Annotated in this window: 45 protein-coding genes, 2 tRNA genes and 1 pseudogene; 32 read left to right on the top strand and 16 right to left on the bottom strand. The window is 71.4% G+C overall.

Features of this window, described 5'->3' with window-relative positions; all coding sequences use genetic code 11:
* Positions 1-90 precede the first annotated feature (90 nt).
* A tRNA-Pro gene (locus ADK55_RS08805) sits at positions 91-164 on the bottom strand.
* Positions 165-426: 262 nt separating this feature from the next.
* Positions 427-1,365, bottom strand: a complete 939-nt coding sequence (locus ADK55_RS08800) for a metallophosphoesterase (protein ID WP_053676914.1) — start codon at positions 1,363-1,365, stop codon at positions 427-429.
* An 80-nt stretch (positions 1,366-1,445) separates the two neighbouring features.
* Between ADK55_RS08800 and ADK55_RS08795 the strand changes: the two genes are divergently transcribed.
* Positions 1,446-1,907, top strand: a complete 462-nt coding sequence (locus ADK55_RS08795) for a GatB/YqeY domain-containing protein (RefSeq protein ID WP_053676913.1) — start codon at positions 1,446-1,448, stop codon at positions 1,905-1,907.
* 175 nt (positions 1,908-2,082) lie between these two features.
* Here ADK55_RS08795 and ADK55_RS08790 read toward each other — a convergent pair whose 3' ends face one another.
* The gene (locus tag ADK55_RS08790) at positions 2,083-4,389 is read right to left on the bottom strand and encodes a transglycosylase domain-containing protein (RefSeq protein ID WP_053676912.1); all 2,307 of its coding nucleotides are present in this window, start codon (positions 4,387-4,389) and stop codon (positions 2,083-2,085) included.
* Positions 4,390-4,775: 386 nt separating this feature from the next.
* Between ADK55_RS08790 and ADK55_RS08785 the strand changes: the two genes are divergently transcribed.
* Complete coding sequence (locus tag ADK55_RS08785) at positions 4,776-5,126, top strand: WhiB family transcriptional regulator (RefSeq protein WP_053676911.1); 351 nt, start codon at positions 4,776-4,778, stop codon at positions 5,124-5,126.
* A gap of 55 nt (positions 5,127-5,181) precedes the next feature.
* Here ADK55_RS08785 and ADK55_RS08780 read toward each other — a convergent pair whose 3' ends face one another.
* Both ADK55_RS08780 and ADK55_RS08775 read right to left on the bottom strand, forming a co-directional pair.
* Positions 5,182-6,654, bottom strand: a complete 1,473-nt coding sequence (locus tag ADK55_RS08780; protein ID WP_234349961.1) for an ArsA family ATPase — start codon at positions 6,652-6,654, stop codon at positions 5,182-5,184.
* 8 nt (positions 6,655-6,662) lie between these two features.
* Entirely contained in the window at positions 6,663-7,649 is a 987-nt protein-coding gene (locus tag ADK55_RS08775) for an ArsA-related P-loop ATPase (protein ID WP_053676909.1), read from the bottom strand.
* 316 nt (positions 7,650-7,965) lie between these two features.
* On the opposite strand from ADK55_RS08775, the pseudogene ADK55_RS08770 reads away from it, so the two are divergent.
* The 6 genes and pseudogenes from ADK55_RS08770 to ADK55_RS40410 form a co-directional block, all read left to right on the top strand.
* A pseudogene (locus ADK55_RS08770) lies at positions 7,966-8,787 on the top strand (IS110 family transposase); the annotation flags it as partial.
* A gap of 166 nt (positions 8,788-8,953) precedes the next feature.
* A complete protein-coding gene (locus ADK55_RS37530) occupies positions 8,954-9,118 on the top strand; it encodes a DUF4177 domain-containing protein (protein WP_107089134.1) in 165 nt (54 codons plus the stop codon).
* Positions 9,115-9,588 (top strand): RidA family protein, encoded by a 474-nt coding sequence (locus ADK55_RS08765; protein ID WP_053676908.1) that lies wholly within the window; start codon positions 9,115-9,117, stop codon positions 9,586-9,588. The genes ADK55_RS37530 and ADK55_RS08765 overlap by 4 nt, the downstream gene beginning before the upstream one ends.
* 115 nt (positions 9,589-9,703) lie before the next feature.
* The gene (locus ADK55_RS08760) at positions 9,704-10,630 is read left to right on the top strand and encodes an NUDIX hydrolase (RefSeq protein ID WP_053676907.1); all 927 of its coding nucleotides are present in this window, start codon (positions 9,704-9,706) and stop codon (positions 10,628-10,630) included.
* Positions 10,627-11,472, top strand: coding sequence for an MBL fold metallo-hydrolase (locus ADK55_RS08755; protein ID WP_053676906.1), 846 nt, complete (start codon positions 10,627-10,629; stop codon positions 11,470-11,472). Before ADK55_RS08760 ends, ADK55_RS08755 begins: the two co-directional genes overlap by 4 nt.
* Positions 11,469-11,765 carry a hypothetical protein gene (locus ADK55_RS40410; RefSeq protein ID WP_053676905.1) on the top strand — a complete coding sequence of 99 codons (297 nt, stop codon included), beginning with the start codon at positions 11,469-11,471 and terminating at the stop codon, positions 11,763-11,765. The genes ADK55_RS08755 and ADK55_RS40410 overlap by 4 nt, the downstream gene beginning before the upstream one ends.
* 57 nt (positions 11,766-11,822) lie before the next feature.
* Here the strand turns inward: ADK55_RS40410 and ADK55_RS08745 are convergent, their stop codons facing one another.
* Positions 11,823-12,650: a nucleotidyltransferase domain-containing protein gene (locus ADK55_RS08745; RefSeq protein ID WP_053676904.1), complete on the bottom strand. Its 828-nt coding sequence runs from the start codon at positions 12,648-12,650 to the stop codon at positions 11,823-11,825.
* A 118-nt stretch (positions 12,651-12,768) separates the two neighbouring features.
* Positions 12,769-13,443 (bottom strand): Crp/Fnr family transcriptional regulator, encoded by a 675-nt coding sequence (locus tag ADK55_RS08740; RefSeq protein ID WP_003981529.1) that lies wholly within the window; start codon positions 13,441-13,443, stop codon positions 12,769-12,771.
* Between the two features lie 280 nt (positions 13,444-13,723).
* On the opposite strand from ADK55_RS08740, the gene nth reads away from it, so the two are divergent.
* From nth to ADK55_RS08725, 3 genes are all read left to right on the top strand, one after another.
* Positions 13,724-14,587 carry an endonuclease III gene (nth, locus tag ADK55_RS08735; RefSeq protein WP_053676903.1) on the top strand — a complete coding sequence of 288 codons (864 nt, stop codon included), beginning with the start codon at positions 13,724-13,726 and terminating at the stop codon, positions 14,585-14,587.
* Positions 14,588-14,712: 125 nt separating this feature from the next.
* Complete coding sequence (locus tag ADK55_RS08730) at positions 14,713-15,459, top strand: NUDIX hydrolase (protein WP_078998660.1); 747 nt, start codon at positions 14,713-14,715, stop codon at positions 15,457-15,459.
* Between the two features lie 13 nt (positions 15,460-15,472).
* Positions 15,473-16,678: a MarP family serine protease gene (locus tag ADK55_RS08725; protein WP_053676973.1), complete on the top strand. Its 1,206-nt coding sequence runs from the start codon at positions 15,473-15,475 to the stop codon at positions 16,676-16,678.
* A gap of 413 nt (positions 16,679-17,091) precedes the next feature.
* Here ADK55_RS08725 and ADK55_RS08720 read toward each other — a convergent pair whose 3' ends face one another.
* From ADK55_RS08720 to ADK55_RS08700, 5 genes are all read right to left on the bottom strand, one after another.
* Positions 17,092-18,051, bottom strand: coding sequence for an alpha/beta fold hydrolase (locus tag ADK55_RS08720; RefSeq protein WP_053676902.1), 960 nt, complete (start codon positions 18,049-18,051; stop codon positions 17,092-17,094).
* Positions 18,048-18,506, bottom strand: coding sequence for a phage holin family protein (locus ADK55_RS08715; protein WP_053676901.1), 459 nt, complete (start codon positions 18,504-18,506; stop codon positions 18,048-18,050). The genes ADK55_RS08720 and ADK55_RS08715 overlap by 4 nt, the downstream gene beginning before the upstream one ends.
* Positions 18,507-18,557: 51 nt before the next feature.
* Entirely contained in the window at positions 18,558-20,015 is a 1,458-nt protein-coding gene (gene nhaA / locus ADK55_RS08710; RefSeq protein ID WP_078998658.1) for a Na+/H+ antiporter NhaA, read from the bottom strand.
* Between the two features lie 220 nt (positions 20,016-20,235).
* The gene (acs, locus tag ADK55_RS08705; RefSeq protein WP_078998656.1) at positions 20,236-22,233 is read right to left on the bottom strand and encodes an acetate--CoA ligase; all 1,998 of its coding nucleotides are present in this window, start codon (positions 22,231-22,233) and stop codon (positions 20,236-20,238) included.
* A gap of 189 nt (positions 22,234-22,422) precedes the next feature.
* Positions 22,423-24,843 carry a SulP family inorganic anion transporter gene (locus ADK55_RS08700; protein WP_053676899.1) on the bottom strand — a complete coding sequence of 807 codons (2,421 nt, stop codon included), beginning with the start codon at positions 24,841-24,843 and terminating at the stop codon, positions 22,423-22,425.
* Between the two features lie 234 nt (positions 24,844-25,077).
* Here ADK55_RS08700 and ADK55_RS08695 point away from each other — a divergent pair, with 234 nt between their 5' ends.
* Complete coding sequence (locus ADK55_RS08695; protein ID WP_053676898.1) at positions 25,078-26,394, top strand: hypothetical protein; 1,317 nt, start codon at positions 25,078-25,080, stop codon at positions 26,392-26,394.
* Here ADK55_RS08695 and ADK55_RS08690 read toward each other — a convergent pair.
* Positions 26,348-27,373, bottom strand: coding sequence for an ATP-binding protein (locus ADK55_RS08690; RefSeq protein WP_053676972.1), 1,026 nt, complete (start codon positions 27,371-27,373; stop codon positions 26,348-26,350). The genes ADK55_RS08695 and ADK55_RS08690 overlap by 47 nt on opposite strands.
* 109 nt (positions 27,374-27,482) lie before the next feature.
* Here ADK55_RS08690 and ADK55_RS08685 point away from each other — a divergent pair, with 109 nt between their 5' ends.
* Entirely contained in the window at positions 27,483-28,337 is an 855-nt protein-coding gene (locus tag ADK55_RS08685; RefSeq protein WP_053676897.1) for a hypothetical protein, read from the top strand.
* Between the two features lie 511 nt (positions 28,338-28,848).
* Here ADK55_RS08685 and ADK55_RS08680 read toward each other — a convergent pair.
* Positions 28,849-29,709: an HAD family hydrolase gene (locus ADK55_RS08680; protein ID WP_053676896.1), complete on the bottom strand. Its 861-nt coding sequence runs from the start codon at positions 29,707-29,709 to the stop codon at positions 28,849-28,851.
* 490 nt (positions 29,710-30,199) lie between these two features.
* On the opposite strand from ADK55_RS08680, the gene ssd reads away from it, so the two are divergent.
* From ssd to ADK55_RS08645, 7 genes are read left to right on the top strand one after another with little or no spacing between them, the layout of a single operon-like run.
* The gene (gene ssd / locus ADK55_RS08675; RefSeq protein ID WP_199826478.1) at positions 30,200-31,378 is read left to right on the top strand and encodes a septum site-determining protein Ssd; all 1,179 of its coding nucleotides are present in this window, start codon (positions 30,200-30,202) and stop codon (positions 31,376-31,378) included.
* Positions 31,375-32,523 (top strand): TadA family conjugal transfer-associated ATPase, encoded by a 1,149-nt coding sequence (locus tag ADK55_RS08670; RefSeq protein ID WP_053676894.1) that lies wholly within the window; start codon positions 31,375-31,377, stop codon positions 32,521-32,523. The genes ssd and ADK55_RS08670 overlap by 4 nt, the downstream gene beginning before the upstream one ends.
* Complete coding sequence (locus ADK55_RS08665) at positions 32,520-33,413, top strand: type II secretion system F family protein (protein WP_053676893.1); 894 nt, start codon at positions 32,520-32,522, stop codon at positions 33,411-33,413. The genes ADK55_RS08670 and ADK55_RS08665 overlap by 4 nt, the downstream gene beginning before the upstream one ends.
* Complete coding sequence (locus ADK55_RS08660) at positions 33,413-34,192, top strand: type II secretion system F family protein (RefSeq protein ID WP_053676971.1); 780 nt, start codon at positions 33,413-33,415, stop codon at positions 34,190-34,192. The genes ADK55_RS08665 and ADK55_RS08660 overlap by 1 nt, the downstream gene beginning before the upstream one ends.
* Before the next feature lie 49 nt (positions 34,193-34,241).
* A complete protein-coding gene (locus ADK55_RS08655; protein WP_053676892.1) occupies positions 34,242-34,439 on the top strand; it encodes a DUF4244 domain-containing protein in 198 nt (65 codons plus the stop codon).
* Positions 34,426-34,803, top strand: coding sequence for a TadE family type IV pilus minor pilin (locus ADK55_RS08650; RefSeq protein WP_063839484.1), 378 nt, complete (start codon positions 34,426-34,428; stop codon positions 34,801-34,803). Before ADK55_RS08655 ends, ADK55_RS08650 begins: the two co-directional genes overlap by 14 nt.
* Positions 34,695-35,219, top strand: a complete 525-nt coding sequence (locus tag ADK55_RS08645; protein ID WP_078998653.1) for an Rv3654c family TadE-like protein — start codon at positions 34,695-34,697, stop codon at positions 35,217-35,219. Before ADK55_RS08650 ends, ADK55_RS08645 begins: the two co-directional genes overlap by 109 nt.
* Positions 35,220-35,775: 556 nt before the next feature.
* Here ADK55_RS08645 and ADK55_RS08640 read toward each other — a convergent pair.
* Entirely contained in the window at positions 35,776-38,229 is a 2,454-nt protein-coding gene (locus ADK55_RS08640) for a DEAD/DEAH box helicase (protein ID WP_078998651.1), read from the bottom strand.
* 81 nt (positions 38,230-38,310) lie between these two features.
* Between ADK55_RS08640 and bldG the strand changes: the two genes are divergently transcribed.
* The 12 genes from bldG (at position 38,311) to ADK55_RS08580 (ending at position 55,855) form a co-directional block, all read left to right on the top strand.
* Positions 38,311-38,652, top strand: coding sequence for an anti-sigma factor antagonist BldG (gene bldG, locus ADK55_RS08635; RefSeq protein WP_008743037.1), 342 nt, complete (start codon positions 38,311-38,313; stop codon positions 38,650-38,652).
* Between the two features lie 125 nt (positions 38,653-38,777).
* The gene (locus ADK55_RS08630) at positions 38,778-39,218 is read left to right on the top strand and encodes an ATP-binding protein (protein WP_053676889.1); all 441 of its coding nucleotides are present in this window, start codon (positions 38,778-38,780) and stop codon (positions 39,216-39,218) included.
* Between the two features lie 554 nt (positions 39,219-39,772).
* Positions 39,773-42,175 (top strand): sodium-translocating pyrophosphatase, encoded by a 2,403-nt coding sequence (locus ADK55_RS08625; RefSeq protein WP_053676888.1) that lies wholly within the window; start codon positions 39,773-39,775, stop codon positions 42,173-42,175.
* Between the two features lie 197 nt (positions 42,176-42,372).
* Positions 42,373-42,936: a hypothetical protein gene (locus ADK55_RS08620; protein ID WP_053676887.1), complete on the top strand. Its 564-nt coding sequence runs from the start codon at positions 42,373-42,375 to the stop codon at positions 42,934-42,936.
* A 257-nt stretch (positions 42,937-43,193) separates the two neighbouring features.
* Entirely contained in the window at positions 43,194-44,708 is a 1,515-nt protein-coding gene (locus ADK55_RS08615; RefSeq protein ID WP_053676886.1) for a DUF7059 domain-containing protein, read from the top strand.
* 170 nt (positions 44,709-44,878) lie between these two features.
* A complete protein-coding gene (locus tag ADK55_RS08610; protein ID WP_053676885.1) occupies positions 44,879-45,076 on the top strand; it encodes a hypothetical protein in 198 nt (65 codons plus the stop codon).
* Positions 45,077-45,352: 276 nt separating this feature from the next.
* Entirely contained in the window at positions 45,353-48,178 is a 2,826-nt protein-coding gene (topA, locus tag ADK55_RS08605) for a type I DNA topoisomerase (RefSeq protein WP_053676884.1), read from the top strand.
* A 180-nt stretch (positions 48,179-48,358) separates the two neighbouring features.
* Complete coding sequence (tmk, locus tag ADK55_RS08600) at positions 48,359-51,580, top strand: dTMP kinase (RefSeq protein WP_053676883.1); 3,222 nt, start codon at positions 48,359-48,361, stop codon at positions 51,578-51,580.
* A 163-nt stretch (positions 51,581-51,743) separates the two neighbouring features.
* Complete coding sequence (locus tag ADK55_RS08595) at positions 51,744-52,955, top strand: DNA polymerase III subunit delta' (RefSeq protein WP_053676969.1); 1,212 nt, start codon at positions 51,744-51,746, stop codon at positions 52,953-52,955.
* Positions 52,956-53,164: 209 nt separating this feature from the next.
* Positions 53,165-54,751: an alpha/beta hydrolase gene (locus ADK55_RS08590; RefSeq protein WP_053676882.1), complete on the top strand. Its 1,587-nt coding sequence runs from the start codon at positions 53,165-53,167 to the stop codon at positions 54,749-54,751.
* A gap of 170 nt (positions 54,752-54,921) precedes the next feature.
* Positions 54,922-54,995 (top strand) — tRNA-Thr (locus tag ADK55_RS08585).
* A gap of 359 nt (positions 54,996-55,354) precedes the next feature.
* Positions 55,355-55,855, top strand: a complete 501-nt coding sequence (locus ADK55_RS08580) for a GNAT family N-acetyltransferase (RefSeq protein WP_053676881.1) — start codon at positions 55,355-55,357, stop codon at positions 55,853-55,855.
* 102 nt (positions 55,856-55,957) lie between these two features.
* On the opposite strand, the gene ADK55_RS08575 is transcribed toward ADK55_RS08580, so the two are convergent.
* Positions 55,958-57,550, bottom strand: a complete 1,593-nt coding sequence (locus ADK55_RS08575) for a bifunctional 3'-5' exonuclease/DNA polymerase (protein WP_234349960.1) — start codon at positions 57,548-57,550, stop codon at positions 55,958-55,960.
* Positions 57,551-57,671 lie beyond the last annotated feature (121 nt).

Raw genomic sequence — 57,671 nt, 5'->3', positions numbered from 1 at the left:
GGCTCCCCGATGGCTCCCAAGACAGGGGCAAACGCCAAACAGGGGCCTGATCCACTGAGTGGATCAGGCCCCTGACCTGGTCTTACGAAGTCGGGGTGGCGGGATTTGAACCCACGACCTCTTCGTCCCGAACGAAGCGCGCTGCCAAGCTGCGCTACACCCCGATCGCCGCCTTGCAGACTTGCTGCCTGGCGACATCGATTACTTTAGCGGACCGTCGGCCGGAGACGAAATCCGGTTTTCGCGGGAGGCCCGGCTCGGGCGGAGGTCCGGGCTGAAGCGGTCCGCCGCCACCAGGGCAAGGCCGAGCGCGTAGAAGACGGCGCCCAGGGCCAGGGCGTTCAGCGCGCCCCGGTCGGAGCCGTACGGCCAGGGCGATCAGGGCGCGGAACGGGACGGTGACGAGGACGTCGGGTGCTGCCCGATTCACGCCTTGGGGGTGAGTGTCAACAGGGTGGCCTCGGGCGGGCAGGCGAAGCGTACGGGCGTGAACCTGTTGGTTCCGCAGCCCGCCGAGACGTGCAGGTAGGCGCGGTTCCCGCCGCTCTCGTGCGTGGACAGGCCCTTCACCCGCTTCGTGTCGAGGTCGCAGTTGGTGACCAGCGCCCCGTAGAAGGGGACGCACAGCTGCCCGCCGTGCGTGTGACCGGCCAGGATCAGTGGGTATCCGTCGGTGGTGAAGGACTCCAGCGTGCGCAGGTACGGGGCGTGCACCACGGCCATCGAGAAGTCCGCGTCCGCCTCGGGGCCGCCCGCGACCATTCCGTACCTGTCCCGCTTGATGTGCGGGTCGTCGAGTCCGGTGAAGGCGAGTTCCAGGCCGTCCAGCTTCAGCCGGGCCCGCGTGTTGGTGAGGTTCTGCCAACCCGCCGCGTCGAAGGCGTCCCGCAACTCCTCCCACGGGTTGTGGACGGCGCCGACGACCGGCTTGTTGCCGTTCAGCCCGTGCCGGCCCTGGAGCTTCTCGATCAGGTAGAGCCCGGGGTTGCGGAGCCGGGGCCCGTAGTAGTCGTTCGATCCGAAGACGTACACGCCGGGGAAGTCCATCAGCGGGCCGAGGGCGTCCAGCACCTCGGGAACGCCCTCCGTGTCGGAGAGGTTGTCGCCGGTGTTCACGACGAAGTCGGGGCGCAGACCGGCCAGGGACTGCAACCAGGCGCGCTTCTTGCGCTGCCCGCCGACCATGTGGATGTCCGACACCTGTAGGACGCGCAAGGGGCGCATCCCTCGGGGCAGGACGGGGACCGTCACCCGACGCAGCCGGAACGACCTCGCCTCGAACCCGGCGGCATAGGCCACACCCGCGGCCCCCACGGCCGCGACCGCGGCCGTGACCTTCAGTGGTACTCCGTAACGCGCACGCATGCCCCCATCGTCGCACCCTCGACGGCTCGCGAGGAAAACCGGCGGGCGGCGATGCCCCCACACCTGGCAGACTCATGTGCATGACCACGCTCAAGGCCAAGCTCCAGGAAGACCTCACCGCAGCCATCAGGGCGCGCGACGAACTCGCCTCGTCCACGCTGCGCCTGACCCTCTCCGCCATCACCAACGCCGAGGTCGCGGGCAAGGAAGCACGGGTGCTCTCCGACGACGAGGTCCTCAAGGTGATCGCCAAGGAGGCGAAGAAGCGCCGTGAGGCCGCGGAGGCGTTCGCCGCGGGCGGTCGTGCCGAGTCGGCCGCGCGGGAGACGCTGGAGGGCGAGTTCCTCGACAAGTACCTGCCCAAGCAGCTCTCCGACGACGAGCTGACCGCGATCGTGTCGCAGGCGGTCGAGGAGGCCAAGGCGGCGGGCGCCGAGGGGCCGCGGGCCATGGGCGCGGTCATGAAGATCGTGAACCCGAAGGTCGCGGGTCTGGCGGAGGGCGGCCGCGTCGCCGCCACCGTGAAGAAGCTGCTCTCCTAGTCCGCGGAGGACCGGTCCGCGGAGGACCGGTCCACGGACGACCGGTCCGCGAAGGACTGGTCCACGGAAGACAAGAGGGAGGGCCCCCAGCCGCATCCGGCCGGGGGCCCTCCCTCTCTTCTCTTTACGGCCTTCTCTTTACGTCGCCGCTCTCTTTACGTTGCCGCGCGGGCGGTCAGCGGGGTTCGGGTCCGCCGATCAGACCGGGGGGAAAGCTGAATCCGCCGGTCCTGCCGCCGTTGTCGTTCCCGTTGGTGCCGCCCGGGTTGCCGCCGGTGGCGCCGGCGGCCGTCTGTCCGCCGGGCCGACCGTCGCCGGGCTTGTTGTCACCGCCGGGCCGGTTCGGCTTGCCGGGTCGGTTCGGCGTGGCGGGCGGGTTCGGCTTGTTGCCGCGCGGGCCGCCGGCCGGGGAGGCGGTCTCCGGGATGGAGACCGTGGAGAAGCTCAGCGACTCGCGGCCCGAGAGGGCGCCGGAGACCGCCTGCTTCCAGATCGGGCCGGGCAGGCCACCGCCGTAGACCTTGTCGTAGTACTCGCCGCCGATGGAGATGTTCTCCATCTGTACCTGCTTGGCGCCGCCCGATCCGACCCAGGTCGCGCCGGACATGTTGGGGGTGTAGCCGACGAACCAGGCGTTCCAGCGGTTCTCGGTGGTACCGGTCTTGCCCGCGCTCTGCCGGTCGGTGAGACCGGCCGCGGCACCGGTACCGCCGGTGTCGACCACGCCGAGCAGCAGCGTGTTGATGGTGTCGGCGGTCTTCTCCGACATCACGCGCTCGCACTTCGACTTCGGCACGGCGAGTGCCTTGCCGTGCGAGTCGGTGATCGACTCGATGGCGACCGAGGTGCAGTGGACGCCGCGGTTGGCGAAGGTCGCGTACGCGTTGGCCATGGTCAGCGGCGACATGCCCTCGGTGCCGAGCGCGATGGCCGGGACCTCGGGAAGCTTGGTGCCGTCGGCCGGCTTCACGCCGAGCTTGCCGGTCATCTCGGTGATCGGGCAGAGCCCGGCCTCGGAGATCATCTCCACGAAGTAGGTGTTGATGGACTTGGCCATCGCCTCCTTCATGCCGTAGGGGCCGACCTCGCTCTCCGACTCGTTCTCCACCCTGGCCTTCTCGGTGTTGACCCAGGGCTTGTCGCCACAGGTCTGCACCGGGCTCGGGTACTCCATCTCGTAGGGGGAGGCGTACATCTTGGTCGGCGGGACGCCGCCCTCGATGGCCGCCGCCGCCACGAACGGCTTGAACGTCGAGCCGGTCGGGAAGCCGAAGTTGGAGCCGCCCAGCCGCTTGTCGACCGAGAAGTTGATCTGGGTCTCGTTCTTGCCGAAGCCGTACGGCTTCGACTGGCCCATGCCGAGGACCCGACCGGTGCCGGGCTGCACCAGCGTCACGGCCGTCGCGACCTTGTCCTCCTGGTCGACGTGGTCCTTGATCGACTCGTTGACCGAGTCCTGCGACTGCGGGTCCAGCGTCGTACGGACCGTCAGGCCGCCCTGGTTCCAGACCTTCGCCCGCTCCGCGCGCGTCTTGCCGAAGACCGGGTCGGTGAGGAAGCTGTTGCGGACGTAGTCACAGAAGAAGCCCGCGCCCTTGACGGCCGTGATGCAGCCGTTCTTGGGCCGGGTCACCTTCAGCGTGACGGGCTTCAGCTTCGCCTGGTCGGCCTCCGCCTGCGAGACGTCCTTCATGTCGGCCATCCGCTGGAGGACGACGTTGCGGCGCTTCATCGCCTCCTGCGAGTCGTTCACCGGGTCGAACCGGGTCGGCGACTGCACGACGCCGGCCAGCAGCGCGGACTGCTCCAGGGTGAGGTCCTTGGCCGGCTTGCTGAAGTACCGCTGGGCAGCCGACTCGATTCCGTAGGCCTGCTGCCCGAAGTAGGTGATGTTCAGGTAGTTCTCGAGGATCTTCTTCTTGCCGAGTTCCTCTTCGACCTGGATCGCGTACTTCAGCTCGCGGATCTTCCGCCCGAGGCTCTTCTCCTGCGCCTCGCGCACCTTCGTCTCGTCGTCGCCGGCCTCTTCGACGAACACGTTCTTCACGTACTGCTGGGTAAGGGTGGAGGCGCCCTGTGCGGCGCCGCCTTCCTGTGCGTTGCGGTTGACCGCGCGCAGGATGCCCTTGAGGTCGACCGCGCCGTGTTCGTAGAAGCGCGAGTCCTCGATCGCGACGATCGCTTTCTGCATGTACGGCGAGATGGCCGTCAGGGGAACCACCTGACGGTCGCGTGAATAGACGGTGGCGATCAGGCCACCCTCAGCGTCCAAAATCGTGGTGCGCTGGCTCAACGGAGGTGTCTTGAGATTGGCCGGGATCTCATCGAAACCCTCGACCGTTCCCTTGGCCGCGAGACCCAGGGCGCCGGCGCCCGGGATCGCGATTCCGGCCAGTACGACTCCGGAGAGGACAGACACACCGAGGAACTTGGCGGCCTGCTGTGGCCCCGTGAGCCCGCCGCCCGAGCGCTTCTTTCCCATGGAGGGCAGCCTACGTTCTCATTCGCCGGACACGCGCGAATGCCTTGGCCTAAGCTGTCCCCAACTGTCACAGCAGTGCGGCGTGACATCAACCCTTCGGCTTGAATTTCACCCTTCCCGAATGGGGTGGACAGATGTCCGAATCCCGCCGTTCGCTCTGATGGTCCGCCGCCGATTTCACCCGGATCGCCGGAATGGTCGGGCATGTCGTGCGATCACTCCGTCGGGTGATCTGCCGCTTACCCATAGTCCGTTCGGACCATTCAAGATTGGGCCCGACGGGGGTGTTGCACTGTGCCCACCTTCCGTAACGTCCTCAACTGGCAGCGGTGAATATGCCGCTACCGCCGTGGGGGAGCCTCGATTCGGGAGAGGACGGCGCCGGGATGGGCTGGGTTACCGACTGGAGTGCGCAGGCAGCCTGCCGCACTACCGATCCGGATGAACTGTTTGTTCAAGGAGCGGCACAGAACAGGGCCAAGGCGGTGTGCACCGGATGTCCGGTGCGGACCGAGTGCCTGGCCGACGCGCTCGACAATCGTGTCGAGTTCGGAGTATGGGGCGGAATGACCGAGCGGGAACGACGCGCACTGTTGCGCCGGCGTCCCACCGTCACCTCGTGGCGACGGCTGCTCGAAACCGCTCGTACGGAATACGAGCGCAGTACGGGCATCCTCACCATGGATGTCGACGCGGAGATCGACGTTCCGTACGAGACGTACGCGGCTGCCGGGTAGATCACCCGGTCGGTCCCGCGCACGGACTTCCCCCGGGGAGTCGCGTACGAAACGCCTACGCTCCGGCCGGAACCCCGGCCGCGAGCCGCTCTCCGATGGCCCGCAGCCCGGCGAGGTCGTGTACATCGCCGGGCAGGGCGGCCACTTCGGCCACCGCCACCTCGGGGTGCAGCGAGGTGAAACGATCGTGCGTGCGTCGTTCGCGCGCGATCACCTGCATCCGCTCGGCGTGCAGGCGCAGCAGTCCTGCCGTGATCGCGTCCACGTCGGCGTCGTCATCGTCGTTGCCTTCGCCTTCGCCATCGGCGTCGGGTGTGACGGCGGCGTCCCGGTCAATGCCGTGCCGGTTCGGATCGTGCCTGTCCGTGCCGTCCTGGTGCGTCGTGGGTCGGTCCGTGCCGTGCTCGTCGGTCGTGTGCCGGGCCGTGCCGTGCTCGGTCGTGCCGGCGCTGGGGGAGCCGGTTTCGAGAGCCCCCGGGGCGGGGGCGGCGGCCTCCGCGGCCGCGTCACGAAGTCCAGCTTTCCCGGACTCCTGATCGACAATGCCGCCGTCTTCAAGATTCTCTGCGGCGGCCAACGCCCGCTCCGCGGACAGCCGGTCGGCTCCGCTCACGTGCACCCGGTTCAGCACCAGGCCGGCCAGCGGCATGCGGTCCGCCGCCAACCGCTCCACGAAGTACGCGGCCTCGCGCAGGGCGTCGGGTTCGGGCGCGGCGACCACGAGGAAGGCCGTACCGGGGGCCTGGAGCAGCCGGAAGGTGGCGTCCGCGCGGGTGCGGAAGCCGCCGAACATCGTGTCCATCGCGGCCACGAAGGTCTGCACGTCCTTGAGGAGCGAGGCACCCATCAGTTTGCTCAGCGTGCCCGTCATCATCGACATGCCGACATTCAAGAACTTCATCCCGGCCCGGCCGCCGACCTTCGCCGGAGCCATCAGGACCCGGATGAACCTCCCGTCGAGGAAGGACCCCAGGCGCTTCGGCGCGTCCAGGAAGTCCAGCGCGGACCGGCTCGGCGGGGTGTCGACGACGATCAGGTCCCAGTCGTCCTTGGCCCGCAGCTGGCCCAACTTCTCCATCGCCATGTACTCCTGCGTGCCGGCGAAACCGGCTGACAGGGACTGGTAGAAGGGGTTCGCCAGGATGGCCTGGGCCCGCTCGCCGTCCGCGTGCGCCTCGACGATCTCGTCGAAGGTCCGCTTCATGTCCAGCATCATGGCGTGCAGTTCGCCGCCATCGCCGCCGTCCCCGTCCCCGCCGTCGTCGCCGGTGCCCACGCCCTTGACGCGGCGCGGGGTGTTGTCCAGCGAGTCGATGCCCATCGACTGGGCCAGCCTGCGCGCCGGGTCGATGGTGAGCACGACGACCTTCCGGCCGCGCTCCGCCGCCCGCACGCCCAGCGCCGCGGCCGTGGTGGTCTTGCCGACCCCGCCCGCGCCGCAGCACACGATGATGCGGGTCTTCGGATCGTCCAGCAGTGCGTCGACCGCCAGTGGCGGCGGAGTGTTCATGCCCGTGCTCGCGCCCATGGCCTCGCTCATTCGTCGCCCGCCTGCTTCCGCAGCTCCGTCGCCAGCTCGTAGAGCCCGGCCAGGTCCATCCCCCCGCCGAGCAGGGGGAGTTCGTACGTCGGCACGGGCAGCCCCTCCAGTACGGTGCGCTGCTCGCGCTCCAGCTGCACCCGGCTCGCGTGCTCGGCGGCCTGCATGAGCAGAGGGTCCACCAGCCGCTCGGCCAGTCCGCCGCGCCGCGCGCCGCCCAGGCCGGCCCGGGACAAGGCCTTCGCCACGTCGGCCCGGTGCTCGCCGGCCGCCGCGCGCAGGGTGTCCTCGTCCAGGTGGTGCGGTCGGACCATGTTCACGACGACCCTGCCGACCGGGAGGCCCGCCGCGACCAGTTCCGCGATGCCGTCCGCGGTCTCCTGGACGGGCATCTCCTCCAGGAGGGTGACCAGGTGGACCGCCGTGTCCGGTGACTTGAGCACCTTCATGACGGCCTGCGCCTGGTTGTGGATCGGCCCGAACCGGGCCAGCCCCGCCACCTCGTCGTTGACGTTCAGGAAGCGGGTGATGCGTCCGGTCGGCGGGGCGTCCATGATCACGTGGTCGTAGACGAACCGTCCGGTTTTGTCCTTGCGCCGGACCGCCTCGCAGGCCTTGCCCGTCAGCAGGACGTCGCGCAGGCCCGGCGCGATGGTCGTCGCGAAGTCGATCGCGCCCAGCTTCTTCAGGGCGCGGCCGGCCGAACCGAGTTTGTAGAACATCTGGAGGTAGTCCAGCAGCGCGCGTTCGGCGTCGATGGCGAGCGCGTACACCTCGCCACCGCCCCTGCCGGGTGCGACCGCGATCTTCCGCTCCTCGTACGGGAGCGCCTCCGCGCCGAAGAGCTGCGCGATGCCTTGCCTGCCCTCGACCTCCACGAGAAGAGTCCGCCTGCCCTCGCGTGCGAGGGCGAGCGCGAGTGCCGCGGCGACCGTGGTCTTGCCGGTGCCGCCCTTGCCGCTGACCACCTGGAGCCTGCTCACAGCGTCCGAGCCTAATTCCTCCGGCCCGCGTGCGGGGGTGCCGGGTGGCCTCGTCGGTGCGTTCGCGCCGTGAGGTCCGTTACGGCCGGGCCTCGGGCATCGCAACGGAGCGGTCGTGACGGGCGTCCTCCTGGACGTCACCACCACACACCTTGATCACTCGTTGGAGTGGTGGCGCGAGCCCGCCCGCACGCTGGTCCCTCGATGCGCCCGAGCCCTCCGGGTTCCGTGCACCGACGTCCGGAGCGAGCGTGCCGCGCGGCCCGCACCTGCTCGTGACCAGCGCGAACACCTGCGATCCCGGGGAGGGAACACCTTGATCTACTGCGGAATCGACTGGGCGGACAAGACCCACGACATCGCCCTCGTCGATGCCGACGGCCGGCTCCTGGCCGCACGCCGCATCACCGACGACGCGGCCGGTTACCAGCGCCTGCTACACCTGCTCGCCGAGTACGGAGACACCAGGGACGCCCCGATCCCGGTCGCCATCGAGACCTCCCGGGGCCTGCTCGTCGCCGTGCTGCGGACCGGCGCGCGGCAGGTCTTCGTCATCGATCCGACGGCAGCCGCCCGTCACCGCACCCGACACACGGTCGCCCACGAGAAGTCCGACCACGGCGACGCCCTGGTGCTGGCGCACATCCTGCGCACCGACATGCACACCCTCCAACCGCTGTCGACGGACTCCGAGCCGGCCCGCGCCGTCACCGTCCTCGCCCGCGCACAGCAGGACGCGACCTGGCACCGCCAGCAGATCTCCCATCAGCTCCGGTCCCTGCTGCGCGAGTACTACCCCGCCGCCCTGGCCGCCGCCGCGCACGGCCCGAACGGGATCTTCCGTCCCGAGGCGCGCGAACTCCTCAAGGCGGCCCCGACCCCGGCCAGGGCCGCCCGGCTGACCCGGACCCAGATCACCGCGGCCCTCAAACGAGCCGGTCGCAGGCGGGGGATCGAAGCCGAGGTGGAGCGGCTCCGCGCGGTCTTCCGTGCCGAGTGGGCCCGCCAGCCGCCGCTGGTCGAGGAGGCCCTCGGCCGCCAGACGCTCGCCCTCCTGCTCCAGCTGGCGGCCGCGTGCACGGCCGCCGACGACCTCGCCCAAGCCTTGGCCAAGGCCGTCGCCCTGCAGGGGGACGCCCCGGACGCCCACGACGGGGCGGGTGTGGTGGGTGTGGCGGGCGGGTCGTCGGCGCCCGCACTTCGGGCGGCCGGCCGGTAGTCGCGACGGACGGACGAGGGGGGTGGGACCACGCGCGTTCCGGGGCGCGCGTGAGCCCCGCGCGACAGGCACTACGCTCGCTCCCATGACCAAGAAGTTCGAATACGCGACCGTCCCGCTGCTGGTCCACGCCACCAAGCAGATCCTGGACACCTGGGGCGAGGACGGCTGGGAGCTCGTCCAGGTCGTGCCCGGGCCGAACAACCCCGAGCAGCTCGTGGCCTACCTGAAGCGGGAGAAGTCGGCATGAGCGGGATCGTCGACGCGAGGCTGGCCGAGCTCGGCCTGATCCTGCCCGAGGTCGTGCCGCCGCTGGCCACCTACCAGCCGGCGGTCCGATCGGGCGTGTACGTGTACACCGCGGGCCAGCTCCCGATGGTCAAGGGCAGCCTGCCGGTCACCGGCAAGGTCGGTGCCGAGGTCTCGGCGGAGCAGGCCAAGGAACTGGCCGCCACGTGCGCGCTGAACGCCCTGGCCGCCGTCAAGTCGGTGGTCGGTGACCTCGACAAGATCGCGCGCGTCGTCAAGGTCGTCGGTTTCATCGCCTCGGCGCCCGACTTCACCGCCCAGCCGGGCGTGCTGAACGGTGCGAGCGAGCTGCTCGGCGCCGTCCTCGGCGACAAGGGCGTGCACGCCCGCAGCGCCGTCGGTGTGGCGGTCCTGCCGCTGGACGCGCCGGTCGAGGTCGAGATCCAGGTCGAGCTCACCCCCGACGCCTGATCCCTTCGCGTGGCGGGGCTCCGCGACGGAGCCCCGCCACCCGCACGCCGACCCCGAGGCCCGGGCACGGGCGGCGGCTCTCGAACATCGGGCCGGATCCCCGTAGCATCCCGCCATGCCGAACGGTGAGCACGGACAGCAGAACACCCCCACCGGCCCCACCCCCGCCGGAGGCCAGTGGTACCCGCCCGAGTGGCCCGACCGCATCCGCGCGCTCGCGGACGGCGCCCTCACGCCCGTGGCGCCCAAGCGCGCGGCCACGGTGATGCTGCTGCGGGACACCGACGGCGGCCCCGCCGTGCACATGCTCCGCCGCCGCACCTCGATGGCCTTCGCGGGCGGGGCGTACGCCTACCCCGGTGGCGGGGTGGACCCCCGCGACGAGGAGCACCTCGTCGGCTGGGCCGGGCCGAGCCTCGCGGACTGGTCGGCGCGGCTGGGCACGGACCCCCGTACCGCCCAGGCGATCGTCTGCGGCGCGGTACGCGAGACGTTCGAGGAGGCCGGAGTCCTGCTGGCGGGCGAGACCCCGGACAGCGTCGTCGGCGACACCACGGCCGACGACTGGGAGGCCGACCGGCTGGCCCTGGTGGCCCGCGAGCTGTCCTTCGCCGAGTTCCTCGGCCGCCGGGGCCTCCTCCTGCGGTCCGACCTGCTCGGCGCGTGGGCCCGGTGGATCACCCCGGAGTTCGAGCCCCGTCGCTACGACACCTGGTTCTTCGTCGCCGCGCTCCCCGAGGGCCAGCGCACCCGCAACGCCTCGACCGAGGCCGACCGGACCGTCTGGATCCGGCCCGCCGACGCCGCCGCCGGCTACGACAAGGGCGAGCTGCTCATGATGCCGCCGACGATCTCCACCCTGCGCTCCCTGGAGCCCTACGACAGCCCAGCGCACGCCCTCGCGGCCGCCGCGGGTCAGGACCTCACCCCGGTGCTCGCGCAGGCCACCCTGGAGAACGGCGAGCTGGTGCTCAGCTGGCCCGGCCACGACGAGTTCACCAAGCGCGTCCGACCCGGAAACCCCGGAGGAGCCACCGCATGACCGACGCCGCCGCACTGCCCGGCCAGCCTCGCGGAATGGTGGTCTCCGGCCCCGCGACCGCCCGGGCGGTCAACATCCTGGCCCCCAACCCGTCCGCCATGACCCTGGACGGCACCAACACCTGGCTCGTCTCCGAACCGGACTCCGACCTCGCCGTCGTCATCGACCCGGGCCCGCTGGACGAGGCGCACCTGAAGGCGGTCGTCGACGTCGCCGAGAAGGCCGGCAAGCGGGTCGCGCTGACCCTGCTCACCCACGGCCACCCCGACCACGCCGAGGGCGCGGGCCGGTTCGCGGAGCTGACCGGCACGAAGGTGCGGGCGCTCGACCCCGCGCTGCGGCTGGGCGACGAGGGGCTCGCCGCCGGGGACGTGATCCGACTCGGCGGTCTGGAGCTGCGCGTGGTCCCGACCCCGGGCCACACCTCGGACTCGCTCTGCTTCCACCTGCCCGCCGACCGTGCCGTCCTGACCGGCGACACCATCCTGGGCCGGGGCACGACCGTCGTCGCGCACCCCGACGGGCGGCTCGGCGACTACCTGGACTCGCTGCGCAGGCTGCGCTCGCTCGCCGTCGACGACGGGGTCCACACCGTGCTCCCCGGCCACGGTCCGGTACTGGACGACGCGCAGGGCGCGGTGGAGTTCTACCTGGCGCACCGGGCGCATCGCCTCGCGCAGGTCGAGACGGCCGTGGAGAACGGTTTCCGCACTCCCGAGGCGGTCGTGGCCCGGGTCTACGCGGACGTGGATCCGTCCCTGTGGCCCGCCGCGGAATGGTCCGTTCGAGCGCAGTTGGAGTACCTTCAAGATCACGGACTGATCTCTGGGGGACCCGAATGAACACGCTGTTCCTGCTGCTCGCGCTGATCGCCGCGGCCGCGTGGATCACCTCGACGGTCACACTGCGGATGAAGGCACTCGAACGCCGGGCCGACGGCCTGGAACGCCGTCTGGGCCTGGTCCTGGACCACTTCGGGATCGAGGAGCCGGAGCCGGTCGGGCTGGACGAGGTACGGGCCCTGGTGCGCGCCGGGCGCCAGGTCGAGGCGATCCGCGTCCACCGGCGCGTCACCGGCTCCGGTCTGCTGGAGGCCAAGCAGGCGGTCGAGGCGCTGACCGATCAGCCGGCCTGACGCGCAGTCCACCGGCGCCCACCGGCGTACGCCGATCGGCCCACCGGCGTCCGCCGATCAGCCAGTCGGGCGCGGCGTCCTCGTCCCGTGCCGGGCGGTGTACTCGTCCGCGAGCCACGGCCCCAGGTCGTCGACATAGGTCGACAGGACCCCCGGGTCCCCGACCGGTTCCAGCGCCACCGCCGCCGCGGCCCGCATCTGCGCCGCGCGGCGCCCCGGGTAGTAGCGGCCGAAGATCTCCGCGGACTCCACGAGGTCGCTGGTCCAGCCACCCCAGCGGGGCATGACCAGCATGAGGCCGGTCCGCACCAGATGGCGGGCGAAGGACCGGCTCAGCCGCCGGTACTCCTCCGGGGTCGAGGCCTCCCGGATCCTGGACCGCCAGCCGGGGAGCAGGCCCGCCAGCCCGCCGTTGGTCTCCCGGGCGAGGACCCCGTCGGGCCGGTAGCGGGGCAGGTGCTCGGCCAGGTCGGCGCCGAGCAGCGGGGTGCACAGGCAGGCGAGGAACCAGCCGAGGTCGTACCGTTCCGGCTCGCTCAGCAGGGTGTCCTTGCCGTACAGCAGGACACCGACCCCGTCGATCTGCGGGAAGTCCTCGTCGAGACCCCGGCCGAGCACCTCCGCGGTGTCCCGGTCCTCGGCGCCGGGCTCCCGGTGCAGGGCGAGCAGCAGGTCGAGGTCGGACTTCCCGGGCCGGGCCGTCCCGCGCGGCACGGACCCGTACAGGTAGGCGCTGTGCAGCCGCCGGCCGTACGCCTCGGGGATCCGCTCGCGCGCGGCCGCGACGACCGGCGCGAACTCCGCCCGGACGCGGCTGAGCGAGCCCTCGCGTACGAAACAGCCGTACGGGTCGAGCCCCTTGTGTTCCCCGCCTCCGTGCTCCATGTGATCCACTCTGCCCTCACCCCGGCCGGCAGTCCAAGCCCCTCTGTACGGCGCCGCAACGGCGAGGAGGGGCCCCGCCCGACCGGGCAGGACCCCTCCACCGAGGAAACCGTGGGCGTCAGCGCGAGCGCTTGGCCAGTCGCTCCACGTCGAGCAGGATCACCGCGCGTGCCTCCAGGCGCAGCCACCCTCGGCCCGCGAAGTCGGCCAGCGCCTTGTTCACGGTCTCGCGCGACGCGCCGACGAGCTGGGCCAGCTCCTCCTGCGTGAGGTCGTGCACGACGTGGATGCCCTCCTCGGACTGCACGCCGAAGCGGCGCGACAGGTCGAGGAGCGCCCGGGCGACACGCCCCGGCACGTCGGAGAAGACCAGGTCGGACATCTGGTCGTTGGTCTTGCGCAGGCGCCGGGCGACGGCGCGCAGCAGTGCCGTGGCCACCTCGGGTCGGGCGTTCAGCCACGGCTGGAGGTCACCGTGCCCCAGACCCAGCAGCTTGACCTCGGTCAGGGCGGTCGCGGTGGCGGTGCGCGGGCCCGGGTCGAACAGCGACAGTTCGCCGATCAGCTCACCGGGGCCGAGGACGGCCAGCATGTTCTCGCGGCCGTCGGGGGAGGTGCGGTGCAGCTTCACCTTGCCCTCGGTGACGACATAGAGCCGGTCACCGGGGTCGCCCTCGTGGAACAGGGCGTCTCCGCGCGCGAGGGTCACCTCGCCCATGGAGGCGCGGAGCTCCGCGGCCTGCTCGTCATCGAGCGCCGCGAAGAGCGGGGCACGCCGCAGTACGTCGTCCACGAGTCTCTCTCCTATGTCGACCGGCTCAGGGGACCGTCTTCCCCCCATTTTGCCGGACGGCTCAAACAGTGCGATCAATCACGTTCCTCACAAGGATGCCGGACGTACGGGTGTGCTGTGCGGCGAGGGACCAATCAGGGTGGTGTTACCTGAGGTCCGGACGGGTGTCGGCGGCCGGCCTTAGGCTGGCCGGGTGTCCAATAAGCCGGTGAGAGCACAGGCCAAGGGGTCCGCGGCAGTGACCGAGACCCAGAATTCAGCCGTGGGCGAACATGCCCCCATGAAGGTGTCCCCGAAGGTCCCGCCGCGCCCTCAGGGCAAAGCTTCGGCCAAGAAACCGGAAGCCCCGAAGAAGCCGCCGAAGGCTCCGCGACCGGAATCGCACCTCGCGATGGTCCGCCGGGCCCGTCGCATCAACCGGGAACTGGCCGAGGTTTATCCGTACGCCCACCCGGAGCTCGACTTCCGCGACCCCTTCGAGCTGCTGGTCGCCACCGTCCTGTCCGCACAGACCACCGACCTGCGGGTGAACCAGACGACCCCGGCCCTCTTCGCCGCCTACCCGACCCCCGAGGACATGGCCGCGGCGGCCCCCGAGGACCTGGAGGAGCTGATCCGGCCGACCGGGTTCTTCCGGGCGAAGTCACGTTCGCTCCTCGGCCTCTCGCAGGCCCTGCGCGACAACTTCGGCGGCGAGGTCCCGTCCCGGATCGAGGACCTCGTCACGCTGCCCGGCGTGGGCCGCAAGACGGCCAACGTGGTCCTCGGCAACGTCTTCGGCGTCCCCGGGATCACCGTCGACACTCACTTCGGCCGGCTCGTCCGCCGCTGGAAGTGGACCGAACAGGAAGACCCGGAGAAGGTCGAGGCGGAGATCTGCGCGATCTTCCCCAAGAGCGAGTGGACGATGCTGTCCCACCGCGTCGTCTTCCACGGGCGCCGGATCTGCCACTCCCGCAAACCCGCCTGCGGGGCCTGCCCCATCGCGCCCCTCTGCCCGGCGTACGGGGAGGGCGAAACGGACCCCGAGAAGGCGAAGAAGCTGCTGAAGTACGAGAAGGGCGGCCATCCGGGGCAGCGGCTGAGCCCGCCGCCGGACTACCCGGGTCTCCCGGCGCCTCCCCTGGGCGTCGCCGCGCCCTGAGGGCACGGCAGTGCGGCAGTAGGGCCCGGGCCCCGCACGGCGGCCCGCGGTGGAACCAATCCGGCGTCGGGGCGCGTTGTGTCGAGTATCGCCGGCGCCGGCAACGGCAGGGAGCAGGGTCGCCTATGACGCGGGGTACGAAGGACGAGAGCGTGACGGGCGCGCCCCCGGCCGGGCCCGTGGAGCCGTACGCCGACCCGCGCGGCGACGTCACCGTCAGCACCCGGGGCCTGCCCGGGTGGCTGGACCCGGTGGTCGAGGCCGTGCGCACGGTCCGCCCCGAGCAGTTGAGCCGCTTCCTGCCCCCCGAGGACGGGCGGGGCCGCCAGTCGGCCGTCCTGATCCTCTTCGGCGAGGGGCCGCGCGGCCCCGAACTGCTGCTGCAGGAACGCGCGAGCAGCCTCCGCTCGCACGCGGGACAGCCGTCCTTCCCGGGCGGCGCCCTCGACCCCGAGGACGGCGATCCGCACACCACCGGACCACTGCGCGCGGCCCTGCGCGAGGCCGAGGAGGAGACCGGGCTGGATCCCGCGGGGGTCCAGCTCTTCGGCGTGCTGCCGCGCCTGTACATCCCCGTCAGCCAGTTCGTGGTGTCCCCGGTGCTGGGCTGGTGGCGCGATCCCAGCCCGATCCGGGTGGTCGACCCGGCGGAGACGGCTCGGGTGTTCACGGTTCCCGTGGCGGATCTCACGGACCCCGAGCACCGGGTGACCGTGGTCCACGCCCGCGGCTTCAAAGGCCCCGCTTTCACCGTCGAATCGGCCCTGGTCTGGGGTTTTACCGCCGGAGTGATCGACCGGATCCTGCATTTCGCGGGGTGGGAGCGTCCGTGGGACCGGTCACGCCAGGTCCCGCTCGACTGGCGCGCGTGAGACGGTGACCCACGTGAACGTGCTGGACATCCTGTTGTTGGTCGCCGCCGTGTGGTTCGCGATCGTCGGCTATCGCCAAGGCTTCGTCGTCGGCATCCTGTCGGTGATCGGCTTTCTCGGCGGTGGTCTCATCGCCGTGTCCCTGTTGCCGCTGGTCTGGGACCGGGTGACCGACAACGGCAGCCAGGTGTCCACCACCGTCGTGGTCGTCGCCGTCGTCGTCATCATCGTCTTCGCCTCGATCGGGCAGGCCTTCACCACCCATCTGGGCAACAAGCTGAGACGCCACATCACGTGGTCGCCGGCCCGCGCGCTCGACGCGACGGGCGGCGCGCTGGTCAACGTCGTCGCGATGCTGCTGGTGGCCTGGTTGATCGGATCCGTGATCGTCCAGGCCGCGTTGCCCACCACGGTGGGCAAGGAGGTGCAGAACTCCAAGGTGCTCATCGGGGTGTCGGAGGTGCTGCCCGCGCAGGCGAACACCCTGTTCTCGGACTTCAGGTCCACGCTGGCCCGCAACGGCTTCCCGCAGGTGTTCAGCCCGTTCTCCAACGAGCCCATCACCGAGGTGAAGCCGCCCGATCCGGCGCTGTCCAACAGCGCCGTCCCCGCGCGGGCCAAGCGCTCGATAGTGAAGGTCGTCGGGACCGCGCCCAGTTGCAGCAAGGTGCTGGAAGGCACCGGCTTCGTCTTCGCGCCGGGCAAGGTGATGACCAACGCGCACGTCGTCGGCGGCGTCCGCGAACCCACCGTGCAGATCGGCGGCGAGGGCAAGCTCTACGACGGCAAGGTCGTGCTCTACGACTGGGCGCGCGACATCGCCGTGATCGACGTGCCCAAACTGAAGGCGCCGGCGTTGGAGTTCATCGAGAAGGACGCGACGAGCGGCAGCGACGCGATCGTCGCCGGCTTCCCGGAGAACGGCGCGTACGACGTCCGTCCGGCGCGCGTCCGCGGCCGCATCAACGCCAACGGCCCGGACATCTACCACCGGGGCACCGTGCGACGCGATGTCTACTCGCTGTACGCGACCGTCCGCCAGGGCAACTCCGGCGGCCCGCTCCTGACGCCCGACGGCAGGGTGTACGGGGTCGTCTTCGCGAAGTCGCTGGACGACCCGAACACCGGTTACGCCCTGACCGCGGACGAGGTCCGCGACGACGTCAGGATCGGCAGGACCTCCGTGCGGCCGGTCGACAGTCAGGGCTGCGCCCTCTGAGTTCAGCCGACGGCAAGGGTGCCCGTACGTCCGATTCCGGGAGTACGGGCACTCGTGCGCCGGGACCCGGATGGACGGGCCTCGTACGTCATCCCCCGCGCTTCGGGGCTGCTACATCCGAGGATGCCGTAGGCGTGCCGACACCCAGCGGGCGCGGCGACGCAGGATGCGCGGAATACCGAGTCGAGGGTCGTGGCCGTCTCGGCTCGCCCTCTCATGGGTGCCCGGCTCATCGGCCGAGCGGTGTTCGTGTGCGGTGTCACCGTAGTCGTGCGTCCAACTCATACATCGAGCTGTGCCCGGGCCCCAAGGTCGGTAATCCCGTCCGGAGCGGCCAATTGGCCTATGCGCGCGGCAATTGAAAGTTCGTCATACAAGCGTACGGCCGGGGTGTCGGGCGGTCAGGTGCCCGCTCAGCGGTCCGGCTCGGGGTCCTTCAGCCAGTTCACCAGCTCGGTCGTGAACGCCGTCGGATCCTCCTCGTGGGGGAAGTGCCCGAGCCCGTCGAACAGCCGCCACCGGTAAGGAGCTTCGACGTACTCCCCGGAACCCGCCGCGCTGCGCGTACGCATCACCGGGTCGAGCGAACCGTGCAGGTGCAGCGTCGGCACCCGCACCGGCCGCCTCATGCGCCGGTTGAACTGGAGCCCGTCAGGCCGGGCCATGGAACGCATCATCCAGCGGTACGGCTCGATCGAGCAGTGCGCGGTGGACGGGATGCACATCGCCCGCCGGTACACGGCCAGTTCCTCCTCCGCCGGCGGCACGGGCCCCGACCAGTCCCGGATCAGCTGCCCCACGAGCGCCCCGTCGTCCGCGACGAGCTGCCGCTCGGGGATGAACGGCCTCTGGAAGCCCCAGATGTGGGAGCTCGCGCGGGTCTGCCCGAAGTCGGCGAGCATCGCGGAGCGCCAGCGCCTCGGATGCGGCATCGACGAGACCACCAGTCGGCGCACCAGCTTGGGCCGCATCACGGCCGCCGTCCAGGCGAGGTAGCCGCCCAGGTCGTGCCCGACGAGCGCGGCATCCGGCTCACCCAGGGACCGGATGACCCCGGTGACGTCGAGCGCCAGGTTCGCCGGGTCGTAACCGCGCGGAGTGCGGTCGCTGCCGCCCACCCCGCGCAGGTCCATCGCGACGGCGCGGTATCCGGCATCGGCGAGCGCGGTCAGTTGGTGCCGCCACGTCCACCAGAACTGCGGAAAGCCGTGCAGGAGCAGCACCAGGGGCCCGTCACCGAGCTCGGCCACGTGGAACCTCGCACCATTGGCCGCGACGTCCCGGTGCGTCACCGCCCTCCCGCCCGGGATGTCGATCCGTGCCGCGGAGGCGGCAGTGGGCGGGGTGCCGAAGTCGGGCGAGGGGGCGGTCATGAGGACGAGCGTGCCACACCCACAGCGTTGTCACTCACCGCGCGCGGGTGGGGCTTGACGGTCGCGACGACCGCCGCGGTCTGCTTGACGGAGGCGATCGACTTCTCCGGCGGCTTGACCTTCTTGAACTTCGACACGGCCAGCAGCGCGAGCAGGCCCGCGAGCAGCAGGAACGCGACGCCGACGATGAGGAAGGACCACGCGAGCCCGAGCCCGAGGTTGTGGATCCCGTACGCGGCGGCGAAGCTCAGCACCGGCAGCGAGAAGAGCGCGAACACTCCCGCGATCGAGATGGCGGCGCTGCCGACACCCGCGCGCTTGACGTCCTGGCGCAGCTCCGCCTTCGCGAGGGCGATCTCGTCGTGCACCAGGGCGGACATCTCGGCGGTGGCCGACGCGACCAGCTGACCCAGCGTGCGCTCGGCTCCTTGCGGCCCTTGGTCCACTGCGCTCATCGATCTCTCCCTAAGTCGTCCGTCGGCGACGGCTGTCCTCCGTCACTCAGATCATGCCGGACGGTCGCCGTCGGTGCGGCCCCCGGTGTCCGCTTCCATTGGGCCGGTCGTGGCGGACGCCGTGCCCGGGGCCGTCGCCGCCTCGGCCCTGCGTCGGTGTTCCGCGGCCTTCTCCTCGTGGATCCGCGCCATGCGCAGGTGGTACCCGGGGTCGTCCTGCTCGTAGATGTCGGGGATTCCGTCGAGGTCCTCGTCGCGATCCTCCGCCTCGGCGAGCGCCCGGTACCTGCGGTCGCGCATCTTCAGCATCACGCTCGCGATGATCGCGGCGATCAGCGAGCCGATGAGGACGGCGGCCTTGACCTCGTCCATGAGGGTGGCGTCGTCGGCGAAGGCGAGTTCGCCGATCAGCAGGGAGACGGTGAAACCGATGCCGGCGAGCGAGGCCACGGCGAGCACGTCCGGCCAGGCGAGGTCCTCGTTGAGCTCAGCCTTGGTGAAGCGCGCGGCCAGCCAGGTGCCGCCGAAGATTCCCACCGTCTTGCCGACGACCAGGCCGAGGACCACACCGAGGGTCTCGGGTCGGGTGAAGACCTGCGCGATGGCCTTGTCGGAGAGGGACACGCCGGCGGAGAACAGGGCGAAGAGGGGTACGGCCAGCGCCGCGGAGAGGGGACGGACGAGGTGCTCGATGCGCTCGCCGGGGGACTGTTCCTCGCCTTCCTCGCGGTGGCAGCGGAGCATCAGACCCATGGCGACGCCGGCGATGGTGGAGTGGACCCCGCTGTTGTACATCAGACCCCAGATGACCAGGGCCAGCGGGACGTACACGTACCAGCCGCGGACGCGCTTGCGGAGCAGGAACCAGAAGAGGACCAGGCCCACGAGGGCGCCGCCGAGCGCCAGGAAGTCGATGTCGCTGGTGAAGAACACCGCGATGATCAGGATGGCGAACAGGTCGTCGACGACCGCGAGGGTCAGCAGGAACGCGCGCAGGGCGGACGGCAGCGAGGTGCCGATGACCGCGAGGACGGCGAGGGCGAAGGCGATGTCGGTGGCGGTCGGGACGGCCCAACCACTGATCGAGCCGTTGCCGAGGACATTGACCAGTACGTAGACCAGCGCGGGCACCGCCATGCCGCAGAGGGCGGCGATCACCGGGAGGGCGGCGGCCTTGGCGTCGCGCAGGTCGCCCGCGACGAGTTCGCGTTTGAGCTCGATGCCGGCGACGAAGAAGAAGATGGCCAACAGGCCGTCGGCCGCCCAGTGCTGGATCGAGAGGTCCAGGCCCAGGGCGGCGGGGCCGATGTGGAAGGACCGGACGCTGTCGTAGCTGTTCGAGATGCCGGGGACGTTCGCCCACACGAGTGCGGTGACAGCGGCCAGCAGGAGCAGTACGCCACCCACGGTCTCGGTGCGCAGGGCATCGGCGACGTAGCGGCGCTCGGGCAGCGAGAGTCGGCCGAGCAGCTTGCGGCTCTTGTCGTCGGTGGGGCGGGGCGCGGCCACGTGAAGGACACCTCCGGGGTGGGTTGGACGGCATGGCGAAGCACATTGCCGACCAGACTTCCCGGCGCACCCTGTGGAGTACTTATTTACGTTTCTCGTACTTTACAGGCGGTACGCAAGGTCATAACCGGCGATCATCGGGTGATCATCACTTTAAGTGCGAAAGGGGCATCCGGCGCGGTGCGCCGAATGCCCCTCACCGCCGTGTCGTGCGGCCGATTCAGTCCTCGCTGCCCGCGGCGGGCAGCTTGCTCTGGATCAGGTCCATGACCGAGGAGTCCGCGAGCGTGGTGACGTCACCGACCGCCCGGTTCTCCGCCACGTCGCGCAGCAGCCGACGCATGATCTTGCCCGAGCGGGTCTTCGGCAGTTCCTGCACCGGCAGGATCCGCTTCGGCTTGGCGATCGGACCGAGCGTGGCGCCCACGTGGTTGCGCAGCTCGGCGACCAGGGTGTCCGTCTCCGAGGCGCTCCCGCGCAGGATGACGAAGGCCACGATGGCCTGGCCGGTGGTCTCGTCGTTCGCGCCGACCACCGCCGCCTCGGCGACGGACGGGTGCGAGACAAGCGCGGACTCGACCTCGGTCGTCGAGATGTTGTGGCCGGACACCAGCATCACGTCGTCCACCCGGCCGAGCAGCCAGATGTCGCCGTCGTCGTCCTTCTTGGCTCCGTCGCCCGCGAAGTACTTGCCCGCGAAGCGCGACCAGTACGTGTCGATGAAGCGCTGGTCGTCACCCCAGATGGTGCGCAGCATCGACGGCCACGGCTCGGTGAGCACGAGGTAGCCGCCCCCGCCGTTCGGGACCTCGTTCGCCTCGTCGTCCACGACGGTGGCGGAGATGCCGGGCAGCGCGCGCTGGGCCGAACCTGGCTTGGTGGAGGTGACGCCCGGCAGCGGCGAGATCATCATCGCGCCGGTCTCGGTCTGCCACCAGGTGTCCACGATCGGGCAGCGGTCGCCGCCGATGTGCTTGCGGTACCAGATCCAGGCCTCGGGGTTGATCGGCTCGCCGACCGAGCCCAGCACCCGCAGGCTCGACAGGTCGAACTTCGCGGGGATGTCGTCGCCCCACTTCATGAACGTGCGGATCGCCGTGGGCGCCGTGTAGAGGATGGTGACGCCGTACTTCTGCACGACCTCCCAGAAGCGGCCCTGGTGCGGGGTGTCCGGGGTGCCCTCGTACATGACCTGGGTGGCACCGTTGGCGAGCGGCCCGTAGACGATGTACGAGTGCCCGGTGACCCAGCCGATGTCGGCGGTGCACCAGTAGACGTCGCTCTCCGGCTTCAGGTCGAACACCGCGTGGTGGGTGTACGCGGCCTGCGTCAGGTAGCCGCCCGAGGTGTGCAGGATGCCCTTCGGCTTACCCGTGGTCCCCGAGGTGTAGAGGATGAACAGCGGGTGCTCGGCGTCGAAGGCCAGCGGGGTGTGCTCGGCGGACTGACGCCCGACGATCTCGTGCCACCAGACGTCGCGGCCCTCGGTGAAGGCGGTGTCCTGGCCGGTGCGCTGCACCACCAGAACATGCTTGACCTGCGGACACTTGCCGACGGCCTCGTCGATGGCGGGCTTGAGCGCGCTGGGCTTGCCGCGGCGGTAGCCGCCGTCGGCGGTGATGACCAGCTTGGCGTCGGCGTCCTGGATGCGGGAGGCGACGGCGTCGGCGGAGAAACCGCCGAAGACCACCGAGTGCGCCGCGCCGACACGGGCGCACGCGAGCATCGCGACGACGGCCTCGGGGATCATCGGGAGGTAGACGGCGACGCGGTCACCTGCGACGACACCCAGCTCGGTCAGGGCGTTGGCGGCCTTGGAGACCTCGTCCTTGAGCTGCGCGTAGGTGATCGACCGGCTGTCGCCGGGCTCACCCTCGAAGTGGAGGGCGACGCGGTCGCCGTTGCCGGCCTCGACGTGTCGGTCCACACAGTTGTACGCGACGTTCAGCTTGCCGTCCGCGAACCACTTGGCGAAGGGCGGGTTGCTCCAGTCGAGCGTCTCGGTCGGCTCGGTGTCCCAGGTCAGCCGCCGGGCCTGCTCGGCCCAGAAGCCCAGCCGGTCCGCATCGGCCTGTGCATACGCAGCCTCGGTCACATTGGCGGCGGCGGCCAGATCGGCGGGCGGTGCGAACCGCCGCTCCTCTTTGAGCAGATTGGCCAGGCTTTCGTTGCTCACGACATCTCCCTTTCCCAGGGTGTCCGTTGTGTCCCCGGGCATAGCTCATCAGTCGGCGGCCCGGGTGACAAGGGGTAGCCGGGAATTGGTTTAGACCTATATCACGGCCGGACCCACGTGCAAGTGGCCCCTTCTCGCCGCAGGGTGCGGGAAGGGGCCACTCCGTGGCACGGATATCGGAGGGTATCGGTTCAGCCGGGTACGTGATCCGGGCCGGGGTGCGCGGGAGGTTCAGGCGCGCTGACCGACGCTGTCGAAGACCCGGCAGTCGAAGAAGTCCTCGCCCTCCGAGAGCAGATACGCCTGTGCCTCGCCCACGTGGAAGTACATGCCGTGCAGTTCCAGCGTGCCCTCGGCGAGCCGGCGGGCAACCGATTCGTGCGCCCGCAAGTGATCCAACTGCTGCACCACATTGGTCAGGCACAGCTGTTCCACGGCATCGGCCGGGAGCCGGCCCGCGATCCGGGCCCACGCGTGATGACGGCTGGCCATCCGCTCCAGGCTGGGCAGACCGTGCCGCAACCAGCGGCGCAGCGGGGTCATGGGGGTGCCGGGGTGGGAGTTCAGCAGGGCCTGCATGGCCCCGCAGCCCGAGTGGCCGCACACCGTGATGCTGTCCACCTGGAGCACGTCCACGGCGTACTCGATCGCCGCGGCGACCGAATCGTCCGTGGACTCGGCGCCCGGCAACGGCACCAGGTTGCCCACGTTGCGCACGGTGAACAGGTCCCCGGGGCCGCTGGCCGTGATCATGCTGGTGACCAGGCGGGAGTCCGCGCAGGTGAGGAAGAGCTGCGAGGGCCGCTGCCCCTCGCGCGCCAGTCGGGCCAGTTCATCACGGACGTGGGGGGCGGTGTCGCGCTGGAACGCGCTGATGCCGTTGGCCAGCCGGCCCGCTCCGCGCCGCCGGGGCTCGACCGCGGAACCGACCGTGGCGGCGCCGGGGCTCGTACGCTCCTTCGCGCCCGTGGAGTCGCCCGAGTCGATGTCGGCCCGGTGGTCGCAGTGGTTCTGCCAGGGGGTCCAGGGGCGGCAGCACTGGTGGGTTCCGCGCTGGCCCGATCCGGGGCCCTTGCCCCGGTCCGCCATGCCGCGGTCGGTCTCGGGGGTCCGGTTGTGGGAGCGGCCGGTGACCTCCACCGAGCCGCCGTGCGCCCGATGGGAGTCCTGCCAGTCGTGCAGGGTCTCGTACGCCGCGTGGTCCATGAACGAGCCGTCCAACTCGATCACCGCGTGCCGGTCGTGCGGGATCTGGTTCAGCACCCGACTCAACCGGGGCACCGCGAGGAAGGTCAACTGACCGCGTGCCCATACGCGGTGGACCCCGTCGATCACCTCCACCGTGATCCGGGTCCGCGCGAGACGGTGCAGGGCCAGGCCGACGGCCACCGCCACACCGACGGCGACCCCCTCCAGCACCCCACCGAGCACCACGGCCACGATCGTCGTCGCGTAGACCAGGACCTCACGATGTCGGGTGACGGTACGCAGATGCGTGATGCTCACCATCTGCACGCCCACCGCCATCACCAGGGCGGCCAGCGCGGCGAGCGGGATCAGATCGAGGACCGGGACGAGCAGCGCGGCCGCGATCAGTACCCAGAGGCCGTGCAGCATCGAGGAATTGCGGCTGGTGGCACCGGCTTTGACGTTGGCGACGCTACGGACCGCCACGCCCGTGACGGGCAGCCCGCCCAGCGCCCCGGAGACGATGTTCGCCGCGCCCTGTCCGCGCAGTTCACGGTTGAGGTCGACGCGCGGCGGACGGTTGTCCGTGCCCCGCTCGGAGGCGATCAGTTTGTCGGTCGCGACCGCGGACAGCAGCGACTCCACGCTGCCGACCAGCGTGATGGTCAGCACCGCGGCGAGGAGGCCGAGGACCGGGCCCTCGGGCAGTTCGGGCAGTGCGTGGCTGCGCCAGGACGGCAGGTCCACCCGGGGCAGGCTGAGACCCGCCAGGGCGGCGAACGCGGTGGCCGTGGCGACGGCCGCCAGCGCGGCGGGAACCCTGCGCAGGTTCCGGCCGATCCGCCCCGGTAGCCGCGGCCAACCGAGCAGGACGGCCAGGGTGAGCGCGCTGATGCCCAGCGCGACCGGATGAAGGTCGGCCAACTGACCGGGCAGGCCCTGGACGTTGGCCACGGCGGAGCTCTGCGGGGTGCCGCCGAGGACGATGTGCAGTTGCGCCAGCGCGATGGTCACGCCGATGCCGGCGAGCATGCCGTGCACGATCGCCGGGCTCACCATCAGCGCGGACCGGGCCGTACGCAGGAAGGCGAGCCCGAGTTGGCAGCAGCCGGCGAGCACGGTGATGGCGCAGGTGGTGCGCCACCCGTAGCGCTGGATCAGTTCGGCGGTGACCACCGTGAGGCCGGCGGCGGGGCCGCTGACCTGGAGCGGCGCGCCCCCGAGTCGTCCGGCCACGATCCCGCCGACGGCCGCGGCCACCAGCCCCGCCTGTAGTGGGGCGCCCGTGGCCAGGGCGATGCCCAGAGAGAGCGGCAGGGCGATCAGGAAGACGGCGATGGAGGCGGAGAGGTCCGCCGGGAAGCTCTTGACGGAAACGGGAGGTACGGGAGGTGGGGTGGGCGCTGGGGGTGAGAGGGCGGTGCCCGTGGAGTCTTCGGCGGCGCCTTCAGTGGTGGCTGTCATGGGTTCCCGTCTCCTCTGGGGAGGGATGAAGCGGCGGGAGTCTCAACACTCGGTAAATGAACGGTAATGGAGAGTAAAGAGAGGTGGTGGGAAATGGGAGTAAATGGCCTAGGAATTAGCTCCCAGGAGTGATTAAGCATTTTGTCCGGCTTGTCACACCTTCCTTAAACCTGACCGCATGGGACGTTGCGGCGCGGAAGTCCTGCGATGGAACTGCGAGGGAGAGGTGTGCGGATGATCGCCGCCACGAAGAAGATCGCCGGCGGCCTGGTCGCCACGGCCCTGGTCCTGGGCGCTGCCGGGTGCTCCTCGGAACCCGCCAAGCCCGCGCCCGGTGGACAGAACGCCAGGAAGGGCGCCGCCGCACCGGAAGCGGCCCCGGGCAGTGTGAAGCGGCTCATCGGGGACGGCTCAACCGCGTACACCGGCCTCCAGCCGAACGTCGTGAAGCCGCAGCGGATGAAGCCCGGTGAGAAGCCCCCGCAGTTCGTCGTCTTCTCGTGGGACGGCGCCGGCGAGGACAGCCAGAAGCTCTTCTCGCACTTCCGTGAGGTCGGCAAGGAGTACAACGCCCGGATGACCTACTTCCTCAGCGGCGTGTACATGCTGCCGGAGGAGAAGGCCTCGCTCTACACCGCTCCGCAGCACTCCCCGGGGCGTTCCGACATCGGTTTCGGCGACCTCCAGGGCATCAAGGACACCGCCACCCAGGTCCGCGCGGCCTGGCAGGAGGGCAACGAGATCGGCACCCACTTCAACGGCCACTTCTGCGGCCCCGAGGGCGGCGTCGGCACCTGGTCCGTCGAGGAGTGGAAGAGCGAGATCAACCAGGCCAAGTCGTTCGTCAAGAACTGGAAGACGAACACCCCGGCACTGAAGGGTCTGGAGCCGCTCCCGTTCGACTACGAGAAGGAGTTGATCGGCGCCCGCACCCCCTGCCTCGAAGGCCAGAAGAACTTCATGCTGGCGGCCAAGGACATGGGCTTCCGCTACGACTCCAGCGGAATCAGCAAGCAGATCTGGCCCAAGAAGACCGACGGGCTCTGGGACCTTCCGCTGCAACTGGTGCCCATGCCGGGGCGCGCCTTCGACACCCTGAGCATGGACTACAACTACATGGTCAACCAGTCCGGGACGACCACCCAGGGAGACCCCTCGCAACACGCCTACTGGGGCGAGCAGATGCGCGACGGCCTGCAGAAGGCCTTCGACCGGGTCTACCAGGGCAACCGGGCACCGCTGATCATCGGCAACCACTTCGAGTCCTGGAACGGCGGCACCTACATGAAGGCCGTCGAGGACTCCATCAAGTCCATGTGCACCCAGAAGGAGGTCCGCTGCGTGCCGTTCCGTGAGCTGGCCGACTGGCTGGACGCCCAGGACCCGAAGACGCTGGCGTGGATGCGCGGCCTCGACGTCGGTGAGGCGCCGAAGGACGGCTGGAGCAAGTTCCTCACCGCGGGGCCGCCGGCAGCGCCGGCCGCCCCCGGTTCCCCGGCCGGGATCAAGCCGGCTGCGGAGTCGGCCGAGTCAGGGTCGGACGAGGGCTGACCACCTCCGCGCTCGGGTTCTCGCGGAGGATGAAATCGGGGTCGACCTGTTCCGCCAGGTCGACCCCGGTCTTCGCGTTCCCCCAGCTCTCGGCGTTCCGCAGGTGGAAGTGGACCATCTGCTGCGTGTACCGGGCCCAGTCGCGGTCGGCGTACGAGTCCTCGGCGGCGTCCTGGAGCGCCTGCAGCGCGAGCCGGTTGGTCGCCTCCAGCAGCTCGAACCGGGCGGGGTGCCCCTTCTCCATCGACCGCACCCAGTCCGAATGCCCGACGGTGACCAGCAGGTCGTCGCCGACCTCGTCCTGGAGGAACTCGATGTCCTCCGGCCCCTGCACCTTGTTGCCGATCACCTTGAGCGCGATCCCGAAGTCCCGGGCGTACTCCTTGTACTGGCGGTAGACGGAGACGCCCTTGCGGGTCGGCTCGGCCACCAGGAAGGTCATGTCGAAGCGGGTGAACATGCCCGACGCGAAGGAGTCCGAACCGGCGGTCATGTCGACGACCACGTACTCGTCCGGACCGTCGACCAGATGGTTGAGGCAGAGTTCGACCGCCCCGACCTTCGAGTGGTAGCAGGCCACGCCCAGGTCCGCCTCGGTGAACGGCCCGGTGGCCATCAGGCGGACGGGCTCGCCGTCGAGCATCAGCGTGCGCGCGCACGCCTCGTACACCGGGTTGTCCTCGGTGACCCGCAACAGGCGCGAGCCGGTCCCGGGCGGAGTGGTCTTGATCATGGCGTCGGCGGACGCGATGCGCGGGTTCGATCCGCGCAGGTAGTCCTTGATGAGGGACAGGTGCGCGCCCAGGGCGGGCATCTCGGCGGCCTCGTCCTCGCCGAGCCCGAGGGCCACGCCGAGATGCTGGTTGATGTCGGCGTCCACCGCGACGACGGGGGCTTCATTGGCGGCAAGGTGGCGGATGAAGAGGGAGGACAGCGTGGTCTTACCGCTGCCGCCCTTTCCCACGAAAGCGATCTTCATGTTCACCAAGCGTAGTGGGTTGATAGCGCTACGTGGTCTACCTGAGTGAAGAAGACCACTCCAAGGAGGGGTCGGTGCTATGCGCGTGCAGTGCGTAGGCTCCCTACTTATGAGTAGCGCTGCTGACCCGCTGGCCCCACTGGCCGGGCTGCCGGGTGTCTCCGATTCCGTGGATTCCGTACGCAAGGCCGTGGACCGGGTGTACGGGCACCGGGTGATGCGTCGTCGCAGCGGGGAGATCGCCTCGGAGGCGGCGTTGCGCGGCGCGCGCGGGAGCGCGGCGTTGTCGGGCGCCGACTGGGCCCTGGAAGAGGTGCGTCGCCGAACCGACTTCGGCTCGGAGTCGCAGGCGCGGGCGGTGGGTGCCGCCCTGCGCCTGACGGCCGAGGCCGGGCAGCTCCTGAGCATCTGGCGGCAGTCCCCGATGCGTGTCCTCGCGCGCCTGCACCTGGTCGCGTCGGGTTCGACGGCGGCGGCTCCGGACGCGTCCGCGCCGTCGGCGATCGAGGGCGACACGGTGGGGCGGCCTCGTCTGGCGGGTGAACCGGTGGACGAGCCACTGATCGACCTGCCGCTCCCGAGTGCCGAGGAGGTCGCGGGCCGGTTGGACGGGCTGTCGCGGCTGATCATCGCGGGAGGCTCCTCGCCGGCGCTGATCACGGCTTCGGTGGTGCATGGTGAACTGCTGGCCCTGCGTCCCTTCGGGACCTACAACGGCCTGGTCGCACGGGCGGCCGAACGGATCGTGCTGATCAACAGCGGGCTCGACCCGAAGGCCATCTGCCCGGCCGAGGTCGGCCACGCGGAACAGGGTGCGCAGGCCTACGTCGCGGCCTTCGAGGGGTACGTGTCCGGAACCGCGGAGGGCATGGGCGCCTGGATCGCACACTGCGGCCGGGCGATCGAGCTGGGTTCCCGGGAATCGATGGCGGTCTGCGAGGCGCTCCAGCGCGGCGCGGCCTGAACACGGGTTGCGGCGACACCGTCTTGCCTTGGTGTCGCCGCTGGCACTCGCGCCCAGTTACCAAGCGTCCTCGAATGTATGCCCATCAGGTCGGGAACTTTGCCCGTCACCTGGTGTGGCTGGCCCGTAATCGACGGGTCGACGTCGCGTGGGTGCTCGGCGTTCATGCTTCGGTCCGTGGGCCTTACTGCGTTTTAAAGATGATCCTCTCGGATGTTCTTTGGTCTCGCGGGCCGTTGACTCCTTTGTACTCCGCTTCGGAGACAAGCGAAACCCCTGGCTCCACTTCTTTACTTTCCAGGACGAGCCTGGACGATCCGGACATTCGATTCCGGGCGCGATGTTGTTCCGTCGGGGCCGTTCGGCTCCACGCGCGTGGAAGCCGCACGCATGGAGCCGGAACCACCGCGTGGCCACCGCCCCCGCGGTGCGGGCCGCGGCGCGGCGGTCGGCGGTCGGACGGCGGTCGGACGGTGAGCGCCGGGTCGTACCGGGTCGTGAGAATGGCGGCCTATACGGCGGAGGCGCCTGCCCGCCGCCGGCTCGCGTACCAGACGAGCCCGGCCGTGGCGGCGGCCGCGCCGACCGCCGCGGCGGCCACCAGGGCCGGTCGGGAGGTCATGGACCCCGGCAGCCGCTGCTTCAACCGCACGGGCCTGTTGAACACCAGCACCGGCCACTCCCGTGCGACCGCCTCGCGACGCAACGCCCGGTCGGGATTGACGGCATGGGGATGTCCCACCGCCTCCAACATCGGCACGTCGGTGATCGAGTCGCTGTACGCGTAGCACCGCGCGAGGTCGTACCCCTCAGACTCGGCGAGCTCGCGTACGGCCTCCGCCTTCGTCGGTCCGTAGGCGTAGTACTCGATCTCGCCCGTGAAGCAGCCGTCGTCGCCGACCACCATCCGGGTGGCCACGACACGGTCCGCACCGAGCATCTCGCCGATCGGCTCGACTACTTCGGCGCCGGAGGTCGACACGATCACCACGTCACGGCCGGCCGTGTGGTGGGCCTCGATGAGGGACGCGGCCTCGTCGTAGATGATCGGGTCGATGAGGTCGTGCAGTGCTTCGGCGACGATCTCGCGCACCTGCTGGACGTTCCACCCCTTGCAAAGGGCGGACAGGTACTCCCGCATCCGCTCCATCTGATCGTGGTCGGCGCCGCCGACCAAGAAGAAGAACTGGGTGTACGCGGTGCGCAGTACGGCCCGCCGGTTGATCAGGCCACCCTGGTAGAAGGACTTGCTGAACGTCAGAGTGCTCGACTTCGCAATGACCGTCTTGTCCAGGTCGAAGAAGGCAGCGGTCCGAGGCGAGGAGTGCGGCAAGGGCTGATTTTCCACGCCCCGAGCATATGCGCCCACCATTCGGCGTAAGGTGTGGCGCGTGGGTTTGCCTGAGAGGGCTCTCGGGTACACCATGGAAGTCACGGATCGTTCGCGACCGTGCTAACCCGGTCTGGCTCCTCCCCCCCCGAGTCGGACCGTGGGGACGACCCCCGCTCTCCCCCCCGGCGGGGGTCGTCGCATGTCCGGACGCGGTTTGCGTCCCTTGCCTTCGGCCCGTGGTGACCATTTCCCCGGCCCTTCCTCTTCGGCGGCCTTGCGTCGCGCAGGCCTCATCTCCTTGAACTCGTGACTGTGTGTAGTGGTTCCGGCGCGCTCTGGACTCACGCGATGGGGTGGCGGAGTTATTCACAGAGGGCTTCTTGTCCACAGTTTTCGAGCAAGATCCACTTCTTTTTCCGGATCCCTGCACGGTGATTCCAGCCGCGAAGTCCGCGGTGTGTGGATTCGCAGTGAGAAGGGGGCCGAGATCGTGGCTGGATCGAAGTCGTGTGAAGCACCGGAGTCCGAGCTGTCCGGTGGGGGAAGGTCGTCGAAGCGGGCGGAAGAGGTCGTGCCCGGTGGTGGCCGGCCGCTGATCATCACCGAGGACCCCCTGCTGCTCGACGACCTGCTGCGGCTGTGCGCCGCCGCCGGCGCCGAACCGCACGTCCACCACGCGGTGCCCGAACCGGACGGAGCCGGGGCCCCGGGAGGGGGTGACGGAGAGAACGTCGATTTCCGTGCATCGACACTTGGCAGCGTCGGTTGGGACTCCGCCCCGCTCGTGCTCGTCGGGGACGACGCGGCACGCCGGGTCCGCGGCGCGCCCCGCCGGGACGCGGTCCTTCTCGTCGGCCGGGATCTGGACGACCCGCTGGTGTGGCAGCGGGCGTTGGAGATCGGCGCCGAGGAGGTGCTGAGGCTCCCCGACGCGGAGAACCGACTCGTCGACCGCATCGCCGACGTGGTGGAAGGGGCCGGGCGCCCCGCCCTCGCGGTCGGCGTGATCGGAGGCAGTGGCGGCGCCGGCGCGTCGACGCTGGCCTGCGCGCTCGCCGTACGGGCCGCGCGCGCCGGCGAACGCACCATCCTCATCGACGGGGACCCCCTCGGCGGGGGCATGGACGTCCTGCTCGGGGGTGAGGGCGCCGAAGGGCTGCGCTGGCCGGACTTCGCTGCCTCGCGGGGCCGGGTCGGGGCCGGGGCGCTGGAGGAGTCCCTGCCGGAACTGCACGCGCTTCGGGTGCTCAGCTGGGACCGAGGGGACCGGGTCGTGGTGCCGCCCGCCGCGATGCGCTCGGTGGTCGCCGCGGCCCGCCGCCGCGGCGGCGTGGTCGTCGTCGATCTGCCCCGACGGGTGGACGAGGCGGTGGCCGAGGTGCTGGCCCAGTTGGATCTCGTACTGATGGTGGTGCCCGGGGAGTTGAGGGCCGTGGCCGCAGCCGGGCGGGTGGCGGCAGGGGTGCGGATGGTCGCCCGGGACGTCCGCGTGGTCGTACGGGGACGCTGCCCTGAGGGGCTCGATGCCGAAGCCGTGGCCCGGCTGCTGGGTGCCCCCCTGGCCGGCGAGGTGCCGGTCGAGGTGGGACTGCCGGGACGGGTGGCCGAGGGGGAACCGCCGGGGTCCCGCGGGCGGGGCGCCCTGGCCCGCTTCTGCGACGGCTTCTGGCGGCGGGTCCTCGGATCCGCCCAGGGGGTGCCGGCATGAGCGCGCTGCTTCTGGACGCGGTGCGGCAACGGCTCGCGGAGAGCGGCGCGGAGCCGACCCCGGCCAGGGTCGCGGCGGCCCTGCGGGCTCAGGGCCGGCTGCTCGGAGACGCGGAAGTGCTCGGTGCGGCAGCCGAGTTACGGTCAGAACTGGTCGGCGCCGGCCCGCTGGAGGCGCTCCTCGCCGACCCCGAGGTCACCGACGTGCTGGTGGCCGCACCCGACCGGGTGTGGGTGGACCGCGGAGGAGGGCTGGAACTCACCGGGGTGACCTTCGCCGACGCCGCGGCGGTACGCAGGCTCGCGCAACGGCTGGCCGCCGTAGCGGGACGGCGCCTCGACGACGCCCGGCCCTGGGTGGACGCCCGGATGCCGGACGGCACCCGACTGCATGCCGTGCTGCCACCGGTGGCCGTCGGATCCGCCTGCCTGTCACTGCGCGTCGTACGGCCGAAGGCATTCACGTTGGACGAGTTGGTGACCGCGGGGACCCTGCCGCCGGGTGGGCATGAACTGCTCCGGGCGATGGTCGAGGCCCGGCTCTCCTTCCTCGTCTCCGGAGGCACCGGGACGGGCAAGACCACCCTGCTGAGCGCCCTGTTGAGCCTGGTCGGACCGGGTGAACGGATCGTACTGGCCGAGGACTCGGCCGAGCTGCGCCCCGACCATCCGCACGTGGTGCGGCTGGAGACCCGGCCCGCGAATCAGGAGGGAGCAGGTCTCGTCACCCTGGCAGATCTGGTCCGGCAGGCGTTGAGGATGCGCCCCGATCGGCTGGTGGTCGGGGAAGTGCGGGGCCCGGAGGTGGCGGACCTGCTGGCCGCCCTCAATACGGGCCATGAAGGGGGCTGCGGCACTGTGCATGCCAATGCGGCAGCGCATGTGCCGGCGCGGTTGGAGGCGCTCGGTACGGCCGCGGGGCTCGATCGCGCCGCTCTGCACAGCCAGTTGGCGGCCGCACTGACCCTGGTGATCCACCTGGTTCGAGACCGGGCCGGGCAGCGCCGGGTGGCCGAGGTGCACGTCCTCGAACGGGACCCGGCCGGGCTGGTGGTGACGGTGCCCGCGTTGCTCTGGTCCGCGCGAGGGTTCGCACGGGAAAGGGGCTGGGCCCGGCTCGGTCCGCTGTTGGAGGTTTCCCGATGAGCGCCGGGACGGTCGGGGTGGCGGGCTCGGTGCCGGTGCTCGCCGGGGTGCTCTGCGCCGGTGCCGCCGCCTGGATGTTGGCCGGAGGCGATCAGATGTCCCGACGGGCCCGGTTGTTGCCGGTCGATGGCGCCCCGGTGGTGCCGGCCGGACCAGCGCTTCGGGAGCGGCTGCTGATCGCGGTCCGGGTGCTGGCCGCGCGATGGCGGGAGTGGTCCGGCGTCGGGGTCGGGGCGTTGGTGGCGTTGCTCGGCGGTTCCGTGGTTCCGCTGGCGCTGGGGGCGGTCTCGGTGCCGCTGCTGCGGAGATGGTTGAGGGGCCGGGAACGGGAACGGTCCAGGGAGGCCCGGGCCGCCGACGTGATCGCGTTGTGCGGGGTCACCGTGGGGGAACTGAGGGCGGGGGCGCAGCCCGGTCAGGCCCTGGGCGCGGCGCTGAGACGCACTGCGTCGGGCGCTGGTGGTCTGGGTGCGGTGGAGGCCGGGGTGCTGGCCGCAGCGGCTTTCGGCGGCGATGTGGCCCGGGCACTGCGTGAGGCGTCGCGGGAGCCGGGCGCGGAGGGGCTGGCCGGGATGGCGGCCTGCTGGCGGGTCTCCGTGGACGGCGGCGCCGGCCTGGCAGCCGGACTCGACCGACTGGAAGGGGCGTTGCGAGCGGAACGGGACCGGGAGGAGTCACTGCGGGCCCAGTTGGCCGGAGCTCGCTCGACGGCGGTGGTGCTGGCTTTGTTGCCCCTGGTGGGGCTGGTGATCGGTACCGGCCTCGGGGCGGACCCGCTCGCGGTCCTGCTGCACACCCCGATGGGGTGGGGCTGCCTGGTGGCGGGCGCGGTGCTGGAGGCGCTGGGGATGTTGTGGTGCCGACGGATCGTACGGGCGGGGGAGCGGTGATGGACGAGGCGTGGGTCCACCGGCTGGGGGTGGCGTTGTGCCTCGCGGTGGCGGTGTCGTGCGTGGGATCGGCAGCCGCGTCGGGAGTCCGGCGGCGGAAGACCCGGCGGCGGATCGGGGCATTGCTGAAGGTGCGAGCAGGTCCGCGCGGGCCGCTGGTCGGGCCCCGGGCGCGAGATCGGATCATCACGTGGTCGTGGCCGGCCGGCGCTCTGGTGGCGGCCTGGGTACTGATCGGCGGCGTGGCGGGTGTCCTGGTCGGGTGCGGCGCGGCGTACGCGGCGCGGCGCCTGCGATCGAGGGCCGCAGGATCGTCGGTCGGAGCGGACCCCCGTGAGGTGGAGCGTCAACTTCCCTTTGCCGCAGACCTGTTGGCGGCCTGTCTCGCGGCCGGGGCCGGTCCGGTGGAGGCGGCCGAGGTGGTCGGGGAGTCGCTGGGCGGCCCGGTGGGGGAGCGACTGGCGGTGGCCGGGGCGGAACTGAGGCTCGGCGGCGAACCGGGTTCGGGGTGGGGGAGGTTGGCGGAGATACCGGGTGCCCGGGAGCTGGCGGAGTGCCTGGAGCGGGCCGCTCGCACGGGGGCCCCGGCCGCCGAGCCGGTCTCCCGCCTGGCGTCGGCCCTCAGGGCGGACCGGGCCCGACAGGCCACGACCCGGGCACAGCGGGCCGCCGTACTCGTCACCGCGCCCGTGGGGCTGTGTTTCCTCCCCGCATTTCTTGTGGTGGGAGTGGCTCCAGTGGTGATTGGGATGGCTGCTGGTCTCCTCTCGGGCACTTGAAATCAAAACCTGAAATCACATCAAGAGCGAAATCAAACAGGAGGTTGTCATGAGGATCATCTGGTTTCGAGTGCGGTCCGCGCTCAGTGGCCGCGGTCGCGATGCCGGGATGTCGACTTCGGAATACGCCATGGGCACGATCGCGGCGTGTGCGTTCGCTGCCGTTCTGTACAAGGTGGTCACGAGCGACGTGGTGTCGACGGCCCTTCAGTCGACCATCGGGAAGGCGCTCGATGTGCCGTTCTGAGGGAAACGCGGACGGAAAGGGCGACCGCGGATATGTGACCGCGGAGGCGGCTCTGGTGATTCCGGCGCTGGTGTTGTTCGCGGCGTTGCTGGTGTGGGCGCTGATGGCGGCGGCCGCGCAGATCCGGTGCGTGGACGCGGCCCGCGCGGGGGCTCGGGCCGCAGCCCGCTCGGAGCCGGCGGAGATCGTGGTGGCGGCGGCCGGAGCCGCCGCCCCGCGGGGAGCGGAGGTGCGTTTGGAGCGGGTGGGGGACCTGTGGAGGGTTCGGGTCGCGGCGCCGGCGCCCGGGCCGGGCGGGCTGCCGGTACGCCTCGGCGCCCAGGCGGTGGCCTTGGCGGAGGACAGCGTGGGGCCGCCGCCGTGAGGCGGGACCGGGGCTCCGCCACCGTGTGGGCGGCGTTGGTGACGACGGTGCTGGGGGCGGTGTTCGGGGGTGTCCTGTTGCTCGGTCAGGCCGTCGTGGCGCGGCATCGGGCGGCTGCGGCCGCGGACCTGGCTGCCCTCGCCGCGTCGGCGACATGGGCGCACGGCCCCGAGGCCGCCTGCGCGACGGCGGTGCGGGTGGCGCGAGCACAGGGCGCGAGTCTGACCGCGTGCGACGTTCAGGGCGAGGTCGCCGAGGTCGTGGCCCGTGCCCCGACCGGCCCCTTCGCTCCCGCGCTCGCGTCCCGGGCGGGCCCGCCGCTCCCGCCCTCCCCTGCCCGGGGCCCGGCCGATCCACCCTCCTGGCCCCGGGTCTGGCCGACACGCCCTCCCCAGGCCGGGGGCCGACCGCCGTGAGTCCGGCCCGGGATCCGTGAGCCCCGGCCCGGGGGCCGGCCGGCCGGTGAGCCCGGCCGGTGCGGCGGTTCTGGCGGGCACCAGATGGTCACCGCACCGGTGGCTGCCGGGGTCGGCGTAGGGATTGGTCCGGGGTGGCAGGGCGTGCTGTGCGGGCCGCTGGAGGAGGCGCTGAGGTGGCGGCTCGGGCCCGTGCGCGACCCGTTCGGCCCATCGGCTCCCGTCGGATTTCCGGGGCGGCGGGGCCGGGCGCGCGCGGAGGCGGACCGGGCGGGGGCACCACGCGGCTCCAGGGCGTGTCGTTCGGGCCGCCGTACTCGGGCCGCCGTACTCGGGCCGCCGTCCTCTGGCCGTCCTCGGGCCGTCCTCGGCGGGCCGCCCCGCTGCCCGCTGGGCCGCCGTGGCCGGGGCGGCCCGCTACCTGCCTGGGCAGTCCCGCCCGGCCCCGCCCGGCCCCGCCCGGCCCCGCCCGGCCCCGCCCGCCTCGGGCTGCTTTGCCGGGTCTCTCTCGGTGCGCTTCGTCCGGCGGGGCCCTGGCCGGGACGCGTGTGCCGGTTCAGTTCTCCGGGGCGTCGGCGAGCAGACGGGTCAGCAGGCGGATGGCGCCGCGTTTGTGGAGGGGGTCGTTGCCGTTGCCGCACTTGGGCGACTGGATGCAGGAGGGGCAGCCCGCCTCGCATTCGCAGGCCGCGATGGCGTCGCGGGTGGCCGTCAGCCACGTGCGGGCCGTGTCGAAGGCGCGTTCCGCGAACCCGGCGCCGCCGGGGTGGCCGTCGTAGACGAACACCGTGGGCAGCAGGGTGTCGGGGTGCAGGGGGACGGAGACCCCGCCGATGTCCCAGCGGTCGCAGGTGGCGAACAGCGGGAGCAGGCCGATGGAGGCGTGTTCGGCGGCGTGCAGGGCGCCGCCGAGGATCTCCGGGTTGATCCGGGCCTCGTCGAGCTGGTCCTCGGTGACCGTCCACCAGACGGCCCGGGTGCGCAGGGTGCGCGGCGGCAGGTCGAGCTTGGCCTCGCCGAGCACCTCGCCGGAGATCAGCTTGCGCCGCAGGTAGGAGACGACCTGGTTGGTGACCTCGACGGAGCCGAAGCAGAGCCTGCCCTGGCCCCACGGGATCTCGCTCTCGGTCTCCAGCACGGCGATGGACGTGGTGTCGCGCGCGGTGGTGGAGAACGGCGGATCGGCCTGCTCCACCAGCGCGACCGAGTCCTCCAGGTCGAGGTGTTTCACCAGGTAGGTGCGGCCCTGGTGGAGATGAACGGCCCCGTCGTGGACGGCGGTGTGGGAGGCCGACTCGTCGACGGTGCCGAGCAGCCGGCCGGTGGCCGCCTCCACGATCTGTACGGGACGGCCCCCGCCACCCCGGATGTCGGTCAGGTCCGAGGCGCGTTCCCGTCGGGTCCAGTGCCAGGCCGTGGCCCGGCGGCGCAGCAGCTTCGCCGCCTCCAGCTGCGGGAGGAGGCCGCCGGTCGCCGGTCCGAAGAGTTCAAGGTCCGCCTCGGTCAGCGGGAGCTCGGCGGCTGCCGCGCACAGGTGCGGGGCGAGCACGTACGGGTTGTCCGGATCCAGCACAGTGGCCTCCACGGGCTGCCGGAACAGCGCCTCGGGGTGGTGGACCAGGTAGGTGTCCAGCGGGTCGTCACGGGCCACCAGGACGGCCAGGGCGCCCTGCCCCGAGCGGCCGGCCCGCCCGGCCTGCTGCCACAGGGAGGCCCGCGTCCCCGGATAGCCGGTGATCAGCACCGCGTCCAGGCCGGAGACGTCCACGCCGAGTTCCAGGGCGGTGGTGGCGGCGAGTCCCAGCAGTTGCCCGGAGTGCAGGGCCCGCTCCAGGGCGCGCCGCTCCTCGGGCAGGTAACCGCCCCGGTACGCGGCCACCCGTCGCGGCAAGGACCGGTCCACCTCGGCGAGCCGCTCCTGGGCGATCACGGCGATCAGCTCGGCGCCGCGCCGTGATCGCACGAAGGCCACCGTGCGGACCCCCTGGACCACCAGGTCGGTCAGCAGGTCGGCGGTCTCGGCGGTGGCGGTACGGCGTACGGGAGCGCCCTTCTCGCCCTTCATGTCGGTCAGCGGGGGCTCCCACAGGGCGAAGACCACCTCGCCGCGCGGAGAGGCGTCGTCGGCGACCTCCACGACCTTCAGGCCGGTCAGCCGGGACGCGGAGGTCGCCGGGTCGCTGGAGGTCGCGGAGGCCAGCAGGAAGACGGGTTCCGAGCCGTAACGGGCGCACAGCCGCCGCAATCGGCGCAGTACCTGGGCCACGTGGGAGCCGAATACCCCCCGGTAGCTGTGGCACTCGTCGATCACGACGTAGCGCAGCGCCTTCAGGAACGAGGACCAGCGCGGATGGGCGGGGAGGATCCCGCGGTGCAGCATGTCGGGGTTGGTGAGCACGTAGTTCGCGTACTGGCGCACCCACTCGCGTTCCTCGACGGGTGTGTCCCCGTCGTAGACGGCGGGCCGGATCGCGTTGCCCAGCGGGCTCGCCAGCTCCCGTACGGCGCGCCGCTGGTCGGCCGCCAGGGCCTTGGTGGGGGCCAGGTACAGGGCGGTCGCGCCCCGGCCGTTGGGGGCCTCGGCACCGTCCGCGAGGGCGGAGAGCACGGGGGCCAGGTAGGCCAGGGACTTGCCCGAGGCGGTACCGGTGGCCACGACCACGGACGTGCCGTCGAGGGCGTGCTCGGCCGCCGCGGCCTGGTGTTCCCACGGATGTTCGATTCCGGCGGCCTGAATGGCGGCCACGACATCAGTTCGGATGCGGTCGGGCCAGACCGCATGACGACCCGCCCGAGGGGGCAAGTGCTCCGTATGGGTGATGCGCGCAGCTCGAGAAGGCCCCCGTGCCAGCCGGTCCAGGACCGTGCTCGGAGTGGGTCGAGAGTCCGCGGCTGCCGTGGGCCGACCGGGACGGTGAGTATTGGCCATTGGAACCGAGTGTGTCACCGGCGTGCGGGACAATGGACCCAAGGCGTCGTGCGCGCCTGCCGGTAAGTGATTGAATGCCATCGCGGCAGCCGATCCCTCTCCTACCTTCGGATGGGGAGGCCCCTGGGGGGCGCCGCTCGATAGCAAGGTGCTGGAGGATCCGTGGACCTGTCCCTGTCGACTCGCACTGTCGGCGACCGCACGGTCGTAGAGGTCGGTGGCGAGATTGATGTGTATACCGCGCCCAAGCTGCGCGAGCAGTTGGTGGAGTTGGTGAACGACGGCAGCTACCACTTGGTTGTCGACATGGAGCGAGTGGACTTCCTTGACTCCACCGGCCTCGGTGTGCTCGTGGGAGGCCTCAAGCGTGTTCGTGCGCACGAGGGCTCGCTGCGTCTGGTCTGCAACCAGGAGCGCATCCTGAAGATCTTCCGTATCACCGGTCTGACCAAGGTGTTCCCGATCCACACGACCGTGGAAGACGCCGTCAACGCCACCGACTGACGGTTTCCGGCGGCCGAAACGCCGTCAGGAGCCGACGAGGAGCGGGGGGTACCGGACCATGGTCGGTCCGGGCCCCTGTCAAGGCGCGCCCGTTGGTCCGCGCCCAGAGTCCGAGGGGGACGCGCATGGCCACCGTTGAACTGCGCTTCAGCGCCCAGCCCGAACACGTCCGGACGGCCCGCCTGGTCGCGGCCGCCGTGGCGCGCCGGGCCGGGGTGGAGGAAGCCGTCCTCGACGAGGTTCGCCTCGCCGTGGGTGAGGCCTGCTCGCGTGCCGTCGGGCTGCACCGCAACAACGGACTGACCGGTCCCGTCCGGGTCGTCCTGACCGAGGAGGAGAAAGTTTTCTCCATCGAGGTCGGCGACGACGTTCCCGGTCCGGCCGGCGGTTCCGCCGAGGCCGTGTCGGGCATCGCGGCCGCCTTGGACCCGGACAACGAGGGTGAGGACGAAATGGGCCTCGCCGTGATCAGTGGGCTCGTCGACGACGTCGAGGTGACCAGTGGCGAAGCGGGCGGCACCATCAGGATGAGCTGGCCCGTGGCGAAGGTTTCCGCACTCCCGTAGGGGTCCTTGTCAGGACCTCTGTCACCGGAACGGCCCCTTCGGGGTCGATTTTCGGCCGGCGCATCGGATCTTCAAGGTGCCCTGGTGCCGGATCCGCCTGCCGGATCTGCCTCGCTGCCCGGTCCCGGTCTGCACTGACGTCGCACCCGCCCGTATGCCGGGGTCCTGCATGCCATGGACCTGCCGGGCGCCGGATCGCGCACGTCTCCCCTCTCCCCGTCGCGTCGCGTCCGACGGGTGGGTCCGTACCGCGTCGCGTGCCGGACGAACGGTATGCGTCGTATGGACGCCCCCTGACGGGACTACTTTCACATCGTCCGATCTTCGAAGGCCCTGCTCCGTGGGGCCTTTTCTGCTGTCCGGGCGCGAATTCCCGGATCGATGGCCATGCGTCAATGCCTTTGCCCCATTACTACTTTCGAGGGTAATGGAGTGACGTGATCCATTGCTGAGGAGCAAGAGCAGGCCAATTACGTTTCCCGCCCACTGTTTTGATCAGGTCGCGCTCCCTACAATCCGTCCACATCTTGAGCTCATCACGTCAAGGAGGACGAATGACGGGGCTCTTCACCCCCAACGCGCCGATCGGCAACTCCGATCTGGCCGCCGCAGTACTCACCGATGACAATCGGCTCATCGTGATCGTGATTGCAGCGGTCGCACTTCTCGCACTCGTCGTCGCGCAGATCCTGGTCCGCCAGGTGCTCGCCGCCGACGAGGGCACCACCGGCATGAAGGAGATCGCCGCCGCCGTTCAGGAAGGCGCCAACGCCTACCTCGGACGGCAACTGCGCACCCTCGGCGTCTTCGCCGTCGTGGTGTTCTTCCTGCTCTTCCTGCTCCCCGCCGACGACTGGTCGCAGCGGGCGGGCCGCTCCGCCTTCTTCCTCGTCGGCGCGCTCTTCTCGGCCGCCACCGGCTACATCGGCATGCGCCTCGCGGTCCGCGCGAACGTCCGCGTGGCCGCCGCCGCCCGGGAGGCGACCCCCGCCGAGGGCGAACCCGCCAAGGACCTGACCGAAGTGGCCCACAAGGCCATGAGGATCGCCTTCCGCACCGGTGGCGTGGTCGGCATGTTCACCGTCGGCCTCGGCCTGCTCGGCGCCTCCTGCGTCGTGCTCGTCTACGCCGCCGACGCCCCCAAGGTCCTGGAGGGCTTCGGGCTCGGCGCCGCACTGATCGCCATGTTCATGCGTGTCGGCGGCGGCATCTTCACCAAGGCCGCCGACGTCGGCGCCGACCTGGTCGGCAAGGTCGAGCAGGGCATTCCGGAGGACGACCCCCGCAATGCCGCGACCATCGCCGACAACGTGGGCGACAACGTCGGCGACTGCGCCGGCATGGCGGCCGACCTCTTCGAGTCCTACGCCGTCACCCTCGTGGCCGCGCTGATCCTCGGCAAGGTCGCCTTCGGCGACCTGGGCCTGGCGTTCCCGCTGATCGTCCCCGCCATCGGCGTCGTCACCGCCATGATCGGCATCTTCGCGGTGTCCCCGCGCCGATCCGACCGCAGCGGGATGACCGCCATCAACCGCGGCTTCTTCATCTCCGCCGCGATCTCCCTGGTGCTCGTCGGGATCGCCGTCTACGCGTACCTGCCGGCCACCTACAAGGAGCTCGTCGGCGTCGAGGACCCGGCGATCCTCAACCACTCCGGTGACCCGCGGATCCTGGCCGTCGTCGCCGTCGCCATCGGCATCGTGCTCGCCGCCCTGATCCAGCAACTGACCGGCTACTTCACCGAGACCAGCCGGCGCCCCGTACGGGACATCGGCAAGTCCTCGCTGACCGGCGCGGCCACCGTCGTCCTCGCCGGGATCTCGGTGGGCCTGGAGTCCGCCGTCTACACCGCGCTGCTCATCGGCCTCGGCGTGTACGGGGCCTTCCTGCTCGGCGGCACCTCGATCATGCTGGCGCTCTTCGCGGTGGCCCTGGCCGGTACCGGCCTGCTGACCACCGTCGGCGTCATCGTCGCCATGGACACCTTCGGTCCGGTGTCGGACAACGCGCAGGGCATCGCCGAGATGTCCGGCGACGTCGAAGGCGCCGGCGCGCAGGTCCTGACCGACCTGGACGCCGTCGGCAACACCACCAAGGCCATCACCAAGGGCATCGCGATCGCCACCGCGGTGCTCGCCGCCGCCGCGCTCTTCGGCTCGTACAACGACGCCATCGCCACCGCGGTCAAGCAAGTCGGTGCCAAGGCCGGGGAGATGAACCTCAGCCTCGACATCGCGCAGCCCAACAACCTGGTCGGCCTGATCCTGGGCGCGGCCGTCGTGTTCCTGTTCTCCGGACTCGCCATCAACGCCGTCTCCCGCTCCGCGGGCGCCGTCGTCTACGAGGTGCGCCGGCAGTTCCGCGAGCACCCCGGGATCATGGACTACACCGAGAAGCCCGAGTACGGGCGCGTCGTGGACATCTGCACCAAGGACGCGCTGCGCGAACTCGCCACGCCCGGCCTGCTCGCCGTGCTCACCCCGATCGCGGTGGGCTTCTCGCTCGGTGTCGGCGCGCTCGGCTCGTTCCTCGCGGGCGCCATCGGCACCGGCACCCTGATGGCGGTCTTCCTCGCCAACTCCGGCGGCGCCTGGGACAACGCGAAGAAGCTCGTCGAGGACGGCCATCACGGAGGCAAGGGCAGCGAGGCCCACGCCGCTGTCGTCATCGGCGACACCGTCGGCGACCCGTTCAAGGACACCGCCGGCCCGGCCATCAACCCGCTGCTCAAGGTGATGAACCTGGTGGCCCTGCTGATCGCCCCGGCCATCGTGCAGTTCAGCTACGGCGACGACACCAGCCCGACCGTGCGGGCGGTCGTCGCGGTCCTGGCCATCGCCGTCATCATCGGCGCGGTGTACGTGTCCAAGCGGCGCGGCATCGCCGTGGGTGACGAGGGTGAGGGCGGCGCGGCCGAGCGAGTGGCGCAGCCCACAGATCCCGCGGTGGTTTCCTGACCCTCTCCGTGCCGGGGCCCGAGCGGCTCCCGGCCGGTGCCCCGAACGGCCTGCGGCCCTGTTCCGCACGGGGTTCGGGGGTACGCCCGAAAGGCGGACGGGCGGCGCGGACTGACGCGCCGCCCGTCCGCCTTTCCGTGTCCGCCCAGGGTGGGCGTGTATCTTCCGGGCCGAGAGTCTTCGAAGGGACCAATCCGGTGAACAAGAAGTTTGCGGCCGCAGTGTCCGGCGGTGCGGTGCTGATGCTCGTGCTGTCCGGATGCGGCGGCGAGGACGACGGGCAGAAGAAGACCGACGCGTGGGCCAAGAAGGTCTGTGACGCGTGGGGACCCCAACTCAAGAAGATCGAAAGTTCCAACGTCGACATCAAGCGCGTGGCCACGGAGAGCAGCAAGCCGGAGGAGGTCCAACAGACCGACTCGGCGGCGTTCCAGGTCATGTCCGAGGCGTACAAGTCCATGGGGACCGCTCTGACCGGAGCGGGAGTTCCGCCGGTCAAGGGCGGCGAGGAGACGCAGAACGCCGCTGTCCAGGGCTTCGCGGCGACCTCCAAGGGCTACGCCGACCTCAAGGTGAAGATGGACGCCCTCGACGTCAAGGACCAGACGAAGTTCGCCGAGGGCCTCAAGGAGGTGGCCGGTGGACTGGAGGCGGCGACCCAGGGCGGCAAGCAAGCCCTGGACAAGCTGAAGACGGGAGGCCTGGACAAGGCGATGAACGGTCAGCCGGGCTGCCAGGTCCAGACGACGACGGCCGGTTAGCGCGGAGGCGGCGGGCCGGTGGGTGACCCCGCCCCGCCGCCGTCGCGTGCGCGGACGCACGTCGACCGGGGCGGGCGGGGTCCTCGACGGACACCGCCCGCCCCGTCGGTGTTTCCCGCCCTGTTCCGCCCCTGATCGTCCCGATCGCGGCCTGATCGCGGTCCGGGGCTGCCCGATCGGGGTCCGGGCGCGTGGTGCGCACCGAATGCCCGGGGTGGGCCGCCGCGATTGCCGGGGGCAGCGGCCACAATGGACGCGTGAGTACCACCAGCCTTCCCTCGCCCGACCGTGCCGCCGCGCTCCGCGCCGCCCTGCTGGCCGCCGGCTTCACCGCCGACGGGCTGCTCGACCTGCTCGGCGCCCCCGCCTACGCCGCGTTGGCCCGCAGCGAGACCGTCCCCGCCCTGCGCGCCACCCGGGGCCGCGCGGACGACCCGCTCGCCGGCCTGGTCCGGCTGTTCCTGCTCCGGCAGCCCGTGCCGTACGGACACGCCCGCGCGGCGCTGCCCGTCGACGCGGCGCTGGAGGACGGGTGGCTGCGGCGGGAGGGCGACGAGGTGTACGCCACCGTCGACGTGCGCCCGTACGGCGGACCGGACGGCGAGGACTGGTTCATCGTCTCCGACCTGGGTTGCGCCGTGGGCGGGGCCGGCGGCATCGGCCGTCGTGAGGAGGGAGTGGTGCTGGGAGTGGGTGGCGCCTCCACGACTTTGGCCGGAATCACCGTCCGCGTCCCCGTGGGCTCGGCGCTCGACGTCGGCACCGGATCGGGCATCCAGGCCCTGCACGCGACCCGGCACGCGACACGGGTCACGGCCACCGATGTCAACCCGAGGGCCCTGGAGTTCACCCGTTTGACGTTGGCGTTGTCCGGGGAGGCCGAGGCCGAACTGCTCGCCGGTTCCCTCTTCGAGCCGGTCGGCGACACCACCTACGACCTGATCGTGTCGAACCCGCCCTTCGTGATCTCCCCCGGCGCCCGCCTCACGTACCGCGACGGCGGCATGGGCGGAGACGACCTGTGCCGGACCCTGGTCCAGCAGGCCGGCGAGCACCTGAACCCGGGCGGGTACGCGCAGTTCCTCGGCAACTGGCAGCACGTCGAGGGCGAGGACTGGCACGACCGGCTCCGCTCCTGGGTGCCGCGCGGCTGCGACGCGTGGATCGTGCAGCGCGACGTGCAGGACGTGACGCAGTACGCGGAACTGTGGCTGAGGGACGCGGGCGACCACCGCAGCGATCCCGCCGAGTACGAGCGCCGCTACGCGGACTGGCTGGACGAGTTCGAGGCCCGCAAGACCAAGGCGGTCGGCTTCGGCTGGATCACGCTGCGCCGTACGGACGCGGCCGAGCCGTCGATCGTGGTCGAGGAATGGCCGCACTCGGTGGAGCAGCCGCTGGGCGAGGCCGTCCTGGCGCATTTCGCCCGCCAGGACTACCTGCGCGAACACGACGACGCGGCGCTGCTGTCGGGGTACTTCGTCCTGGCCGAGGAGATCGTCCAGGAGCAGGTCGGCGCGCCCGGAGCGGAGGACCCCGAGCATGTCGTGCTCCGGCAGAACCGCGGAATGCGCCGGGCCACGAAGGTGGACACCGTCGGGGCCGGGTTCGCCGGAGTGTGTGACGGCTCACTCAGCGCGGGCCGGATTCTGGACGCCATCGCCCAGCTGATGCAGGAGGACCCGGTGGTGCTGCGGGACCGGACCCCGGAGGCGATCCGGATGCTGGTGGAGCAGGGCTTCCTGGATCCCCTGCGCGATCCCGCGCCGTAGGCCCGGGGCGGGCGTGGCCGGCACGCGGCGCGCGCGACCGGGCGGCGGCGTCGATGTCGAAGCCGTGATGTAACCCTGGGTTCGCCTGCCGTACCTCCTCGGCCGGCAGGCTCCCGGGAAGTGGGATCCGGGGGGATCCCCGAGCGGCCCGGAAGCAAGGGGGGAACGGCATGGAACGCGGTCCGGCGATCTTCTCCGCGCTCGTGTTCCTGCTGTTCGGAGCCGCTCTGCTCGGCTGGACGGGAGCGCGTGCGCTGCACCGTGCGCCGGTGGCCGAGGGCGTACGCCCCGCCGTCGCCGTGCCCCTCGCGCTCCTGTCCGGAGCCGGCTCGCTGGCCCTCGGCGTCTGGTGCCTCCACCGGTTCTGAGGCGGCCGTCCCGGAAGATGTTCCCCGAGTGGGAAACCCGACGTCGCAAGGGCCGGCGGTGGTGCGCGGGCCGGGGCCAGACGGCCCCCAGGCCACTCTGGCCGGTGACCGTGAGGGGTCCGCCGTGGCATCCGGGCGGCAGAAACGGCACTTGTCGGGTTACCGTTCGAGTGGCCGTTGCGGGCTTGTGCCGTTTGACACGGGTGCGGGTTGTACCGTCACACTCCGCAGCGTCGCCGTACCGCGACCGAGTGCCGACCGGAGAGAAGAGCCAAGTTGTCCCCGACTAGCGAGACCGCAAAGGGCGGCCGCCGACTCGTCATCGTCGAGTCCCCTGCCAAGGCGAAGACGATCAAGGGCTACCTCGGCCCGGGATACGTCGTCGAGGCGAGCGTCGGGCACATCCGCGACCTCCCCAGTGGCGCGGCCGAGGTTCCCGACAAGTACACCGGCGAGGTCCGTCGCCTCGGCGTGGACGTCGAACACGACTTCGCGCCGATCTACGTCGTCAACGCGGACAAGAAGGCCCAGGTCAGGAAGCTCAAGGAGCTGCTGGCCGAGTCCGACGAACTCTTCCTCGCCACCGATGAGGACCGCGAGGGCGAAGCCATCGCGTGGCACCTGCAGGAAGTCCTCAAGCCCAAGGTCCCCGTCCACCGGATGGTCTTCCACGAGATCACCAAGGACGCGATCCGCGACGCCGTCGCCAACCCGCGCGAACTCAACCAGCGCATGGTCGACGCCCAGGAGACCCGACGCATCCTCGACCGCCTCTACGGCTACGAGGTCTCGCCGGTCCTGTGGAAGAAGGTCATGCCGAAGCTGTCGGCGGGCCGCGTCCAGTCGGTGGCCACCCGCCTCGTCGTCGAGCGGGAACGCGAGCGCATCGCCTTCCGTTCCGCCGAGTACTGGGACTTGACCGGCACCTTCGGCACCGGCCGGGCCGGTGACGCCTCCGACCCCTCGACGCTGGTCGCCCGCCTGAACACGGTCGACGGCAAGCGCGTCGCCCAGGGCCGTGACTTCGGTTCGAACGGCAAGCTCAAGAGCGAGGTCCTGCACCTCGACGAGGCCGGCGCCCGGGCGCTCGCCACCGCGCTGGAGAGCGCTTCGTTCGCCGTCCGCTCGGTCGAGTCGAAGCCGTACCGTCGCTCCCCGTACGCCCCGTTCCGCACGACGACGCTCCAGCAGGAGGCCTCGCGCAAGCTCGGCTTCGGTGCGAAGGCGACGATGCAGGTGGCACAGAAGCTGTACGAGAACGGCTTCATCACCTATATGCGTACCGACTCCACGACGCTCTCCGACACCGCGGTGAACGCGGCGCGGGCGCAGGTCACCCAGCTCTACGGAGCCGACTACCTGCCGGAGAAGCCGCGCGTGTACGCCGGCAAGGTCAAGAACGCGCAGGAGGCGCACGAGGCGATCCGACCCTCGGGTGATCGTTTCCGCACTCCGGCCGAGACCGGCCTGACCGGCGACCAGTTCCGTCTGTACGAACTCATCTGGAAGCGGACCGTCGCCTCCCAGATGAAGGACGCGGTCGGAAACTCCGTGACCGTGAAGATCGGTGGACGCGCCGCCGACGGCCGTGACGCCGAGTTCAGCGCGTCCGGCAAGACGATCACCTTCCACGGCTTCATGAAGGCCTACGTCGAGGGCGCGGACGACCCGAACGCCGAGCTCGACGACCGTGAGAAGCGGCTGCCGCAGGTCGCCGAGGGCGACGCGCTGTCGGCCGAGGAGATCACGGTGGACGGCCACTCGACCAAGCCGCCGGCCCGGTACACCGAGGCCTCGCTGGTCAAGGAGCTGGAAGAGCGCGAGATCGGCCGTCCCTCGACCTACGCGTCGATCATCGGCACCATCCTCGACCGCGGCTACGTCTTCAAGAAGGGCACGGCCCTCGTGCCGTCCTTCCTGTCGTTCGCCGTGGTCAACCTGCTGGAGACGCACTTCGGCCGGCTCGTCGACTACGACTTCACGGCGAAGATGGAGGACGACCTCGACCGCATCGCGCGGGGCGAGGCCCAGTCCGTGCCGTGGCTGAAGCGGTTCTACTTCGGCGCCGAGGACGCGTCCGAGGTCGTACCGGCCGACGGCGACCACCTCGGCGGTCTCAAGGAACTCGTCACGGACCTCGGCGCCATCGACGCCCGGGAGATCTCCTCCTTCCCCGTCGGCGAGGGAATCGTGCTGCGCGTCGGCCGCTACGGGCCGTACGTGGAGCGCGGCGAGAAGGACGCCGAGGGCCACCAGCGGGCCGACGTCCCGGACGACATGGCTCCCGACGAGCTGACGGTGGAGTACGCGGAGGAACTCTTCGCGAAGCCGAGCGGCGAGTTCGAGCTGGGCACCGACCCCGTCAGCGGGAACCAGATCGTCGCGAAGGACGGCCGCTACGGGCCGTACGTGACGGAGATCCTGCCCGAGGGCACGCCGAAGACCGGCAAGAACGCGGTCAAGCCGCGGACGGCCTCGCTGTTCCAGTCGATGAGTCTGGACACGGTCACCCTGGACGAGGCGCTCAAGCTGATGTCCCTGCCCAGGGTCGTCGGAGCCGACGCGGAGGGCGTGGAGATCACGGCCCAGAACGGCCGCTACGGCCCGTACCTGAAGAAGGGCACGGACTCGCGGTCCCTGGAGACCGAGGGCCAGCTGTTCTCGATCACGCTGGACGAGGCGCTCGCCATCTACGCGCAGCCGAAGCAGCGCGGACGGGCCGCGGCCAAGCCCCCGCTCAAGGAACTGGGCACCGACCCGGTGAGCGAGAAGCCGGTGGTGGTGAAGGACGGCCGCTTCGGTCCGTACGTGACGGACGGCGAGACGAACGCGACGCTGCGGCGGGACGACGACGTCGAGACGATCACGCCGGAGCGCGGCTACGAACTGCTCGCCGAGAAGCGGGCGAAGGGGCCGGTGAAGAAGACGGCCAAGAAGGCCCCGGCGAAGAAGGCGCCCGCCAAGAAGGCCACGACGACCGCCAAGAAGACGGCGGCCAAGAAGACGACGACGGCGAAGAAGGCCACGGCGACCAAGAAGACGGCCGCGAAGAAGACGGTGGCGAAGAAGGCGACGACCGCTCCGGCGGCGTCGGACGACTAGCCGCGGCCGGCCGCCCGGGGCTGCCGGTCGTCGAAGGGCCCCCGCGCATGCTGCGCGGGGGCCCTTCGGGTTCTCCCGGAGGGGTGGGCGCGGGGCCGGGTGGAGGGGTGGGCGCGGGGTCACACCCGGGGTTGTCCACAGGCCTCCGCAGCCACGAAGCACAGCGGATAGGCTGGGCGGATGACGCGAGCCGAGCAGCCGACGGTCGTGACCGACACCGAGACCGCCGACGAGAACACCACCTACGACGAAGCCCTGGCCGCGGACTCCCGCGAGCGTGCGGTGCGTGCCCTGCTGCGCACCCCCAGACTGCGGCGTTTGTGGAGTGCCCAGTTGGTGAGCGGCATCGGCGATGCCCTCGCCCTGTTGGTCCTGGTGTTGCTCGCCTTTCAGGCGGCGGTCTCCGAGGAAACCTTCGGGGACGGATACCGCGGAGCGGCCCTGGCCGTCGCGGCCGTGTTCGGGGTCCGGGTCGTGGCCACCGTGCTCTTCGGGGCCGTGCTGCTCGGGCCGCTCGCCAAGCTGACCGCCCCCGGGGGCAAGCTCGACCGCCGCTGGACGATGGTCGGCGCCGACGGGGTGCGGATCGCACTGTTCGTCGTCGCCCCGCTCTGGCTGGACTGGATCCCGGCGCACGCCATGACCGCGCTCCTGGCCACCGTCTTCGTGTCCGGGGCCGCCGAACGACTGTGGACGCTGGCCAAGGACAGCGCGGCTCCGGCCCTGCTGCCCCCGCCGCCGCCGGAGGGGGCGACCGTACGGCCGCTCCCGGACCACCTCGACACGCTGCGGCGCCTGACCCTGCGCACCGCCTTCGCGGCGCTGCCCGTCGCGGCCGCCGCACTGCTCGCCTCGACGCTGGTCGGCCGTGCGCTCGGCCTCGGCGTGGAATGGTTCGCCGCGAACCAGGCCGCCCTGGGGTCCTACGTGGCCGCCGGTCTGTTCGCCGCTTCCGTGTCGCTGCTGCTCCCCCTGGTGCTGCCCGGCACGAAGACCCCGCGCCCGCGCTCCCCGCTGGAGGGACTGCGCGCCCCCAAGGCAGGCGACCGTCCCGACAAGGGCCGTACGGGCGCCGTCCCGCTGCTCGTCCTGGCCTCCGCCGCCGTCGCCGGAGCGGTGGCCTCCGCAGCCTCCGTATCCGTACTGCACGGCTTCGACCTGGGCGGCGGACCCGCTTCGTACGCCCTGCTGGTCCTCGCGCTGGTCGGTGGCACCGGCCTCGGCATCCGCGCGACCCAGGCCGGCAAGATCCTTCCCGCCCTGTCGCGGCGCAGGCTGCTCGCCCTCGCCATAGCGGTGACCGGGCTCGCGCTGCTGCTCGTCGGGCTGGTCCCGGACATGGCGACCGGGCTGTTCCTGGCCCTGCTCGCGGGCACGTCCGCCGGTACCGCCGCCAATACCGCGCACACCCTGCTGGACCAGGAGACCGAGGAGTTCCGTCGGGCCCGGGTCACCGAGCACCTCCAGGCCGTCGTGCGGGTGGCCGTGGCCGTCGGGGCGGTGGCCGCCCCGCTGCTGGCCGCCGCGATCGGTCCGCACCGGCTGACCGGCGGCGAGGTCGTCTTCTCGCACGGCGGTGCGGCCTTCACCCTGATGCTGGTCGGCGCCCTGCTGCTGCCCGTCGCCGTGGTGGTGCTGACCAAGGCGGACGACCGCAGCGGAGTACCGCTGCGCCGCGACCTGCGCGAGGCACTGCGCGGTGGGGAACCGCTCCAGGCCGCCTCCGCCACCGGCTTCTTCATCGCCCTGGAAGGCGGTGACGGCGCCGGCAAGTCCACCCAGGTGGAGGCGCTGGCCGACTGGATACGGGGCAAGGGCCACGAGGTCGTCGTCACGCGCGAGCCGGGAGCCACCCCGGTCGGCAAGCGGCTGCGCTCGATCCTGCTGGACGTGTCCTCGGCCGGGCTGTCGAACCGCGCGGAGGCGCTCCTGTACGCCGCCGACCGTGCCGAGCACGTGGACACCGTGGTCCGGCCCGCCCTGGAGCGGGGCGCCGTGGTCATCTCCGACCGCTACATCGACTCCTCGGTGGCCTACCAGGGCGCCGGCCGCGACCTGTCCCCGACCGAGATCGCCCGGATCTCCCGCTGGGCCACGGGGGGACTCGTACCGAACCTGACCGTGCTGCTCGACGTGTCGCCGGAGACGGCCCGGGAGCGATTCACCGAGGCGCCGGACCGGCTGGAGTCGGAGCCCGCGGAGTTCCACCGGCGCGTGCGCTCCGGGTTCCTGACGCTGGCCGCGGCCGACCCCGGGCGCTACCTGGTGGTGGACGCGGGCCAGGACCCGGGCTCGGTGACCACCGTCGTCCGGCACCGCCTGGACCGGATGCTGCCGCTCTCCGAGCAGGAGATCGCCGCGCAGCTGGAAGCCCGACGGCTCGCCGAGGCCGAGGCGAAGCGCAAGGCGGAGGAAGAGGCGGCGCGCAAGGCCGAGGAAGAGCGGTTGCGCGTCGAGACGGAGGCCCGCAAGGCCCGCGAGGCCGAGGAGGCCCGCGTCAAGGCCGAGGCCGAGGCGGCGGAGGCCCGGCGGATCGCCGAGGCCGAGGCCGTCCGCAAGGCGGAAGAGGAGCGGCGGCGCGTCGCCGAGGAGGCCCGGGCCCGGGCCGAGATCGAGCGACTGCGCGCGGAAGCCGAGGAGAAGGCCCGCGCGGCGGAGGCCGAGCGGCTGCGCGCCCAGGCGGAGGAGGAGGCCAGGCTGCGCGCCGAGGCCGAGGACCGGCGGCTGGAGAAGCAGCGCCGTGCCGAGGAAGCCCTGCTCAGGGCCGAGGAGGCACGCCGGTTGGCGGAGGCCTCGGCCGCCGCCTCGGCGGCTCGGGCGGCTGCCCAGGCCGCCGCCGCTCCGCCGCCCGCCCCGGCACCCGCACCCGCCGACGCCCCGGCGGAGGCGCCCGCGCCGAAGGTTGGGATGCGCAAGGACCCGCACCCGAACGACGCCATCACGGTGGAGACCCCTGTGGTCAAGCGGTTCGTGCAGCCCGACGACGTCACCCAGACGGTGCCCGTGCCGAAGGTCGACCCGGCCGCGGAGACCTCGGTGCTGCCGCCGGTCCGTGACGCGGGCCCGGCCGACGGTCCCGCTCGATCGGCGTCGGCGTCCTCCGGTCAGACCCCGTCCGCCTCCCGGCCGACGGCCCGCCGACCCCAGGAGAACCCCGCCGACCGGGTGCCCTCGGACATCTTCCGGGAGTCGGGGCACCGCGGCCGGGGCGCGAACCCGGACCGCGAGGACGACGTGACCCGCGAGCTTCCCGTCGTCGACGACGAGGGGCGGCCGCGTCGGGCGCCGTCGGACTGGGCCGAGGCGACCCCGATGGACGACCTGCCGACCCTGGCGGACGAACTGCTGGGCTCGCGCAAGGACGACGAGGACGACGAGGACCGCCGGGGTCGCCGCCGCTGAGCGGGCCTCGGCCCTCGGCCCTCGGCCCCGGCCTGAGTGGGCGCTGACAGCGCTGACGGTGCGCGAGACGCCGGAGGTGCGGGTGGTGCGGGCGCCGTCGGTGTCAGTGCCGTCCGTCAGAATGTGCACAGGTACGCACGGACAGTGAAAGGTGGTGGGCGGGATGCCCGTATGGGACGACCTGGTGGGTCAGGAGCGCGTGCAGACGCAACTCGCCGCCGCCGCCCGTGACGCCGACGCGCAGGTCACGGCCACGTCGGACGGGACACCGCTGCCCGCCGGGTCCAGGATGACCCACGCCTGGCTGTTCACCGGCCCGCCGGGATCGGGGCGGGCCACCGCGGCCCGCGCCTTCGCGGCGGCCCTCCAGTGCACCAGCCCCGACCGCGCCCTCGGCGGGGAACCGGGCTGCGGCTTCTGCGACGGCTGCCACACCACGGTGATCGGGACACACGCCGATGTGGAGATCGTCCGTACCGATCTCCTCTCCATCGGTGTGAAGGAGACCCGGGCGCTGGTCCGCCGGGCCCAGTTGTCGCCGGCCGTCGGGCGTTGGCAGGTCATCGTCCTGGAGGACGCCGACCGGCTCACCGAAGGCGCCGGCAACGTCCTGCTCAAGGCCGTGGAGGAACCGGCCCCGCGGACGGTGTGGCTGCTGTGCGCGCCCTCCCTGGAGGACGTGCTGCCCACCATCCGCTCCCGCTGCCGGCACCTGACCCTGCGCACTCCACCCGTGGCCGCCGTCGCCGAGGTGCTGATGCGCCGTGACGGCATCGAGCCCGCCCTCGCCGCCGCGGCCGCCCGTGCGACGCAGGGCCACATCGGCCGGGCCCGCCGACTGGCCACCGACGAAGCCGCCCGATCACGGCGCAACGCCGTGCTCAGACTGCCGCTCCGGGTGAACGACGTGGGCGACTGCCTCAAGGCCGCCCAAGAACTCGTCGACGCCGCCGCCGAGGACGCCAAGTACCTCGCCGAAGAGGTCGACACCAAGGAGACCGAGGAACTGCGGGCCGCGCTCGGGGCCGGAGCGGGCGCGGGCAGCAGGATGCCGAGGGGGACCGCGGGCGTCATGAAGGAGTTGGAGGACCGGCAGAAGCGCCGCCGCACCCGTACCCAGCGCGACAGCCTCGACCTGGCGCTCACCGACCTCACCGGCTTCTACCGGGACGTGCTGGCCCTCCAACTCGGCTCGGGCCTCGCCATCGCCAATGAGGAGATACGGGCCGACCTGGACCGGATCGCCCGGGACTCGGGCCCGGAGCGCACGCTGCGGCGCATCGAGGCGATCATCGGCTGCCGGGAGGCCCTCGACCGGAACGTGGCCCCGCTGCTCGCCGTCGAGGCCATGACGATGGCGCTGCGCGCGGGCTGACCCCCGAGGCCGGGCGGCGCCGGCGGGTGTTGGTCGACCGCCGTTCGTCGTCCGCCGTCCGTTGACCTGTTCACCCGTACGAGCGTTCCTGCGCGGCCGCCGGGACTCTCCCGGCCCGCGCCGGGCGGTGGCCCGTGCCCGGCGCGGCGGTCGGTCGGCCCGGACCGGCGGGCCCGGCCGGGTGCTCCGGCAGGCCTTAGGCTCGCCGCATGGACACCAGTCGCCTGCTGCGCACCACCGGAACCGTGATCGCAGCCGCCGGGCTGCTGCTTGCCGGGTGCACTTCGGAGGGTTCCGGGGGAACCCGCGCCTCCGCGTCCTCGTCCGGGAACACGCCGAAATCCACGGCCGGCACGGCCGCGCCGGGGGCCGTCCCGGCCGCGCTGCGTCCGTACTACGGGCAGAAGCTGAGCTGGCGCGACTGTGGTGTCCCCGGTTTCCAGTGCTCCACCATGAAGGCACCGCTGGACTACGCGAACCCCGGCACCCCCGGTTCGGCGCAGTCCATCGACATCGCGGTGGCCCGCCGCGTGGCCACCGGCCCGGGCAAGCGGCTCGGTTCGCTCGTCGTCAATCCGGGCGGGCCCGGCGGGTCGGGCATCGGGTACCTCCAGGCGTACGCGGGCATCGGCTACCCGGCGGCCGTGCGGGCCCGGTACGACATGGTGTCCTTCGACCCGCGCGGGGTGGAGCGCAGCAGCCCCGTCGAGTGCCTGTCCGGACCGGAGATGGACCGGTTCACCCAGGTGGACCAGACGCCGGACGACAAGGCCGAGCAGGCCCTGCTGGTGGCGGCGTTCAAGAAGTTCGCGGCGGGCTGCAAGACGCGCTCGCAGCGGGTCCTGCCGCACGTCTCCACCGTCGACGCCGCACGCGACATGGACATCCTCAGAGCGGCGCTGGGCGACGAGAAGCTGTCGTACGTCGGGGCCTCGTACGGCACGTTCCTGGGGGCCACGTACGCGGACCTCTTCCCGGGCCGGGTCGGCCGGCTGGTCCTGGACGGGGCCATGGACCCGTCCAGGCCCGCGCTCGAACTCAACCGGGACCAGACGGCCGGGTTCGAGACGGCCTTCCGGTCCTTCGCCAAGGACTGCGCGAAGCAGCCGGAGTGCCCGCTCGGCTCGGGCGACCCGGACGCGGTGGCGCAGCGGCTGAACGAGTTCTTCCGCAAGCTGGACGCCCAGCCCGTGCCCTCGGGAGACCCGGCCCGCCCCCTCGGGGAGTCGCTGGCGACGACCGGGGTGATCGCCGCGCTGTACGACGAGAGCGCGTGGCCGCAACTGCGCGAGGCGCTCACCTCCGCGATGAACGGCGACGGGGCCGGCCTGCTGGCGCTCGCCGACAGCTACTACGAGCGCGAGGCGGACGGCACGTACGCGAACCTGATGTTCGCCAACGCCGCCGTGAACTGCCTCGACCAGCCGCCTGCCTTCTCCGGTCCGGAGGCGGTCCAGGCGGCGCTGCCCTCCTTCGAGAAGGCCTCCCCGGTCTTCGGCGCGGGGCTGGCCTGGGCCTCGCTGAACTGCACGTACTGGCCGGTCAAGGCGACCGGGTCGGCGCGGGCGCTGGAAGCCAAGGGCGCCGCACCGATCGTGGTGGTGGGCACCACCAGGGACCCGGCGACCCCGTACAAGTGGGCGCAGTCCCTGGCGGGGCAGCTCGACTCGGGCACGCTCCTGACGTACGACGGCGACGGGCACACGGCGTACGGACGCGGCAGCGACTGCATCGACACGGCGATCAACACGTACCTGCTGGAGGGCAAGGCACCGAAGGACGGCACCAAGTGCTGACGGGCCCGCGCGCGGCACATCGACCTTCTGCGGGTGACCATTTCAGCCGGGTTTGTGGGTGTTTCCTGAGCCCCGGACAACCCGGTTCAGGGCACCCGGTTTAACCCTGTAGACTTGGCGCCGCTGCTGATGAGAGCGTCCCTTCGGGGGAATTCTCGTCTCCCAGCGGTGCCGCCTTAGCTCAGTTGGCCAGAGCAACGCACTCGTAATGCGTAGGTCTCGGGTTCGAATCCCGAAGGCGGCTCTGTAGAAGCCTCAGGACTCACTCGCCGTGACCTGGGGCTTTTGCTTTTTCCGGGGGCGGGCGGCGCATGCGGCGGCTGGGGACCGCGATCCCGTGCGTGAGCATCCCTCGCGGGAGCGGAGGGGAGCGTTCTGCTCGGTGGGTTTCTTTCGCGTGGTCATGCGGCCCCCTTTCTGCTGCGTGGGCGCGAGTGGCGTGCCCAACGCCTGCCGTGCCGTGTACGCATGGTCCGTTGGAGCGCCGGGCGCCGGTACAGAGGCCGGTGGGGCGCGGGTTGATCTCCGCCGCTCCGACCACGTGTGGGGTGTGCCGCCCGCGGACTAGGGTCGTCCGCGAGGAACGGACGAGGGAGAACAGACATGCACGGTCAGCCGGCGGAGCACGCCACCCGGTCCCCGCAGGAAGGCGCCGGGGTCGTCCTGCGCGTCGCGGGCGAGGCGGACGTCCCGATCGCCGCCGAGTTGTTCCGCGGTTATCTGGACTTCTACGAGGTGACCGTCGAGGACCCCGACCAGCCGCGCGCCTTCCTCGCCGAACGCATCCGCAAGGACGAGTCGCTCGTCCTGCTCGCCGATGTCCCGGAGATCGGAACGGTCGGCTTCGCCCAGGTGTACCGCACCTTCTCCTCGCTCTCCATGCGGCCCATCTGGATCCTGTACGACCTGTACGTGGCCCCGGCCGGCCGGCGTACCGGCGCGGGCCGGGCGCTGCTGCGCGAGGTCCTGCGCCGCGCGGCCGAGGCCGGGGTCGCAGGCGTACAGCTGGAGACCGCATACGACAACCACATCGCCCAGGGGCTGTACGAGTCGGAAGGGTTCGAACGCGACGCGTTCCACGTCTACTTCCACGGCCTCGACTGACCCGCCCCCGCCCCCGCTCCCGAGCGGCAAGGCCCGAACGGCCAACGCCCCGAACGCCCGTCGTGCCGGCCGTGTTTCACGTGAAACATCGCCGTGGGGCGCTCACTTCGCGTCGGCGTAGCACTCCACGACCGCCGTGGTGAACGGGAACCGGACCGGCGTGTCGCCGAAGGCGATCCGCCCGGCCCGGTCACCGGCCGCGCGGATGGCCTCCGCGACGGCCTCGGCCTCCTCCACCGGGCAGTGCACGATGACCTCGTCGTGCTGGAAGAACACCAGCTCGGCCCGCATTCCGGCGGCGGCGATGGACTGCCGCAGCGCCGCGAGCAGCAGCAGCGCCCAATCCGCCGCACTGCCCTGGACGACGAAGTTCCGGGTGAACCGGCCGCGCGCGCGGGTGTTGGTGGAGGCGTAGCTCGGGGTCCAGCCGTCGTCCCGGTCCTGCGGCATGCCTGCCTCGCCGTCCGGGTCCGTGTCGGCGACGGAGACCGGAGGCGGGCAGGTCCGGCCGAGCCAGGTCCGTACGAGCCGCCCCTCCTCGCCGGCCCGGGCGGCGTCGTCCACGTACGCCACGGCCCGGGGGAAGCGGCGCCGGAGGGCGGCCAGGTTCTTGAGGCCGTCGCCCGAGGTCTGCCCGTACACCGCGCCGAGGACGGCCAGTTTGGCCATGTCCCGGTCCCCGGAGAAGCCCTGCCGGGAGATGGCCGTGTAGAGGTCCTCGGGACGGCCCGCGACTTCCATGAACGCCGGGTCGCGGGAGATCGCGGCCAGCACTCGGGGCTCCATCTGGTCGGCGTCCGCGACGACGAGCCGCCAGCCGGGGTCCGCGACGACGGCACGCCGGATCACCTTGGGGATCTGCAGGGCTCCGCCGCCGTTGGTGACCCAGCGGCCGGTCAGGGTGCCTCCGGGGATGAACTCGGGGCGGAAGCGGCCGTCGTGGACCCAGTCCGCGAGCCAGGACCAGCCGTGGGCGGTGTGGATCCGGTACAGCTTCTTGAACTCGACCAGCGGTTTCACGGCCGGGTGGTCCAGTTCCTGGATTTCCCAGCGGCGGGTGGACTTGAGCTTGATCCCGGTCTCGGCGAAGGCCTTGATGACGTCGGCGGGCAGATCGGGGCGCACCCGGCGACCGAACGCGGCCGACACCTCGTCGGCCAGCTCGGCGAGTCGGCGGGGCTGCCCGCTGCCCGCGTACCGCTCGCCGAGCAGCTCGGTGAGCAGGGCGCGGTGCGTGTCGGCCCGCCAGGGAAGCCCGGAGCGGTGCATCTCGGCGGCCACCAGGAACGCGGCCGACTCGGCCGTGGTGAGCAGCCGCATCCGGTCGGGGTGGGCGGTGGCGTCGTGCCGTTCCACCTGGTCGGCGTGGACGGCGAGCAGGGCGTCCAGCGGGACCGGGGCGGGCTGCGGGTCGAAGAGGGAGTCCTGGGCACCGGGTTCGGCGGCCCGCTGCGGGGGATCCGGCGGAACGGGCCGGCCCTCCAGCCGGGCCCAGGCTGCGGCGGCCGAGCGGGGCTCGCCGAAGCGGCCCTCGTGGCGGAGCAGCAGCAGTTCGGCGTTCTCGATGTCGTAGCACCGCTCGATGCGGACCCCGGCGGCGAGCAGGCGCGGATACACGGCGGCGGTGGACCGCCATACCCACCGGGTGCCGTCCGGCGCCGCCCGTACGGCCTCGGCGACCTGCCGCGCGCGCACCGCCGACGCCCCGGCCGTCAGGGCCCCGCCTCGCCCACGTGGTGGTGCTGGAGGCGGAGGACGCGGTCGCGCACGAGAGCGACCCCGAGGGCTGGGTGCTCTCCCTCGCCGACCTGGAGGC

The organism is Streptomyces sp. WM4235 (assembly GCF_001279725.1).
GTDB lineage: Bacteria > Actinomycetota > Actinomycetes > Streptomycetales > Streptomycetaceae > Streptomyces.
Note: the sequence above shows the minus strand (reverse complement) of the source record. Positions and strands in the feature narration are given on the sequence as shown.

Coding starts and splice junctions, on each gene's coding strand:
- ADK55_RS08800 (WP_053676914.1), bottom strand. CDS start 1,365: ATGCGTGCGCGTTACGGAGTACCACTGAAGGTCACGGCCGCGGTCGCG.
- ADK55_RS08790 (WP_053676912.1), bottom strand. CDS start 4,389: ATGGGAAAGAAGCGCTCGGGCGGCGGGCTCACGGGGCCACAGCAGGCC.
- ADK55_RS08655 (WP_053676892.1), top strand. CDS start 34,242: ATGAGGATCATCTGGTTTCGAGTGCGGTCCGCGCTCAGTGGCCGCGGT.
- ADK55_RS08785 (WP_053676911.1), top strand. CDS start 4,776: ATGGGCTGGGTTACCGACTGGAGTGCGCAGGCAGCCTGCCGCACTACC.
- ADK55_RS08625 (WP_053676888.1), top strand. CDS start 39,773: ATGACGGGGCTCTTCACCCCCAACGCGCCGATCGGCAACTCCGATCTG.
- ADK55_RS08715 (WP_053676901.1), bottom strand. CDS start 18,506: ATGAGCGCAGTGGACCAAGGGCCGCAAGGAGCCGAGCGCACGCTGGGT.
- ADK55_RS08665 (WP_053676893.1), top strand. CDS start 32,520: ATGAGCGCCGGGACGGTCGGGGTGGCGGGCTCGGTGCCGGTGCTCGCC.
- ADK55_RS08755 (WP_053676906.1), top strand. CDS start 10,627: ATGACCGACGCCGCCGCACTGCCCGGCCAGCCTCGCGGAATGGTGGTC.
- ADK55_RS08660 (WP_053676971.1), top strand. CDS start 33,413: ATGGACGAGGCGTGGGTCCACCGGCTGGGGGTGGCGTTGTGCCTCGCG.
- ADK55_RS08670 (WP_053676894.1), top strand. CDS start 31,375: ATGAGCGCGCTGCTTCTGGACGCGGTGCGGCAACGGCTCGCGGAGAGC.
- ADK55_RS08595 (WP_053676969.1), top strand. CDS start 51,744: ATGCCCGTATGGGACGACCTGGTGGGTCAGGAGCGCGTGCAGACGCAA.
- ADK55_RS40410 (WP_053676905.1), top strand. CDS start 11,469: ATGAACACGCTGTTCCTGCTGCTCGCGCTGATCGCCGCGGCCGCGTGG.
- ADK55_RS08700 (WP_053676899.1), bottom strand. CDS start 24,843: ATGACAGCCACCACTGAAGGCGCCGCCGAAGACTCCACGGGCACCGCC.
- ADK55_RS08695 (WP_053676898.1), top strand. CDS start 25,078: ATGATCGCCGCCACGAAGAAGATCGCCGGCGGCCTGGTCGCCACGGCC.
- acs (WP_078998656.1), bottom strand. CDS start 22,233: ATGCCCGGGGACACAACGGACACCCTGGGAAAGGGAGATGTCGTGAGC.
- ADK55_RS08690 (WP_053676972.1), bottom strand. CDS start 27,373: ATGAAGATCGCTTTCGTGGGAAAGGGCGGCAGCGGTAAGACCACGCTG.
- ADK55_RS08760 (WP_053676907.1), top strand. CDS start 9,704: ATGCCGAACGGTGAGCACGGACAGCAGAACACCCCCACCGGCCCCACC.
- ADK55_RS08610 (WP_053676885.1), top strand. CDS start 44,879: ATGGAACGCGGTCCGGCGATCTTCTCCGCGCTCGTGTTCCTGCTGTTC.
- ADK55_RS08720 (WP_053676902.1), bottom strand. CDS start 18,051: ATGACCGCCCCCTCGCCCGACTTCGGCACCCCGCCCACTGCCGCCTCC.
- ADK55_RS08685 (WP_053676897.1), top strand. CDS start 27,483: ATGAGTAGCGCTGCTGACCCGCTGGCCCCACTGGCCGGGCTGCCGGGT.
- ADK55_RS08640 (WP_078998651.1), bottom strand. CDS start 38,229: ATGGCATTCAATCACTTACCGGCAGGCGCGCACGACGCCTTGGGTCCA.
- ADK55_RS08580 (WP_053676881.1), top strand. CDS start 55,355: ATGCACGGTCAGCCGGCGGAGCACGCCACCCGGTCCCCGCAGGAAGGC.
- ADK55_RS08650 (WP_063839484.1), top strand. CDS start 34,426: ATGTGCCGTTCTGAGGGAAACGCGGACGGAAAGGGCGACCGCGGATAT.
- ADK55_RS08680 (WP_053676896.1), bottom strand. CDS start 29,709: ATGGTGGGCGCATATGCTCGGGGCGTGGAAAATCAGCCCTTGCCGCAC.
- nth (WP_053676903.1), top strand. CDS start 13,724: ATGAAGGTGTCCCCGAAGGTCCCGCCGCGCCCTCAGGGCAAAGCTTCG.
- tmk (WP_053676883.1), top strand. CDS start 48,359: ATGACGCGAGCCGAGCAGCCGACGGTCGTGACCGACACCGAGACCGCC.
- ADK55_RS08590 (WP_053676882.1), top strand. CDS start 53,165: ATGGACACCAGTCGCCTGCTGCGCACCACCGGAACCGTGATCGCAGCC.
- ADK55_RS08745 (WP_053676904.1), bottom strand. CDS start 12,650: ATGGAGCACGGAGGCGGGGAACACAAGGGGCTCGACCCGTACGGCTGT.
- ADK55_RS08795 (WP_053676913.1), top strand. CDS start 1,446: ATGACCACGCTCAAGGCCAAGCTCCAGGAAGACCTCACCGCAGCCATC.
- ADK55_RS08765 (WP_053676908.1), top strand. CDS start 9,115: ATGAGCGGGATCGTCGACGCGAGGCTGGCCGAGCTCGGCCTGATCCTG.
- ADK55_RS08730 (WP_078998660.1), top strand. CDS start 14,713: ATGACGCGGGGTACGAAGGACGAGAGCGTGACGGGCGCGCCCCCGGCC.
- ADK55_RS37530 (WP_107089134.1), top strand. CDS start 8,954: ATGACCAAGAAGTTCGAATACGCGACCGTCCCGCTGCTGGTCCACGCC.
- ADK55_RS08780 (WP_234349961.1), bottom strand. CDS start 6,654: ATGGGCGCGAGCACGGGCATGAACACTCCGCCGCCACTGGCGGTCGAC.
- ADK55_RS08630 (WP_053676889.1), top strand. CDS start 38,778: ATGGCCACCGTTGAACTGCGCTTCAGCGCCCAGCCCGAACACGTCCGG.